Source organism: Parafilimonas sp. (genome assembly GCF_051953455.1).
Lineage (GTDB): Bacteria > Bacteroidota > Bacteroidia > Chitinophagales > Chitinophagaceae > Parafilimonas.
Genome location: NZ_JBQCIT010000048.1, coordinates 57,672 through 115,342 on the forward strand (window position 1 = coordinate 57,672; position 57,671 = coordinate 115,342).

The 57,671-nt window shown below is 40.2% G+C and carries 47 protein-coding genes and 1 tRNA gene (2 of these 48 cut by a window edge); 26 read left to right on the forward strand and 22 right to left on the reverse strand.

Annotated features, from left to right (window positions below; genetic code table 11):
* Positions 1 to 438: the 5' portion of a PhzF family phenazine biosynthesis protein gene (locus ACTHN6_RS17160; RefSeq protein ID WP_440437007.1), read on the reverse strand. It extends 351 nt beyond the left edge of the window; 438 of the gene's 789 nt are visible here — the first part of the coding sequence; the start codon lies at positions 436 to 438; its stop codon lies off the left edge, out of view.
* Positions 439 to 1,018: 580 nt separating this feature from the next.
* On the opposite strand from ACTHN6_RS17160, the gene ACTHN6_RS17165 reads away from it, so the two are divergent.
* Complete coding sequence (locus ACTHN6_RS17165) at positions 1,019 to 1,444, forward strand: hypothetical protein (RefSeq protein ID WP_440437008.1); 426 nt, start codon at positions 1,019 to 1,021, stop codon at positions 1,442 to 1,444.
* A gap of 85 nt (positions 1,445 to 1,529) precedes the next feature.
* Here the strand turns inward: ACTHN6_RS17165 and ACTHN6_RS17170 are convergent, their stop codons facing one another.
* The 3 genes from ACTHN6_RS17170 to ACTHN6_RS17180 all read right to left on the reverse strand — a co-directional run bounded on the left by ACTHN6_RS17170 (position 1,530) and on the right by ACTHN6_RS17180 (position 3,593).
* Positions 1,530 to 2,357 carry an SMP-30/gluconolactonase/LRE family protein gene (locus ACTHN6_RS17170; protein WP_440437009.1) on the reverse strand — a complete coding sequence of 276 codons (828 nt, stop codon included), beginning with the start codon at positions 2,355 to 2,357 and terminating at the stop codon, positions 1,530 to 1,532.
* A gap of 64 nt (positions 2,358 to 2,421) precedes the next feature.
* Positions 2,422 to 2,964: an NADPH-dependent FMN reductase gene (locus ACTHN6_RS17175; RefSeq protein ID WP_440437010.1), complete on the reverse strand. Its 543-nt coding sequence runs from the start codon at positions 2,962 to 2,964 to the stop codon at positions 2,422 to 2,424.
* A gap of 41 nt (positions 2,965 to 3,005) precedes the next feature.
* Positions 3,006 to 3,593 (reverse strand): peptidylprolyl isomerase, encoded by a 588-nt coding sequence (locus ACTHN6_RS17180; protein WP_440437011.1) that lies wholly within the window; start codon positions 3,591 to 3,593, stop codon positions 3,006 to 3,008.
* Positions 3,594 to 3,682: 89 nt separating this feature from the next.
* On the opposite strand from ACTHN6_RS17180, the gene ACTHN6_RS17185 reads away from it, so the two are divergent.
* From ACTHN6_RS17185 to ACTHN6_RS17195, 3 genes are all read left to right on the forward strand, one after another.
* Complete coding sequence (locus ACTHN6_RS17185; protein WP_440437012.1) at positions 3,683 to 4,693, forward strand: alpha/beta hydrolase family protein; 1,011 nt, start codon at positions 3,683 to 3,685, stop codon at positions 4,691 to 4,693.
* Positions 4,694 to 4,761: 68 nt separating this feature from the next.
* Positions 4,762 to 6,318 carry a Gfo/Idh/MocA family protein gene (locus tag ACTHN6_RS17190; RefSeq protein ID WP_440437013.1) on the forward strand — a complete coding sequence of 519 codons (1,557 nt, stop codon included), beginning with the start codon at positions 4,762 to 4,764 and terminating at the stop codon, positions 6,316 to 6,318.
* 80 nt (positions 6,319 to 6,398) lie between these two features.
* Positions 6,399 to 7,262 (forward strand): sugar phosphate isomerase/epimerase family protein, encoded by an 864-nt coding sequence (locus tag ACTHN6_RS17195; RefSeq protein WP_440437014.1) that lies wholly within the window; start codon positions 6,399 to 6,401, stop codon positions 7,260 to 7,262.
* A gap of 47 nt (positions 7,263 to 7,309) precedes the next feature.
* Here ACTHN6_RS17195 and ACTHN6_RS17200 read toward each other — a convergent pair whose 3' ends face one another.
* Positions 7,310 to 8,554: a PQQ-dependent sugar dehydrogenase gene (locus tag ACTHN6_RS17200; protein ID WP_440437015.1), complete on the reverse strand. Its 1,245-nt coding sequence runs from the start codon at positions 8,552 to 8,554 to the stop codon at positions 7,310 to 7,312.
* A 305-nt stretch (positions 8,555 to 8,859) separates the two neighbouring features.
* On the opposite strand from ACTHN6_RS17200, the gene ACTHN6_RS17205 reads away from it, so the two are divergent.
* The gene (locus ACTHN6_RS17205; protein ID WP_440437016.1) at positions 8,860 to 9,309 is read left to right on the forward strand and encodes an SRPBCC family protein; all 450 of its coding nucleotides are present in this window, start codon (positions 8,860 to 8,862) and stop codon (positions 9,307 to 9,309) included.
* 34 nt (positions 9,310 to 9,343) lie between these two features.
* Entirely contained in the window at positions 9,344 to 9,889 is a 546-nt protein-coding gene (locus ACTHN6_RS17210) for a dihydrofolate reductase family protein (RefSeq protein ID WP_440437017.1), read from the forward strand.
* A gap of 251 nt (positions 9,890 to 10,140) precedes the next feature.
* Here the strand turns inward: ACTHN6_RS17210 and ACTHN6_RS17215 are convergent.
* Positions 10,141 to 10,216, reverse strand: a tRNA-His gene (locus ACTHN6_RS17215).
* A 172-nt stretch (positions 10,217 to 10,388) separates the two neighbouring features.
* Here ACTHN6_RS17215 and ACTHN6_RS17220 point away from each other — a divergent pair.
* The 3 genes from ACTHN6_RS17220 (at position 10,389) to ACTHN6_RS17230 (ending at position 13,877) form a co-directional block, all read left to right on the forward strand.
* Entirely contained in the window at positions 10,389 to 12,494 is a 2,106-nt protein-coding gene (locus ACTHN6_RS17220; protein WP_440437018.1) for a carboxy terminal-processing peptidase, read from the forward strand.
* Between the two features lie 83 nt (positions 12,495 to 12,577).
* Positions 12,578 to 13,123 (forward strand): UpxY family transcription antiterminator, encoded by a 546-nt coding sequence (locus ACTHN6_RS17225; protein WP_440437019.1) that lies wholly within the window; start codon positions 12,578 to 12,580, stop codon positions 13,121 to 13,123.
* A 13-nt stretch (positions 13,124 to 13,136) separates the two neighbouring features.
* The gene (locus ACTHN6_RS17230) at positions 13,137 to 13,877 is read left to right on the forward strand and encodes a tyrosine-protein phosphatase (RefSeq protein WP_440437020.1); all 741 of its coding nucleotides are present in this window, start codon (positions 13,137 to 13,139) and stop codon (positions 13,875 to 13,877) included.
* Positions 13,878 to 13,897: 20 nt separating this feature from the next.
* On the opposite strand, the gene serA is transcribed toward ACTHN6_RS17230, so the two are convergent.
* The 12 genes from serA to rimP form a co-directional block, all read right to left on the reverse strand.
* Positions 13,898 to 15,130: a phosphoglycerate dehydrogenase gene (gene serA / locus ACTHN6_RS17235; protein WP_440437021.1), complete on the reverse strand. Its 1,233-nt coding sequence runs from the start codon at positions 15,128 to 15,130 to the stop codon at positions 13,898 to 13,900.
* 105 nt (positions 15,131 to 15,235) lie between these two features.
* Complete coding sequence (locus tag ACTHN6_RS17240; RefSeq protein ID WP_090659069.1) at positions 15,236 to 15,487, reverse strand: type B 50S ribosomal protein L31; 252 nt, start codon at positions 15,485 to 15,487, stop codon at positions 15,236 to 15,238.
* 98 nt (positions 15,488 to 15,585) lie between these two features.
* Positions 15,586 to 16,887 carry a cation:proton antiporter gene (locus ACTHN6_RS17245; protein ID WP_440437022.1) on the reverse strand — a complete coding sequence of 434 codons (1,302 nt, stop codon included), beginning with the start codon at positions 16,885 to 16,887 and terminating at the stop codon, positions 15,586 to 15,588.
* A 38-nt stretch (positions 16,888 to 16,925) separates the two neighbouring features.
* Entirely contained in the window at positions 16,926 to 18,248 is a 1,323-nt protein-coding gene (locus tag ACTHN6_RS17250; RefSeq protein ID WP_440437023.1) for a cation:proton antiporter, read from the reverse strand.
* 128 nt (positions 18,249 to 18,376) lie between these two features.
* Complete coding sequence (locus tag ACTHN6_RS17255) at positions 18,377 to 20,224, reverse strand: amidophosphoribosyltransferase (protein ID WP_440437024.1); 1,848 nt, start codon at positions 20,222 to 20,224, stop codon at positions 18,377 to 18,379.
* A gap of 65 nt (positions 20,225 to 20,289) precedes the next feature.
* Positions 20,290 to 20,850: an NADPH-dependent FMN reductase gene (locus ACTHN6_RS17260; RefSeq protein ID WP_440437025.1), complete on the reverse strand. Its 561-nt coding sequence runs from the start codon at positions 20,848 to 20,850 to the stop codon at positions 20,290 to 20,292.
* 14 nt (positions 20,851 to 20,864) lie between these two features.
* Positions 20,865 to 21,392: a YceI family protein gene (locus tag ACTHN6_RS17265; RefSeq protein ID WP_440437026.1), complete on the reverse strand. Its 528-nt coding sequence runs from the start codon at positions 21,390 to 21,392 to the stop codon at positions 20,865 to 20,867.
* Between the two features lie 69 nt (positions 21,393 to 21,461).
* The gene (locus ACTHN6_RS17270; protein ID WP_440437027.1) at positions 21,462 to 21,920 is read right to left on the reverse strand and encodes a MarR family winged helix-turn-helix transcriptional regulator; all 459 of its coding nucleotides are present in this window, start codon (positions 21,918 to 21,920) and stop codon (positions 21,462 to 21,464) included.
* 68 nt (positions 21,921 to 21,988) lie between these two features.
* Positions 21,989 to 23,365 (reverse strand): peptidylprolyl isomerase, encoded by a 1,377-nt coding sequence (locus ACTHN6_RS17275; RefSeq protein WP_440437028.1) that lies wholly within the window; start codon positions 23,363 to 23,365, stop codon positions 21,989 to 21,991.
* An 84-nt stretch (positions 23,366 to 23,449) separates the two neighbouring features.
* Positions 23,450 to 26,356, reverse strand: coding sequence for a translation initiation factor IF-2 (infB, locus tag ACTHN6_RS17280; protein WP_440437029.1), 2,907 nt, complete (start codon positions 26,354 to 26,356; stop codon positions 23,450 to 23,452).
* 105 nt (positions 26,357 to 26,461) lie between these two features.
* Positions 26,462 to 27,709 carry a transcription termination factor NusA gene (nusA, locus tag ACTHN6_RS17285; RefSeq protein ID WP_440437030.1) on the reverse strand — a complete coding sequence of 416 codons (1,248 nt, stop codon included), beginning with the start codon at positions 27,707 to 27,709 and terminating at the stop codon, positions 26,462 to 26,464.
* A gap of 41 nt (positions 27,710 to 27,750) precedes the next feature.
* Positions 27,751 to 28,221 carry a ribosome maturation factor RimP gene (gene rimP / locus ACTHN6_RS17290; protein WP_440437031.1) on the reverse strand — a complete coding sequence of 157 codons (471 nt, stop codon included), beginning with the start codon at positions 28,219 to 28,221 and terminating at the stop codon, positions 27,751 to 27,753.
* A 165-nt stretch (positions 28,222 to 28,386) separates the two neighbouring features.
* Here rimP and ACTHN6_RS17295 point away from each other — a divergent pair, with 165 nt between their 5' ends.
* The 4 genes from ACTHN6_RS17295 to ppsA all read left to right on the forward strand — a co-directional run bounded on the left by ACTHN6_RS17295 (position 28,387) and on the right by ppsA (position 33,594).
* Positions 28,387 to 28,650 carry a DUF4834 family protein gene (locus ACTHN6_RS17295; RefSeq protein ID WP_440437032.1) on the forward strand — a complete coding sequence of 88 codons (264 nt, stop codon included), beginning with the start codon at positions 28,387 to 28,389 and terminating at the stop codon, positions 28,648 to 28,650.
* Positions 28,651 to 28,794: 144 nt separating this feature from the next.
* Positions 28,795 to 29,031 carry a hypothetical protein gene (locus ACTHN6_RS17300; protein WP_440437033.1) on the forward strand — a complete coding sequence of 79 codons (237 nt, stop codon included), beginning with the start codon at positions 28,795 to 28,797 and terminating at the stop codon, positions 29,029 to 29,031.
* Between the two features lie 145 nt (positions 29,032 to 29,176).
* Positions 29,177 to 30,667: a Do family serine endopeptidase gene (locus ACTHN6_RS17305; protein WP_440437034.1), complete on the forward strand. Its 1,491-nt coding sequence runs from the start codon at positions 29,177 to 29,179 to the stop codon at positions 30,665 to 30,667.
* Positions 30,668 to 30,978: 311 nt separating this feature from the next.
* On the forward strand, positions 30,979 to 33,594 hold the full coding sequence (ppsA, locus tag ACTHN6_RS17310; protein WP_440437035.1) for a phosphoenolpyruvate synthase: 2,616 nt from the start codon (positions 30,979 to 30,981) through the stop codon (positions 33,592 to 33,594).
* Between the two features lie 67 nt (positions 33,595 to 33,661).
* Here ppsA and ACTHN6_RS17315 read toward each other — a convergent pair whose 3' ends face one another.
* Together ACTHN6_RS17315 and ACTHN6_RS17320 are read right to left on the reverse strand one after the other, a co-directional pair.
* Positions 33,662 to 34,486 carry an SGNH/GDSL hydrolase family protein gene (locus ACTHN6_RS17315; protein ID WP_440437036.1) on the reverse strand — a complete coding sequence of 275 codons (825 nt, stop codon included), beginning with the start codon at positions 34,484 to 34,486 and terminating at the stop codon, positions 33,662 to 33,664.
* Between the two features lie 37 nt (positions 34,487 to 34,523).
* Positions 34,524 to 34,841 carry a heavy metal-binding domain-containing protein gene (locus ACTHN6_RS17320; protein WP_440437037.1) on the reverse strand — a complete coding sequence of 106 codons (318 nt, stop codon included), beginning with the start codon at positions 34,839 to 34,841 and terminating at the stop codon, positions 34,524 to 34,526.
* A 223-nt stretch (positions 34,842 to 35,064) separates the two neighbouring features.
* On the opposite strand from ACTHN6_RS17320, the gene ACTHN6_RS17325 reads away from it, so the two are divergent.
* The 12 genes from ACTHN6_RS17325 (at position 35,065) to ACTHN6_RS17380 (ending at position 55,191) form a co-directional block, all read left to right on the forward strand.
* Entirely contained in the window at positions 35,065 to 35,742 is a 678-nt protein-coding gene (locus ACTHN6_RS17325) for a response regulator transcription factor (RefSeq protein ID WP_440437038.1), read from the forward strand.
* 6 nt (positions 35,743 to 35,748) lie between these two features.
* Positions 35,749 to 37,014, forward strand: coding sequence for a type IX secretion system histidine kinase PorY (locus tag ACTHN6_RS17330; RefSeq protein ID WP_440437039.1), 1,266 nt, complete (start codon positions 35,749 to 35,751; stop codon positions 37,012 to 37,014).
* 114 nt (positions 37,015 to 37,128) lie between these two features.
* Positions 37,129 to 38,223 (forward strand): sensor histidine kinase, encoded by a 1,095-nt coding sequence (locus ACTHN6_RS17335; protein WP_440437040.1) that lies wholly within the window; start codon positions 37,129 to 37,131, stop codon positions 38,221 to 38,223.
* The gene (locus tag ACTHN6_RS17340; protein WP_440437041.1) at positions 38,220 to 38,957 is read left to right on the forward strand and encodes a LytR/AlgR family response regulator transcription factor; all 738 of its coding nucleotides are present in this window, start codon (positions 38,220 to 38,222) and stop codon (positions 38,955 to 38,957) included. The genes ACTHN6_RS17335 and ACTHN6_RS17340 overlap by 4 nt, the downstream gene beginning before the upstream one ends.
* A 194-nt stretch (positions 38,958 to 39,151) precedes the next feature.
* Positions 39,152 to 39,625, forward strand: a complete 474-nt coding sequence (locus tag ACTHN6_RS17345; protein WP_440437042.1) for a cupin domain-containing protein — start codon at positions 39,152 to 39,154, stop codon at positions 39,623 to 39,625.
* 18 nt (positions 39,626 to 39,643) lie between these two features.
* Entirely contained in the window at positions 39,644 to 40,252 is a 609-nt protein-coding gene (locus ACTHN6_RS17350; protein WP_440437043.1) for a YceI family protein, read from the forward strand.
* Positions 40,253 to 41,186: 934 nt separating this feature from the next.
* Positions 41,187 to 51,125, forward strand: a complete 9,939-nt coding sequence (locus tag ACTHN6_RS17355) for a T9SS type A sorting domain-containing protein (RefSeq protein ID WP_440437044.1) — start codon at positions 41,187 to 41,189, stop codon at positions 51,123 to 51,125.
* 135 nt (positions 51,126 to 51,260) lie between these two features.
* Positions 51,261 to 51,521 (forward strand): hypothetical protein, encoded by a 261-nt coding sequence (locus tag ACTHN6_RS17360; RefSeq protein ID WP_440437045.1) that lies wholly within the window; start codon positions 51,261 to 51,263, stop codon positions 51,519 to 51,521.
* 35 nt (positions 51,522 to 51,556) lie between these two features.
* Positions 51,557 to 52,387, forward strand: a complete 831-nt coding sequence (locus tag ACTHN6_RS17365) for a DUF6089 family protein (protein WP_440437046.1) — start codon at positions 51,557 to 51,559, stop codon at positions 52,385 to 52,387.
* Positions 52,388 to 52,499: 112 nt separating this feature from the next.
* Positions 52,500 to 53,414: a COX15/CtaA family protein gene (locus tag ACTHN6_RS17370; protein WP_440437047.1), complete on the forward strand. Its 915-nt coding sequence runs from the start codon at positions 52,500 to 52,502 to the stop codon at positions 53,412 to 53,414.
* An 88-nt stretch (positions 53,415 to 53,502) separates the two neighbouring features.
* Entirely contained in the window at positions 53,503 to 54,576 is a 1,074-nt protein-coding gene (locus ACTHN6_RS17375) for an oxidoreductase (RefSeq protein WP_440437048.1), read from the forward strand.
* Between the two features lie 147 nt (positions 54,577 to 54,723).
* A complete protein-coding gene (locus ACTHN6_RS17380; protein WP_440437049.1) occupies positions 54,724 to 55,191 on the forward strand; it encodes a hypothetical protein in 468 nt (155 codons plus the stop codon).
* A gap of 2 nt (positions 55,192 to 55,193) precedes the next feature.
* Here the strand turns inward: ACTHN6_RS17380 and ACTHN6_RS17385 are convergent, their stop codons facing one another.
* Both ACTHN6_RS17385 and ACTHN6_RS17390 read right to left on the reverse strand, forming a co-directional pair.
* On the reverse strand, positions 55,194 to 56,288 hold the full coding sequence (locus ACTHN6_RS17385) for an AI-2E family transporter (RefSeq protein WP_440437050.1): 1,095 nt from the start codon (positions 56,286 to 56,288) through the stop codon (positions 55,194 to 55,196).
* Positions 56,289 to 56,396: 108 nt separating this feature from the next.
* Positions 56,397 to 57,128 (reverse strand): porin family protein, encoded by a 732-nt coding sequence (locus ACTHN6_RS17390; RefSeq protein ID WP_440437051.1) that lies wholly within the window; start codon positions 57,126 to 57,128, stop codon positions 56,397 to 56,399.
* A 234-nt stretch (positions 57,129 to 57,362) separates the two neighbouring features.
* Here ACTHN6_RS17390 and ACTHN6_RS17395 point away from each other — a divergent pair, with 234 nt between their 5' ends.
* On the forward strand, positions 57,363 to 57,671 hold the start of the coding sequence (locus ACTHN6_RS17395; RefSeq protein ID WP_440437052.1) for a hypothetical protein. 390 nt of this gene lie beyond the right edge of the window; only the first 309 of its 699 coding nucleotides appear in the window; the start codon lies at positions 57,363 to 57,365; its stop codon lies off the right edge, out of view.

Here is a 57,671-nt window from a genome sequence, read left to right on the forward strand (position 1 = left end):
TGAAGTTTTAAAAACCGGTGCATTTTCAATTTTAAGGCCTTCAAACAGGCCTTCCGGAATTTCAGTAATTAATTCGGGAGGATTAGCAGGGAAATCAAGCGTATAGACATTTTCAGCTTTGTGCGCTACTTTCAATAATCCACTTAAACTTTTAAAATGTATTTCCGGTTTGGAATAACCAAGTTCAGTATAAAATATATGAGCGCTTGCCAGTGTAGCGTGGCCGCACAGTTTTACTTCTGTTGAGGGCGTAAACCAGCGAATACGAAAATGATCATCTTCCTGGACAATGAATGCCGTTTCTGAAAGATTATTTTCAGCAGCAAGATTTTGCATTACGGTTTCAGGCAACCATTCCTGCAACGGGCAAACGGCGGCAGGGTTGCCGCCAAACAGCTTGCGGGTAAAAGCATCAGCAATATATATAGGTAGTTTCATCCGTTATTTTATAGGCCTGGCGGAACGCCCAATAAACACGCTCAAAAGTGTCAAAATTTTGCATGGGCGTTTCATGAATGTTAAGTTAAACATAAAGCAAAAAAGGAAAGCAGCTTTGCAAACAGTAAAAATGTTTTACCCGCAAAATCATTACAGGTTTTCCTGCTCTTTGGCAAAATTGCATTCTAAATAAGAGAAAACAAAATAGGGTTTAAGGAAACAGGCCGGTAAAAATTTTTTTTTAATTGATTAAACCTTGCAAAAAGTGCGAGGTCTATTACAAAACACGCAGTAATTAACTCACAATATTTAAGATTTGCAGCAGGGTTAAATCAGGGTGGCCAGCGGGATGCGGTCACCCTCCTTTTTTGCTGGATACCAGTAACAGCTTTTCACTCCTGAGAGTTTTTCGAATTCATAATCCAAAGTGACTTACTGTAAAACGAACAGTTTTCTGCTAAAAAATCATCTATCACCCTTACTATTTTTTGATAATCAAGCCGTTTTTTAACCTGCAAAAAACCTTTTGAAATTGCCTCTTAAGTTTACTACCTTGTACTGTTAATCTAAAACTTGCTATATGAATTACGAGTATTCCCAAACCGATTTTTCCCGCGGTATCCTGAGCGGTTTGTTTGCGGGACTTACTGCATGTGTTGCCAATACTTTATTTGTACTTGCTTACAGAAGCATTACACAATTCTACGAATTTAATGGCCTGGATGTGACCGTGATTGTTTTTGGTTCCATCTGCCAGTTAATAGTCTGCGGCTGGATGTTTTACCTTTTTGTACACAACCTTAAGAAAGGAATTGCCTTTTACAGAATGGCCGTAGTACTGGTTACGGTAATTATTTTCTTTTTAGGAATTATGGCCCGGCAATCAATAATGGGCAGTGCTCCGGGGGATTTTAAATTTATGGTGGTGGGTACACAGGTAATAATTGGATGTCTTGCAGCCTTTTTTATACCCTATCTTTTTAGCCATGATAAGTTGATAAGCTGAGGACTTCTGAGTTATTAAAGGTTAACAGCCACGAATACCGATTGGTTAGCGATAATTCAACAGTGTATTCGTGGCTGTTTGTTTTTTAATCGAGCCGGTAAGCCACTATGCTGTTTTTCCAGAAAGTGGGTACGTAAACAATCTTGTTATCTGCATCGTAGGTGAGGTCTGCAGTATTCTTTTTTTCTTCCCTGGTGTCGAGCAATAGCTGTTTATTGCCGGGGCTGATATGCCAGATAGCGCCGGCCCAGCAGGAAACAATAAAATTGTCGCCACCAGTATTTTCAATGCCATCAGTACCGCCTTCCATTCCCTCAGCAAGCAGGATTAATGTTTTATCAGTATTTACTTTATAGGCACTGCCATTATCTAAAATGTAAAGCGTTTTGTTATGCATTAATACACCATTGGGGCCTTTAAGGTTTTCGAGATAAACGCTTGCCTTCTCATTTTCAACCCTGAATATTTTTTTATTTTTTGAATCCGATACCCAAATCACGCCATCGTCTCCAACAGAAATATCGTTCAGGCCGCCGGCACCGTCAACTTTTATGATGGTTTCAATAGCACTTTTCTTCGTATCAATTACAACTATATTTGATAAATCGGCAACATATAATTTGCCCTTGTATAATCCCAGTCCTTTGGGTGCATTCAAGCCGGTTACCCAGTCTGTTGCAATTATTTTTCCATTAAGCCCAACCTTTCCAACTGACCCTTTGCCATCCGCGCCCCAGGGATCAGTGCCATCAATATTTGATACGTATAAAACTTTATTCTCCCTGTCAAGCAAAACGCTCTCCGGCACTTTTAAGGCAGAATCGGTTTCCCAAAGTTTTGTGAGCTTGTGCTGTGCAAATGTTGTATTCAGCCAACAAAAGCAAAAGAAGATTACGGTGTACAAGATTTTCATGATAGCTGTTTTATTGAACGATAAAAATATAATAGCTCAGCCATGTGGCAAAGCATTTTAGCACTTAATTGTTATCATTAACAAGCTTTATAAAGGCGCCAATAAAAACTTGCAGGGCTTTATTCGTTAGCTCATCTTTTATATTTCCATCGTTATCAACTTTTCCCTTTATGCCGTTTATGAGTAAAGTGGTATCGTCAATGAAAATTGTTTCAAGTGTGCGCATAATCAATTTAAGTTCTTCATGCCCTTTTACGCCGGAGGCGGAAGCTGTAATTAGACCTGCTGGTTTTTTTGACAAAACCGTTGTTGAAACACACCATTCAATCGCATTCTTTAATCCTGAAGGAATGCTGAAAACATATTCAGGCGTGCAGATAATAATGCCATCGGCCCGCTTAACAGCATTGCGAAAATCAATAATTATCTGAGGTGTGTTTTCAATCGATAATTCCGGATTGAAATGCGGTAATGCAGCTAAGCCTTCAAAAATATTTACATTAAACTCATCAATGGTAAGTGCCGCAATTTTTTGTACTAGTTTTAAATTAGAAGAATTTTTACCGGCGCTGCCAATAATAGCAAAAATGTTTTTCTTTATATGCATTTTATGAATGAAAAGATGCAATGATTAAAACACACTGCATCTTATAATCTTTTTATTTTAAAAATATAGATCAACGGATCAAACTCACCATCACTTTCCGGTGCATCGTAAATGCTATGCACTACATTCATGCCTTTTACTACTTTACCAAAAGCAGCATAGCCCTGCCCGTCTGCATTATTGGCACCGCCATAATCCAGGCCCGGTTGATCGCCAACGCAAATAAAAAATTCTGTATTGGCTGTTCCGGGTTCAAGCCTTGCCATAGATATAACGCCATTCTTATGCAGGATTTTTGTTTGTGCTGTGGTTTCATGTTTAATGCCAGGCAGGCCTGCTGAAAGTTTATAATTTGTTTTCCATAAACCGCCCTGTATTAATTCAGATTTTGGCGCATTGCTTGGTTGCTCATCATCTCTCAACACACGGTAGAATGCTGAATTTGTATAATAACCGGAATCAACATAACGCAAAAAAGCCTTTACTGTTTCAGGCGCCTGTTCAGGATAAAGCTCAACTTCTATATCTCCAAATTTTGTTGAGATATCAACATGCGGGTTTTTATTTTCAGCACCTTTGCAGGCGGTTATAAAAACAATAACAATAATCAAAAGGTTCCGGCGATTCATTATGCTTACCTGTTAATTCGTTTATTAATAAAACGAAGTTCTCAAAATAAAATGCATCAAACCAAACAAAAAAATTGTCAAGTTAAATAATGGGCATTGCTTCAAAACTATATCCTCTTGCAGACCGTGTGTATGATTATTTTACTATAAAAAGAAAATGCTCTGTTACACTACCGCAGGATGTTTTTGATGAGAAAGAGTTTTCTGTTGATGAATTTTATAACACCGTTCAGCCCTTCTTCAATCAACCTGAACTTTTTTATACAACGCTTAATGCACCTGCGGCTGATAAGGTTATTGAATTACATGCAGCAAATAATGAAGCAGTTTTTTCCTATCCTTCTCCTGCAACAACCAACTGGGCGGAAAATAATACTGCATTCTTTAAACTGTTCTCTAATTGCAAAAGCAATGAAACATTATTATTATTTGCACCGGGATGGGCAAGAAAAAACCTTGATTTTGAATCAAAAATTTGCCGGCAGTTTTTAAGTAATGGCATTGACAGTTGCCTTTTAATAAAACCTTTTCACCAGCAAAGAACGCCTGCCAATCTTTACTCAGGTGAATTGTTTATAAGCCCGCATATTTTCTTAACCATTATGAACTTCCGGCAGTTTGTTGCCGAGATAAGATTTCTCATTCAGCATTTCAGAAAGCAATATCGCAATATTGGTATAATTGGTATGAGCAGTGGCGGGTTCCAGGCCGGGCTTGCAACTGATGTGGAGCCTGTTGATTTTTATTTCCCCATTATAACGGCAGCAAAGCTTGGAACGCTTACCTGGCAAAGCATTTTTACAAAATATATTAAGCAGTCATTTATTGAAAAAGGTATTGATGAACACCGGTTAAATAAAGCATGGGCCATAACAGATCAATATTATCTTGGCCATAACTGCAAGGCAAAATATATAAAGCAATTTATCAGCTTATATGATGAAGCCGTGGCTACCAAATGCCAGTACTTATTAAATGATATTTATGGCAACCCCGATAAAGTTGAACTAAGATGCGCACACAACAGCATTATATTTCATACGGATAAAATAATAAAAGAGATTGTGCAAACGGTGAAGGAGAGAAGCTGCAGCAACTGAAATTATTCCTGTAATTTCTCCAGCTTATCTTTTAATTTTATTACCTCTTCTAATGTCAATCAAGCTATATGAAAAAAATCATTCACGACAATTCAACAAACAATGCTGCAAAAAAAAGAACCCTGAGCCGCCGCGATTTTGTTTCCATCACAGCCACAGCCGCCACTGCTTTTACTATTGTGCCAAGGCATGTATTAGGTAAAGGTTATATTGCACCAAGCGATAAAATAACACTGGCTTACATCGGCATCGGCACGCAGGGCATAAGAGAATTATTGCCTTTGCTTGAAGTGCCGCAAATCCAGGTAACGGCTGTCTGCGATCCCAACCGTTATGCTGTTGGTTACCGCGACTGGGGCACAACTTACCTGAGAGATGCCATCAGGAAAACATTAAAGAATAATAACTGGAAACCGGGTGGCGATAATATTATTCCGGGGGGAAGAGAAAACGGAAAGTCAATTGTTGATAGTTATTATGCCAATGTTCACAATGAATGGAAATACAATGCCTGCACCGCTTATGAAGATGCGCGTGAACTGCTTGATAAAGAAAAAGACCTCGATGCCGTTAAAATAATGACGCCTGATCATTTGCATGGTGTACTGGCTATGGCCGCTATAAAACGCGGCAAGCATGTGCTGATGCATAAGCCTATTTCAAACAGGCTGATTGAAGGAAAGAAAGTAATTGAAATGGCGCATAACAGCAATGTGATTACGCATTTTATACCCTGGGATTCCAATGGTTCAATGGATACGGTGATGGCCTGGATAAATGCAGGTGCTATCGGTAAACTCACTGAAGTACATAACTGGACCAACCGCCCTGTATGGCCTCAATATCCCGATCTCCCAAAAGATAAGCAACCCATACCGGATGGCTTTAACTGGGACCTCTGGCTTGGCCCTGAAGCCATGCGTGATTACAGCCATGATTATACACACATGGTATTTCGTGGCTGGTACGATTTCGGCGGCGGCTCCATGGCCGATATGGGACATTACAGTTTATGGACGGTGTTTAATGCATTGAAGTTAACATCGCCCACAACCGTTATCCCCTGCCGCAGCCATGTATGTGCATTCAATGGAGCTGTGCCGTATCGCATCAATAACGATTTTTCTTTCCCCATGGCCAGCATGGTCCGCTTTAAATATCCCGCCAACGGCAACAGGCCGCCTGTTGATCTTTGCTGGTATGATGGTGGCATGCGGCCCCCTATTCCGAAAGAGTTATTCAGTCAGAATAAAGAACTACCGCAGGAAGGGATGATGTTTGTTGGTACAGAAGGAAAAATACTAGCTGGTTTTAATGTAGATGACCCGCAAATTATTTCAGGTAAAAAAATGGACGCACCCAAAACTAATGCCGATGCGCGTGACCAGGTAACGCAAACGTCAGAAGCTTTGCCATTATTTGTTGAAGCCTGTAAATCCGGCAAGCAATATCCCGGGAGCTTCAGGGAAGCAGAACCGCTTACAGAAGCAGTGAACTTATATGCTGTGGCATTAAGATCAAATAAATTATTGCAGTACGATGCAGCCAATGTTAAGATCACCAATTCATCTGATGCCAATAAATATTTAAGCAGAACGTATAGAAACGGTTGGGAAAATATCTGAGCCTGGATTTCGAAGGAGTTGGAAGATTATAAAAATGTTTCCCTTTATTATTCAATTAAACAGACTATTAAAAGATTTTTATGCATACAATTCATCGCCGGTCATTTATCAAAAAAGCATCGTTGGGATTAAGCGCTGCATTTGCTTTATTTCAACTGCCAAAAGAATTATGGGCTGCCGCTGTGGCCAATGACATACCCGTAGGTTTTCAATCATGGACGGTAAAAGACAAACTTGGCAAAGACTTTACCGGCACTTTGAAAATTATGGCTGATATGGGTTATAAACTTATTGAACTGTGTTCGCCAAAAGGCTATGCACAAATTGGTTTTGGGTTTCTTGGTTCAATGCCAACAGCCGATATAAAAAAGACAATTGAAGATGCAGGCTTAACTTGTCCAAGCTGTCATTTCGGGGCAGGAGAGTTTGCCGATGATAAAATTGATGGCGCCATTCAGTTTGCGCACGACATGGGCTTAACGCAAATGATATGCTCTACTTTCTGGCTGCCGAAAACGGCAACTTTAAATGATTATCTCGCCGCAGCCGATAAGCTCAATAAAGCCGCAGAAAAAATTAAAGCTGCAGGCATGCAGGCGGGTTTTCATAACCATGAATTTGAATTTGCAACATTAGATGGCCAGTTAATTTATGATGCATTAATGAAGCAGTTTAATCCTGATCTGGTGAAGATGCAGTTTCAAACAGAAGTGATCAATCTTGGATATAAAGCAGCCGATTATTTTAAGAAATATCCCGGCAGGTTTATATCATCACATCTATCAGACTGGACGACTGATAAAAAAGAAGTACCGGTTGGCAAAGGTGTTATTAACTGGAAAGAATTTTTTGCTGCTGCCAAAACAGGCGGCGTAAAAAATTATTTTGTTGAAATGGGCTTTGAGAATTTTAAAGACAGCGTTCCTTATATACATTCTATCTAACACAAAATTTTAGGGAAGGACTTAGAACCTTCCCTAAAATTTTAATATTACTTCTTACTGATTTTATACAAATCGCCGCCATCTGTTAGTGCATATAAAGCATCATTCATGTAAGCAATATCGCGAAAGCGTTCATTCTTATCAGCAAGCAATCTTTCTTCACCAACTACTTTATTATTTTTTATAATAATCCTGGTAATATGCTGGCCACTTAAACAGGCAATAAATAAATTGTTCTTCCATTCCGGAATAGCATTGCCTTTATAAAAGCTGATGCCACTTGGCGATACTACAGGGTCCCAGTAATAAACCGGTTGCTCCAATCCTGCTTTTTGCTGAATGCCATCGCCCACTTTTTCGCCACTGTATTCAATGCCATACGTAATAACAGGCCAGCCATAATCTTTACCTGCACGTATCACATTTATTTCATCACCGCCGCGAGGGCCAAACTCTACTTCCCACAATTCACCTGTTGCGGGATTAATGTCCAAACCTTGCGGATTACGATGGCCATAACTATAAATTTCAGGCGCTGCGCCTGCTTTATTAATAAATGGATTGCCCGGTGCAGGCTTGCCATCTTTTGTTATTTTAAATACTTTGCCCAAATGCGATTCGAGTTTTTGCGCCTGCGCCCTTCCTTCAAGAATAGACCTTTCACCGGCGCTTACAAAAAGATTTCCGTCTTTATCAAATATTAGGCGCGAACCAAAATGCAGGTTGCTGTTTAATGCAGGCGTAGCACGAAATATTACAGTTGGATCATCTACTTTACCGGCAGCTTCATTCAGCTTGCCTTTTGCAACTGCCGTTAAATTTGCGGAACCTCTTTTTTCAGAGTAAGACCAATACATCATTTTATTATTCTTGAAATCCGGATCAAAAGCCACATCAAGCAAGCCGCCCTGGCCTGCAAACAGCACTTCGGGCAAACCTTCAATCTTCTTTACCAGCTTACCGTTCGCATCATGAATTTCCATATAACCTTTTTTCAACGTAACCATCAACCTTCCATCAGGCATGGCCACAACAGCGAAAGGTGCACCCATTTTTTCAGCAATCTTTTCTACTTTATAAGGCGTTGTTGTTTTGGCACCGCTTATTCTTGTCTGTCCTGCAAAAGCAGGTTTGTAATTACTGTTGGGAGATTTGGTTTCAACAGGTGGAAGGCTTGTTGTATCGCTGCTGGCTGATGCATTATTTGCAACAGATGTTTCATCATTTGCGCAGCCTGTTGAGTAAACAAAAAGCATTACCGCTGATAAAAGAATGGTATTTTTTAAATGCATAAAAGTGTTTTAAATGGTATGAAAGGCTTTTGCAGTTGTGAAGATGCAATTATAATACAAAATAATAATCCTGATGAAATTAGAAAACTTAAAAGTTTTTTGAATTATTACTTGACGGGGCTGCCTGTATTCAATAAAGCGTGGCTTTGCCATCCATGCCGGTTTTAATCGCAGGTACCTTGTACTATAATTTTTATGAGCGCATCAATGTCGGGTTTGCCTTCTATATTGTCGCATTCACACTTTATTCGATTGATGTTTTAACCTGAATTTTGAGTCATCATTCAAACATAAAATTAAACCGTATGAAAAGCATGAATTTTAAAATTGATATTAACGCACCGAAGGAAAAGGTATGGAACGCCCTTTGGGAAGATGCCAACTATCGTGCATGGACAGCTCCTTTTTCTGAAGATTCACATGCTATAACCGACTGGAAGCAGGGCAGCAAAGCTTTATTTGTTGATAGTAAAGGTAGCGGCATGGTAAGCCGTATAGAGGAAAACAGGCCGAATGAATATATGTCCATAAGGCATTTGGGTGAAATTAAAGACGGCGTGGAAGATACCACCAGCAAAGCTGCACAGCAATGGGCAAATGCAATGGAGAATTATACACTTACGGAAATACCCGCAGGCACCAATCTTAAGGTAGAGATGACCGGCAATATACCACCTGAATTTGAAAATTATTTTGCAGAAGCCTGGCCAAAGGCTTTGAATAAGTTGAAGGAGATTGCTGAAAGGATTAATTAAAATGTTTTCTTAATAACCACGTTAAATAAAAATTTTGAGAAAGCTAATAATGTGGAATATTATCACCCTCGACGGTTACTTTGAAGGTGATCGAAATTGGGAGTTATCTTTTCATGATACTATCTGGGGAAAGGAGCTTGAAGCATTAAGCATTGAACAATTACATTCAGCAGATTATCTTGTTTTTGGCCGTGTAACCTATGAAGGCATGGCAGCTTACTGGACAAATGTAAAAGGAGAAATCGCTGATTTAATGAACAGCATTCCCAAGCTTGTTTTCTCCAAAACATTGAACTCTGCTGAATGGAACAATACTACTTTGATAAAGGAAAATGCTGCTGCCGAAATTATTAAACTTAAGGCGCAAGGCAGTGGTTACATGTATGTGTTTGGCAGTGCAGATCTATCAGAAACTTTTGTAAACGACGATCTCTTTGAGGAATACCGTATTGGAATTGCACCTGTAATTTTAGGCAGCGGAAGGCTTCTTTTCAAGCAGGGAATTGCTTCCGGAAATTTAACGCTGGTTTCGGTGCAGCGGCTTACAACAGGTGGTGTGGTTTTGAAATATATGAAGTAAATCTGCGAACCATTTGTTTGAATTAATAGTGTTTAATTTTATTCGTCCCGTGTATCAACCTGGTATGCCCGTAATCGCAGTTAAATTTATAACTAAAATTTATTGGTTAAACTATTTCCGCCTTTAGCCTGGTCGAACCGAAATACCTGAGATTATATATTCGCTGCACTGCCATACAATGTAAGCAGCAATTCCTTTTTATTTTGCCGGCTGCTGTCAATAAAAAATCCCGCTTTTTTGCGGGACTTTCCGGGAGAATGATGGGATTCGAACCCACGGCCTTCAGAGCCACAATCTGACGCTCTAACCAACTGAGCTACAATCTCCGTGTTTTACAGGGGTGCAAAAATAACTGAATTAAGCGTTGCAAGCAAACACTTATGAATACATTTTTAACGTTTATTTGTTCAGGTCTTGTTAATTCAAATAATAAAAAAAATGGCATCTTTTTTTTAATTTATTTTTGAGTGTGCGTATGCAATTAAAAATTTCTAAAATTATGTTGAAAAGAACCGTATTCCCGGCGGCATTAATCGTTTTGCTGGGCATTACTTTGTGGGCATTCAAGAGAAACGATAAATCCCCGGAAACGAAGGAACAAATGCTGCTAACCGCTATAGGCACTATACTGGAGCAAAAGCATTATTCGCCCAAACCCATTGATGATAATTTTTCAAAGCAGGTTTTTACCAAATACCTGCAGGCACTTAATCCTGATAAAAATATTTTTCTGCAGTCAGATATTGATTACCTGAAAAAATACGAGCTTATTCTTGATGATGAAATTAAAGGTGCTCCTGCCTCTTCGCAGTTTTACACCGATGCAGCTTCCATTTACTTAAAAAGGGTAGGTGAAATAATGGCTTTATATAAAGAGATGCTCGCCAAACCTTTTGATTTTACTATTAAGGAAGAAATAAGTTTAGATGATGATAAAGCCAGGTATGCGGTTGACGAAACTTCAAGAAAAGAATTCTGGCGCAAACGCTTAAAGTATCTCACACTCGAACAATATACCGATCTTCTTCAGCAGCGCAGCCGTAACCTGGATGATACCGCATGGAAAAAAACAGATGCGCAACTTGAACAAATGGCACGTTCAAAAGTGCAAACTGTTTTAGACCGCAGCTTTAACCGCCAGAAATTAATCTTTAATGGCCAGGAGCAATTCAATACGTATGTGAATGTTGTTACAGATCTTATGGACCCGCATACCGAATATTTTCCACCTGTGGAAAGCCGTTCGTTTGAAGAAGATTTAAGCGGGCGTTTCTATGGCATAGGCGCACAATTAAAAGATGATGACGGTGCTATAAAAATTGCCAGCTTAATTACCGGAAGCCCGGCGTGGAAAAGTGGCAAAGTGCAGGTAAATGATGAGATAATAAAAGTGGCCCAGGGAAACAAGGAACCGGTTGACGTGAGGGGTTATGCCGTTACCGATGCCGTTAAAATCATTCGTGGTTCAAAGGGTTCTGAGGTTAGGCTCACTTTCAAAAAAACAGACGGCACCACAGAAGTTGTTTCACTTATACGCGACGAAATTGTGCAGGATGAACAGTTTGCCAGGAGTGCTGTTATCAATCAGCCTAACGGAAAAATAGGATACATATTCCTGCCGGAATTTTATGCGGATTTCGACAGGCCGAATGGCAACCGCTGCTCGCAGGATGTGGCCAACGAGATCATAAAACTGGAAAAAGAAAATGTGCAGGGCATTATTCTCGACCTGCGCAACAATGGCGGCGGCTCACTCCCTGAAGTTGTAAATATGGTTGGCTTGTTTATAAAAAGTGGCCCCGTGGTGCAGGTAAAAGACCGCAACGGGAAACCGGCTATTTTGCCGGACAACGATACTTCCGTTTTATACACAGGCCCGCTGGCAGTAATGGTAAACGAATTCAGCGCATCGGCATCTGAAATTTTTGCCGCTGCCATCCAGGACTATAAACGCGGCATAATTGTAGGATCCGATACTTATGGCAAAGGAACGGTACAACGTACACTGCCGCTGGGCAAACCGCTTGATTTGTTTAGCGGGCAAACTGAATATGGAACGCTTAAGCTTACGTTCGAAAAATTCTATCGTATAAATGGCGGTTCTACACAGTTAAAAGGCGTGTCGCCCGATATTGCAATGCCTGATCCTTACGATTATTTAAAAATTCGCGAAAGAGACCAGCCAACAGCGCTTGCCTGGGACCAGTTGCCAAAAGCTGATTATACAGAATTTAACACCGGCATAAACTGGGATGCAGTTGAAACGGAAGCAAAAAGCCGCATACAGGCAAACCCGGCATTTAATGCATTGGCAAAAAATGCATTATGGCTGAAAGAAAATGCAGACAGGGATTACAGCCTCAATCTTACTGAATATCAGAAACAGCAAAGCCTTCTTAGAAATACCGTTAAACAGGATGACAGCCTGTTCCGGTTATCAACAGCCATGAATATTCAGCCGGTTTCCGCAGACAGTGCAAAATATTACAGCAATGCCGACAGTGCAAAAGGCGGAAGGTACCTGCAATGGCTGAAGAATGTTCAGAAAGATATTTACATAAATGAAACGGTAAACGTAATTAACGATATTAATAAAGCGCACTGATTTTATTAGTTTAGTAAGGGCATTCTTTTATTTTAAAGATGCCCTTATTATTTTTGGGAAATCTCACACTATGAAATTTTACCATGGAAAACAAGAACGGTAAAAAATGGTTTGCCATCTACACTAAGCCCCGCTGGGAAAAAAAAGTAAACAGTAAATTGCTGGAAAAAGGCGTTGAAAGCTGGTGCCCCGTACAAAAAAAAGAGAGCCAGTGGAGCGACCGGAAAAAAATTATAGAAGACCCGCTGTTTAAATCCTATGTATTTGTGCACATAACCGATGACGAAAGAATAAAAGTACTATCGACCGATGGGGCAGTGCAGTTTGTTCATTATTTAAAAAAGCCTGCGGTTATACGTGATGAAGAGATAGAACTGATAAAATTGTACCTGCTCGAAAAAGATGCGCACATAACGGTAGAAAACCTGCGACAGTTTAATACAAATAATAAAGTGGTTATTCGTAAAGGCGTTTTTATGGATGCAGAAGGCACCGTTTTAAAAGGCGGAAATAAAAAGGTGTATGTGCGCCTCGAAAGCCTTGAACAGGTTTTGGTTGTTGAATTCCCCATAGAACATCTTCATCTTAAAAACGTACATTATGATAATGATAATATGACGCACTCATAACTTAAATTCGCCCATGTTTTCATTGTTTGGTACTAAAAGAACAACACCCGATCTTTCCTTCATTGGTGCAGATATGCATTCGCATTTATTGCCAGGCCTTGATGATGGCCTGCAGACAATTGAGCAAACGGTAAATTATATACGGCAGTTGCAGCAAATGGGTTATAAAAAACTAATTTGTACACCACATATTCTGGCCGAAGTTTATCCCAACTCGCCCGCAACCATTTTACCAAAACTTGAATTGGTTCGCACTGCGCTGCAGGAAAATAATATTGATATACAGGTAGAGGCCGCAGCCGAATATATGGTTGATCTTGACTTTGAGAACCATGTTCTGGAAGGTAAGCCATTACTTACGTTCGGAAAGAATCTTATTCTTATCGAGATGTCGTATGTAGCAGCTTCAAATAATATTGAGAGTGTTATTTTCCAGCTTAAGCTTAAAGGTTTGCAGCCCGTACTTGCTCACCCGGAACGTTATAACTATTATGCGGGTAATATTGAAACCTTCCAGCGTTTTATAGACCTTGGCTGTTATTTGCAGATAAACATTTTATCACTGCTGGGTTATTATGGTGAAGGCGCCAAAAAAACGGCCCAAAACCTTTTAAAGAATAATATGGTTACCTTGGTGGGAACAGATATGCACCACGAAAACCATCTGAATGGCCTGAAAGACCTTGCATCCAGGAAAAGCTTTTATAAACTTTTTGAAGGTATTAATATCAGGAATAAAGAACTGCTGTTATAGCTTTGTATTAATTGAAACAATTAATACAATACCCTTACTTTAATGGTTTCCTTTACATCTTTCAATAATTCCATTGCCTGTTTGGACAGGCGTTTATCTACATCAAGCACAACATAACCAATCTCATCATTTGTTTTTAAATATTGACCGACGATGTTAATGTTATGGTTGGAAAGCTGCGTATTGATGGCACTTAAAACACCGGGCACATTGTTATGAATATGCAGGATGCGGTGAGCTCCCTCAACCGGCGGCAGGCCGATAGCAGGCACGGTATGAGAACCGTTGGTAACGCCATTTTCAAGATAATTGAAAAGTTTGATGCTTACATCCTCGCCAATATTCTGTTGTGCTTCTTCAGTTGAGCCACCAATATGTGGTGTAAGAATTACATTTGGGAGGTTTTGCAATGGGGTAGATAATTTATCGCCGTTCTTTTTGGGCTCCACCGGAAACACATCTATAGCTGCACCGCTTAATAAACCTTCCTGTAAGGCTTTTGCCAATGCCGGTATTTCAACAACGGTTCCCCTTGCATAATTTATGAGTATTGCTCCTTTTTTAAAATGCTTGAGTGTATTTTTATTGATAATGTTTTTCGTTTGTTCCACCTCGGGCACATGCAGTGAAACTATATCGGCCTGGCCCAGCAGGTCTTTCAGGCTTTTAGCGGCATGGGCATTCCCAAGTGGAAGCTTCGTTTCAACATCATAAAAGATCACTTTCATTCCAAGCGCTTCTGCCAGCACGCTTACCTGTGAACCGATATTGCCGTAGCCGATAATGCCAAGGGTTTTACCACGCAGTTCATAACTGCCTTTTGCATCTTTCATCCATATGCCTTCGTGTGCTGCCTTGTTTTTATCGGGTATGCGGCGAATAAGCATAATGCTTAAGCCAATTACCAGTTCGGCCACGCTGCGGGTATTGCTGTATGGCGCATTAAAAACCGCAACGCCGTGTTTAGTGGCGGCTTCTAAATCAACCTGGTTTACGCCAATGCAAAAGCAACCAATTGCCTGCAGCTTTTTAGCGGCATTTAAAACCTTTTCTGTTATATGCGTTTTGGAACGGATACCCAAAAGGTGCACATTGGCAATTTGCTTTATCAGCTCGTCTTCAGATAAAGCACCGCCCAGCTTTTTTACATTCACATAATCGTTCCTTTTAAAAAGATCAACAGCTTTGTCACTGATGTTTTCCAGAAAAAGAATATTAATTTTTTCTTTGGGATAAGAAGTAGTCTTGCTCATAATTGTTTGCTCTCCTGCAAAAATAAATCCTGTAAAATATTTTTTAGCGGGAAGGGGTTAATCTAAACAAAAATCCCCCCGTTTTGCCGGAGGGATTTGAACTTTTTATTTTTTCTTTTCGTAACGTTTGCGGAACTTGTCGATACGCCCGGCTGTATCAACCAATACATTTTTACCTGTATAGAAAGGATGCGACGTATTCGAAATTTCAAGTTTTATAAGCGGGTATTCGTTTCCATCTTCCCACTTAACAGTTTCTTTGGAAGAAGCTGTTGAACGGCTTAAAAAACTGTAACCGTTACTCATGTCTTTAAACACTACCTGCTTGTATGCTTTTGGATGAATATCTTTTTTCATAACTATAATTTTCTACGGATTTTGCCGTATTTTAAATTTAAAGGAGCGCAAAGATAAGCCTGTCAGGATTTATTACCAAATGATATTTGTATCCGTATTCAACCGGCAACTTTGCGCTCTGTTGCAGCAGCAACGGCAATCTGCGGTTCTGTAAGCTTTTTTTCTGCAATTTCCTTGTTAAGATAATATTTCATGGCAGGGCCGGCGATTAAAATGCTCACTATCGTCATTACGATCAAAGCCACAAAAACCTGTTCATCAATAATTTTGGCCTGTAATGCAAGAGCGCCCAATACAATTTCCTGCGAGCCACGCGCATTCATGCCAAAAGCAATAATATTCGATTCATTTTTAGAAAGGCCGCTCAATCGCCCGCCAATTCCGGAGCCAATAATTTTAGCCAGGCTGGCAATAAGCACCGTTATTAAAATTATTTCAATATTAAAATTGGCAATAAAGTTTACCCTTAAACCTATGGAAGCAAAAAATAACGGCGCAATAATATTAATGACGAACTGGTGCAATATCTGCTGGAGTTTTTCAGGAAAGAATTTGGAATCGCCAACCGCAACACCCATTATAAAAGCCCCGAATATGCCACGCACGCCGAGAAATTCAGTGAGAACAGCACTTAACAAACAAAGACAAACGGCTAAGGTTATCATTACACCTATTGAAAAAAACTTGCTGGCAATCATCAGGATTTTGTCAACCACCCATCTTCCTATTGTAAGCAACACCCCGGTGTATAACAATACCATGCTTACCGATGTGAAGGAGCCTTCCTGCTTCCCGGTGTTCATTAGCTGAATAATGATCGAGAATAATATCCATCCCAGGAAATCGTTGATCATGGCAGCCGTGAGTATAAGATTACCGATTTTGGAACGCAACATATCCATGTCCAGCAAAATTTTTGCAATCACGGATAAGGCTGTAATGGACAATGCGGTACCAAAGAACATGGCGGCAATACTCCTGTTGCTTTCTGCAGAAGAAAAAAGGCTGTCATAAAAAAAATAAACGGTGGCAAAACCAAGCATAAACGGGAAAATCAATCCCAGTATGCTGATGGAAGCAGCGGGCTTGCCCTGCTTGCGTATCTGCTTCAGGTCAACTTCAAAACCGGCGATAAACATCAGTAATATGATGCCTATATTGGCAAGGCCGTCGAAAGCCGCATAAGACCGCGGCTGCGATATAAAAACATGCTGAAAAGTATCCGGAAAAAAAGCTCCAAATAAGGAGGGCCCTAATAATATACCTGCGAAGATTTCCCCAATTACCGCCGGCTGCTTTAATTTTTTGCATATTTCTCCCAGAATTCGGGCTGCAGCCAGGATAACGCTTACAATAATTAAAAAATTCAATACTTCCTCAGAACTAAGTTTAGAAACCATAGTTGCGGAGTTTGATGGTGATAAAACGCTTAAAATATCTAAATGCCGGCAATAGTCTTTTCCGGCTGTTTCATAATTTCAATGCCCGGCGGTTGCATACCTGCTATTTTGTTGGCCGCCAGTTTGTCTTCCCTGCCGAGATAATACTTCATTAATGGACCGGCCATCAGGATAGTAACTACCGTCATAACTACCAGCCCAACAAAAATTGGTTCATCAATTATTTTAGCCTGCAGCGCCAAAGCGCCAAGTACAATTTCCTGCGAACCACGGGCATTCATTCCAAATGCCACTGCATAAGATTCGTTTTTCGTCATACCGCTCATGCGGCTGCCAATGCCTGCGCCAATAATCTTTGCAAAACATGCGATGAACAGGATGATGGCAACCACTTCAAAATTAAAATTGGTAACAAAATTTACGCGCAATCCTATTGATGCAAAAAATAACGGGGCAATAATATTTACCACAAACTGGTGGAGAATGTTTTGTAATCTCTCAGGGAAATATTTGGAATCGCCAATGGCAACGCCCATTAAAAAGGCGCCAAATATGCCGCGGACTCCGAGATATTCGGTTAATACGGCGCTTAAAAGACAAAGGCTCACAGATAAAGTCATTACGCCGCCGGTTGACAAAAATTTATCTGCAATCATTAATATCTTGTCAACGATCCATCTGCCAATGGTTAAAATAAAAACAGTAAAGCCAAGCACCATTGCCACCGAGGCGAATGAACCTTCTCCTGTTTTACCCATCATCTGGATAATAATGGAAAATAATATCCACCCGAGAAAGTCGTCTATCATGGCAGCGGTAAGTACGAGGTTGCCTATTTTGGAACGAAGGATATTAAGGTCGAGCAATATTTTAGCAATTACAGACAAAGCGGTTATAGACAATGCAGTGCCAAAAAACATGGCAGGAATAACAAGATTGGTGTGGGCCGCATCCGAAAAAATCCTTTCATAAAAAAACCATACCGCCAGAAATCCAAGCGCAAAGGGGAAAATCAAACCCATCAGGCTGATGGAAGCGGCCTTTTTGCCCTGCAAACGTATCTGCTTCAGGTCAACCTCAAAACCTGCAATAAACATGAGCAGGATGATGCCTATCTGGGCCAGGCCGTCGAAAGCTTTGTAAGGGATTCCGTTACTGCTGGTAAACAAATCATTGAAAACATCAGGCGCTACAGTGCCAAGCAAAGAAGGCCCTAACAGGATACCAGCAAGTATTTCGCCTATTACTGCAGGCTGTTTAAACTTACGGAATACTTCTCCTAAAACGCGGGCTGTAATTAGAATAATACTTACAATAATGAGAAAGCTAAGCACTTCTTCAGAGCTAAGTTTTGAAACCATAGAGACATTTTTGGTGGTAAGTTGCCGGTTTTCGATTTCAAAATAAAGGATTAAATTCCAATAATCCTATAAATGTAATAGGAATTTAAAGGAAAAAAGATTGTGCAGTTATTGTATGGATAAAAATCCTAATAACCTCTCACATTTTTTTTAGCTATATAATTCAAAAAAGCTTTGTTTACCACCCTGTTACCGCCAGGTGTTGGATAATTGCCGGTAAAATACCAGTCGCCGGTATTGGTGGGGCAGCTTTCGTGTAAATCTTCAATAGTTTGGTAAATAACCTGCACAGGTACAGTTATTTCTTTTGGTGTAATGAGGCGGGCAATTTTATCTGATATTTCCTGCGTTGTAAAGGGTTTATAAATATGGCGCACCATATTTTCTTCGGTGAGTTTATTGCAGCGCTCCAGTTCCAATATTTTTTGATGAACGTCTTCAATAACACATTCATCACCGTTCTCTTTCAACAACTCAATTGCCGCACGGAAAGCAATAAAATCGCCGAGCTTGCTCATATCAATGCCATAACAATCAGGATAGCGTATTTGCGGGGCCGAAGAAACAACGATTATTTTTTTGGGCTGAAGCCTGGCCAGCATGCGCACAATGCTTTCCTTAAGTGTTGTACCGCGAACAATAGAATCATCTATAACAACCAGCGTATCTTCATTTTTTCGAACGGTGCCGTAGGTTATATCATAAACGTGCTGCACCATTTCGTCCCTGCTGCTGTCTTCCGTAATAAAAGTGCGCAGTTTTACATCTTTAATTGCAATTTTCTCCTGCCGGATTTTGCGGTTAATGATGGATTGCAGTTTTTCTTCCGTAACATCATTTCCCCAGCTTAAAATTCTTTCTACTTTGGTTTGATTGAGATAATCTTCCATGCCCTTGCATAAACCAAAATAAGCTACTTCCGCAGTATTGGGGATATAAGAAAAGATGGTATTTTTTAAATCGTAATTAACGGCATCTAAAACGCCCTTGCTTAAATGATAACCAAGCGCAATACGCTCACGATAGATCTTTTCATCGCTGCCGCGGCTGAAATAAATCCGTTCAAAACTGCAGGCTTTTCTTTCCTTGGGTTCAAGCACCTGTTCTATGGCATAATTTCCATCCGCATCAATTATTAATGCCTTGCCCGGCATTAATTCATGCACTTCATTTTCGCCCACATTAAACGAGGTGCGAATGGCTGCCCGCTCACTTGCTGCAACAACCACTTCATCATCTATATAATAATAGGCAGGGCGAATGCCATGCGCATCCCTTAAAACAAATGAAGCGCCGTTACCTGTTAAGCCACCTACTGTAAAGCCGCCATCAAACAAAACGGCAGCCTTTTTTAATGCATTGGCAATGCAGGCTTTACCTGGATTTTTATCTTCTTCCAGCGACAGGAAATGATGTATCACTTCCATCATGGCAGCCAGGTCGCTTTGTTTTTGAAAAGGGCCGGGGTTTATATTGATAAGATCAAATAATTCATCTTTATTCACGAGGTTAAAATTACCTGCCAATGCAAGGTTTTTACCGGGTGTAAAATCTCTCTTTATAAAAGGATGGCAAAATTCAACATCATTTTTCCCCTGGGTGCCATAACGCAAATGGCCCAGCAATAGCTCTCCGATGAGCGGCACATGGCCCTTCATTAATTCCGGATGCTTTTTAATATCAGGCTGATATTTTTCCAGTTCATTTATTTCTACACCAAGCTTAAAAAACAAATCAGCAATAGGTTGCTGTGCATTGCTGCGAACGCGATTAAGGAAAGGTGAGCCGTTAGTAGTATTTAATTTAACTGCGGCAATGCCTGCGCCATCCTGCCCGCGGTTATGCTGCTTTTCCATTAAAAGGTAGAGCTTGTTAAGCCCGTACATTACCGTTCCATACTGCTGGAGATAATAAGAAAAATCTTTTCTCAAACGAATGAGGGCGAGGCCGCATTCATGTTTTATTGCATCACTCATTGGGGAATTGAAGGCGCAAATTTACAATTATTCATTAAATGCTTATGTTAATATAAACAGCCCTGTTAATAAGTTTTTGCTTCTGTAACCACACTTTCGGCCAGCCACAAAAACTCTTTTGTAAACACATCAATATTCTTTTGAAAAGAGGCGTCGAGCAGGTTGCCCTGTTCATCAAATTTTTTATCAACAAAGGGTGTAATCAGCATGTGCGGAGACCCAATACCAAACAAAGCATAGATAAGCAATTGCACCTGCAGCCCGCCCCGTATGCCGCCTAATGCGCCCGGCGATGCGGTAACAATGCCAAACGGTTTTCTGGATTGTTTCGGGAAATGATCAAAGAGGTTTTTAATGGCCGGGGTATAACTTCCGTTATATTCAGGTGTAGCAATTATAAAGGCATCCGCGCTAAACATGCGCTGTGCAAGCGGCTTAAATTCAACCGGTGTGGTTTCTACACTTCTGAAAACCTCCTGCTGCAATACATTCAGTTCCCAATCCCTCACATCAATTATATTCACATTGTGCGCTGTTATTGCCGACAAATGTTTTTGAAGATGCAAAACCAACCGGTGTGTTACACTGTTTATGCGCGGGCTACCCGATACTATTTCTATGTGCATGTTATTCTTTCTTCTTAAGCCTGCTTAACCATTTCAACATTTATTAAGAGGCGTACATCATCACTAACCACTGCACCGCCTGCCTCTGTAAGTGCATGCCATTTTAAACCAAATTCTTTACGGCTTATTTTACCTGTAAGTTCAAAACCCTCCCTGGTTTGTCCCCACGGATCAAGCACACTGCCACCATGTTCAACTTTTAATGCGATATTTTTTGTTACATCACGAATAGTTAAATCGCCATGCAATATATATTCATTATCGTCTTTCTTTTCAATTGATGTTGATTTAAAGGTGAGCTTCGGATATTTTTCCGCATTAAAGAAGTCATCGCTTTTTAAATGCCCGTCTCTCTGTTCACTCTTGGTGGAAATACTGTCAACATCTGCTTCAAAAGATATGGAAGCATCGCTGAAATCACTTTTTTCGGCCTCCATAGTTGCATCAAATTTTGAAAAATTACCGCTCACGGTACTGATAACAAGGTGCTTAACTTTAAAGCCTATTTCGCTGTGTGCAGCGTCAATTTTGTAAGTTGCCATAACTGTTTGTTTCTTGTGATTATCTATTTATTATTAAATATGTATGTACATGTATTAGGATAAAAGCTTTTATTTTTCAGTTTCCCTTATTTCTTCGAGGATGCCGTTTAATTCTCTTGCCTTTTCTTCATCCATTATCATTATTTTATCCATCAGCTTATTTATCCGTTCCGTACTATGCTCAAGGATATTAATCCCGGCTGGCGTTAGTACTATTACCGTTTCACGCCTGTCCGATTCAGATGAGGTGCGCTTAACCAGTTTTTTGGTTTCAAGCCTGTCTATTATTCTTGGCACATTTGAGCTTTTCTCAATCATCCTGCATGCAATTTCCTTTACACAGATATGTTCGGGATGTTTTCCTTTTAATATTCGCAGCACATTATATTGCTCATGCGTTAATCCATATTCCTTCAGTTCTTTACTCATGCTGGTTTTAAGCCACCATGAAGTATAAAGAATGTTTAAAGTAGCTTTATGCACTTCACTCTTGAATTTATTACTTTTAATTGCTTTTTCCAGTTTCACAATGCAAATATATGTATATACATCTAATTTACCAAATAAAAACCTCAGTTTTACTGAGGTTTTTATTTTTAGTTAGAAGCTGTTGTTTCGGAAGCAAACCAAAAATCAAGACTTTTACATGTATGATATTCAGGATCAATATCAATATAAAAATCTGATATATGTTGCTTAAACCAGCCGTCCAATGCTTTTTGTTTCTTTTCGCCCAGCGCCTGCTGCGCCACACGGTCATAGTCATCTTTTAAATTCATACGGTGCGGCTGGGTTTGATGCGCCAGGTACACTAACCGCACACCCTGTTTGCCGCGGTCATCTGTATAAACCAGCGGCTGGGATATATCGCCGGCCTTCATACCTTTAAGGTTAGCTACTATGCCTTTATCCAACTGGTCTATGGTTAACCTCGTAGAACCATCATAAGGAGAAGATATGCGGCCTGCATTGTAACGGGTAGCATCATCTTCACTATACTTATTCACGGCTTCATTAAAATTCAGCGTACCGGCCACAATTCTTGAACGAACGCTGTCAAGCTTTTGTTTGGCGCCATTTATTTCTGTTTCCGTTACAGCCGGAATAATGAGGATATGCCTTACCACGGCATCATCGCCGGCGCGGCTAACCATTTGAATAATATGCAAACCAAATTTGCTTTTTATAACGGGGGATACCTGCCCTTCCTTTAATTTAAATGCCGCAGACAGGAAAGTTGGGTCAATGCCTTTGTCCGTACGGTTTATGCTAAACTGGCCGCCATTTTCTTTTGCGGTCGGGTCCTGGGAATAAACCTTAGCCAGGTCGGTAAATTTCTTCTGGCCGCTTTCTACCTGTTTTTTAAGATCGTTCAACTGGTTGGTTATATAATCTTCAATGTCTTTATTGGCTTTGGGATAAATAACAATCTGGGCCACTTCAAGCTCACTTTCAAAAAAAGGAAGGCTGTCTTTAGGGATCTTATCATAAAAAGCCTGCACTTCTGAAGGCGTTATTTTTACATTCTCCAAAATTTTTGCACGCATTTTATCAGCCAACTGGCGTTCAATGAAGGGTTGACGCAGGTCTTCTTTTAACTGGTAAACCGTTTTGCCGGCAATTTGCTCCAGCACATCTTTAGAGCCATATTGACTTATAAAATAACGTATCTGGTTGTCGAGTAATGCATCAATTTCATCATCCCCAATAGTTATAGAATCTTTATTGGCTTGTAACACCAGTACTTTTTGCACCAACTGGCCTTCAAGGAAAGCGCATTCAGGGTTTGGTGGCAGTTGAACATTTTGCGCCTGTCTTTTATAATCTGATATAGCATTCTCAATATCAGATTTAAGAATAATTTTATCTCCCACTTTTGCTATGATCTGGTCTGCAACAATCCGCTTTGTTTGTGCAGAAGCCGCTGCCGCAACCAGTGTGAAAAGAAAGAGGTACAAAAAGATTTTTTTCATACTATATGTTAATCAACCCAAAAGTAAATGATTAAAAAAGCAGGCATGGCGCCTGCTTTTCTTTTAACAAAGAATTTGTGTGAACTATAATGTGCGTTTTACTTCTTCTTTTTCGTATGCTACAATGGTATCAGAAGGATTGATATCTGAGAAATTTTTGATAGTTAAACCGCATTCATAACCGGTAGCTACTTCCTTCACATCATCCTTAAAGCGTTTTAGGCTGCCCAGTTCTGCAAATGCGCCTTCCTGTCTCGGGTAGATAAGAATGCCATCCCTGAAAAGACGGATCTTACTGTCGCGTTTAATTTTTCCTTCCTGTACATAACAACCGGCAACAGTGGCTTTATCAAACTTATATACTTCACGAATTTCAACTGTGGCCACTTCTTTCTCTTCCACCTTAGGTTCGAGCATGCCTTCCATGGCGCTCTTTACCTCTTCAATAGCATTATAGATGATGGAGTAGGTTTTTATTTCCACGCCTTCATTCTGTGCAAGCCTGCTCGCCTGGCTTGAAGGGCGCACATTAAAGCCGATGATGATGGCATCTGATGCAGTTGCCAGCAATACATCGCTTTCAGAAATCTGGCCAACAGCCTTATGCACCACATTTACCACGATTTCTTCGGTTGAAAGTTTTTGCAACGAATCGCTTAACGCTTCCACAGAGCCGTCCACGTCGCCTTTAATAATGATCTGCAGTTCTTTGAAATTACCCAATGCGAGGCGGCGGCCTATTTCATCAAGCGTAATATGTTTGCGGGTCCTCAATCCCTGTTCGCGAATAATCTGCGAACGCCTTGTGGCAACATCTTTCGCTTCTGATTCGTCCATATATATTTTGAACTTTTCACCGGCCTGCGGCGCTCCGTTCAACCCTAATATCTGAACAGGCGCTGATGGCGGCACTTCAGTTACACGCTGGTTACGTTCGTTGGTCAACGCTTTCAATCTTCCAAAATACTGGCCGGAAACTATAAGGTCACTTTGCCTGAGGGTTCCGTTTTGTACGAGCACGGTGGCAACATATCCACGGCCTTTATCCAGTGAAGCTTCAATAATAGTTCCGGATGCTTCCCTGTTTGGGTTAGCCGTGAGATTGAGCAGGTCGGCTTCGAGCAATATCTTTTCCAGCAGAAGATCAACATTCAATCCTTTTTTGGCAGATATTTCCTGGCTCTGATATTTACCGCCCCATTCTTCAACCAGAATATTCATTTGCGATAACTGCTCATATATTTTGGCAGGGTTTGCACCGTCTTTATCAATTTTATTAATGGCAAATATCATGGGCAGGTTGGCAGCCTGGGCATGGCTAATGGCTTCTTTTGTTTGCGGCATCACGGCATCATCGGCGGCAATTACAATCACCGCAACGTCCGCAGCTTTGGCCCCGCGGGCACGCATGGCTGTAAATGCTTCGTGACCGGGTGTATCAAGAAAAGTTATCTTTTTATCGCCATTAATTGTTACCTGGTAGGCACCGATATGCTGGGTAATGCCACCAGCTTCACCGGCAACCACATTAGCACTCCGGATATAATCAAGCAAAGAAGTTTTACCATGATCTACGTGACCCATTATAGTAACAATGGGCGCCCGTGGCAATAAATCTTCTTCATCATCTTCAATTTCTTCATCTTCTTCCTCAGCATCGTCAAGGCCGATAAATTCAACTTCATAATTAAATTCGCCGGCAACCAGTTCAATAACTTCCGCATCGAGGCGCTGGTTAATGGAAACCATTATACCCAGGCTCATACATTTGCTGATGATATCGGCAAAGCTTACGTCCATAAGGTTTGCAAGGTCACTCACAGTTACGAATTCTGTAACCTGCAGCTTGTTTGTTTCGCCTTCTGCCGTATTTTCAATGGCCTCATTTCTTTTTTCCCTGCGGTGCTTGGCCTTTGATTTGCCTTTGCCCGCAGAACCGGAAAGAATAGCCTGTGTTTCCTGAATTTTCCTTTTTATCTCATTTGGGTCAATCTCCCTATCGTGTTGTATAACAGGTCTGCGGTTATCCCTGCCGCCACCCCCACGTTGCGGATGATGGCCGCGATTACCGCCACCGCCACCGTCCCTGCGGAAACGGTTATCGCCCCCACCGCCCTGTGATGGCCGTGATGGTTGTTGCTGGCCTTCCGTTCTTCTTTCAGGCGGGTTACTACCTACGCCTTTTTTATCGATGGGAATACGTTTACGTTTGCGTTTTTCTTCACGCTGAGGTGCGGCCGGACCAGGTTTGGGCCTGGTGTCGTTTTCTACCGGCAAACTTATTTTGCCTAAAACCTTAGGGCCCTCAATTCTCTCTGCCCTTATGTTCTGTATAACCACAGGTTCATCGGGTGCAGGAGCAGGTTCTTCTTCCTGCGGGGCAGCTTCAGACGCCTCTTCCACCGGTGCTATTTCGGGCACTTCTTCAACGGGCTGTGCTACCTCTTCAGCAGGTGGCTGTGGTTGTGGTTGCTCAGTTTTTTTGGGCTTGCCTACTGCTGATAAATCTATTTTATCAATAATCTTCGGCCCTTCAATTTCAGGAGCTTCGATCTTTATAACTTCAGGTTCACTGGCAACAACTTCTGCAACCGGCTCTTCAACTTTTTCTTCATTTATTACAGGCTCAACAGGTTTTGGAAGCTCAGGACTTACTTCGGGCTCCGCAACTGCTTCCGCAGGTTTGGGGGATACTTCCGGTGCAGCCTGCTTAGATTCTTCTTTTCTGAATGTAATTTCCTCTTCTTCTTTTCTTTTTCTTTCAGCCTGTACACTTTTAGGTATTTCAATCTGGTCGGCCTTCGACTTTGCATTTTTATCGCCCTGGAAGTTGTGCTGTAAAGCCTCATACATTTCAAGGGTAAGCTTTGCCGTAGGCTTTAATTCGTCCCGATCAAAACCCTTACCTACCAAAAATTCAATAAGTGTATCCTGACCAATATTGAATTCTTTGGCAGCGCCTAATAATCTTGGTAACTTAATTTCAGCCATTCAATTTTTTTTGTTTTGTGCAGGCTTCAGTTTTTGAAGTTTCTATAATTGGCGTGCATAGTTTTTTAAGCGCGCTAATTTCAATCAATTTTTATACCTGCAATATTATTCTTTTTCGAATTCTGCTTTTAATACTCTTTTTACGTCCTCTATTGTTTCTTTTTCCAGGTCTGTTCTGCGTTCCAGCTCGTCAACGCCTAAATCCATCACACTGCGGGCTGTATCGCATCCAACGCGTTTTAATTCGTCGATAACCCATGTATCAATTTCGTCGCTAAATTCGTCCAGATCGATATCAAATTCTTCCTGCTCGCCTTCATTTTCACGGAATACATCAATGTCGTAATCGGTAAGCTCGCAGGCAAGTTTAATATTCACACCCCTTCTGCCAATTGCCAGGGAAATCTGGTCGGCTTTCAAATAAACATCAGCATGTTTATTTTCATTGTCGAGATCCATATAGCTTATTTTGGAAGGTGTAAGTGAACGCTGAATAAGCAATTGGATATTGCTCGTCCAGTTAATTACATCAATGTTTTCATTTTTCAGCTCACGAACTATGCCATGAATGCGGCTGCCTTTCATACCAACGCAGGCACCTACAGGATCGATCCTGTCATCAAAACTTTCCACAGCCACTTTAGCACGTTCGCCCGGCTCCCTTACTATTTTTCTTATAGTGATGAGGCCATCAAAAATTTCAGGCACTTCAATCTCGAGCAACTTAGCCAGAAATTCGGGACTGGTACGGCTTAATATGATGACCGGCGTATTATTTTTCATATCCACACGGGCAACAACGGCACGGATATTTTCACCTTTTTTGAAATAATCCTGCGGTATTTGTTCACTTTTGGGCAGAATTAATTCGTTGCCTTCTTCATCCATCAGTAAAACTTCTTTTTTCCAAACCTGGTAAACTTCCGCGGTAATTATTTCGCCAATCCTGTCGCCATATTTTTTTACAAGCACATTCTTTTTTAAATCGCTGATGCGGCTTGCCAAAGTTTGTTTTGCCGCAAGAATGGCGCGACGGCCAAAATCGAGCATATCCACTTCCTGGTACAATTCTTCGCCCACTTCAAAATCGGGTTCAATTTTTATCGCATCGCTGTAAGCAACTTCGGCCAGCGGGTCCTGCACCTCGCCATCTTCCACGATCATGCGGCGACGAAAAATTTCCAGGTCACCTTTTTCGGCATTTACTATCACATCAAAGTTTTCATCACTGCCATATTTTTTTCTAAGCAGTGTTTTAAACACATCTTCCACTACTTTCATCATAGTAGGCCTGTCGATATTTTCAGCTTCCTTAAATTCCTGAAAGGCTTCAATTAGATTTATACTTGCCATACGATTTACGATTTATGAAGTACGATTTACAAACCGCACGATTAAAATTCAATTTGAACTGTTGTTGTTTTTATGTTTGAAAATGGAATAACCAATTGTTTTGTTTCGGCTTTTTTTCCTTTGCCTGTTGTTTGCTCTACAATAATATCGTCGCCTGAAACCTGCAGCAGACGGCCATTTACAGCAGTGCCATCGTTAAAATTTACCTCCACGTTTCTGCCTACGTTTTTTAAATACTGTCTCTGCATTTTTAAAGGCTTATCAATGCCGGGAGATGAAACCTCAAGTGAAAAATCGCCGGGTGGGAAAAAATTTTTGCTCTCGATTATTTTATATAACTGCCTGTTAAACTGAACGCATTTTTCAATGGAAATACCGTTATCACCGTCAATAAAAACCTTTATATTGCTGGTTGGTTTAATTTTTATTTCAACCAAAAAATAACCAGGCTCGCTTTCAAGAAAAGTGCTTACTATTTGCTCAATGCTATTTAAAACAGAATCCGAATTCATATATGGTAAAAAGAGAAGGGAACGACTGCGTTCCCTTCCAAAAATGATTTCCGTTTGCAAATGTATAACGTTATTTATTATCATCCAAATATTGCACTGGTTAACCAGTTGTGAAATTATGAGGAGCGTTTAAGGCCAATAATTGAAAAATTGTAATTTTACCACATGATACTCGAATGGCTTTTTACATTTTTGGTTTTCTATCTTTTATACAAATTCATCTTCAATTTTGTACTGCCTGTTTCAAGGACTACTTCGCAGGTGCGCAACAAGGTGAATGAGATGAACCGCCAGCAACAAGCTTATCAGCAACAGGCTGCCGGCAATGCCCATTCAAATAATAGTAATTCTGCTAATACTTCAAAAAGCGCTGCTGCAAAATCCAAGCCGCCCGCTGAAGATTATATAGATTTTGAAGAAATAAAATAATTTCCGATTCAAAAAACCCAGGGATATTTCTGTACAATTCATTCATTGAATTAATTACTGCCACAGAATACAAGCTAAATATCTATATAATTGTTCCTGATTCCATAACGGCAAAATAGTTGATAGAGATCATTAAAAGATTTTATGAAAAATATTTTAATGATACTTACTTGTATGATGGCGCTAAGTTGTTCTACAGGATCCAATAATGTTTCCGAAACAGACTCAATGAATGGGATAGATGAAAGTAATGGCATAATGGATACTACCGTTGGCCCCAATCCTAATGGTTATGCGCCGCCCAATGCAGATATTGACACCAGCCAATACCGCAAAGATTCCATTAAAGCAAGAGACTCTGCGGCGGCTTTACAGCAATAATTTTTGTACGATATAATCTCTTCAATAGACCGCTGCTTTATTTAACATTAAGGCAAAAGCGTTTAACAGGCCGTTTACAGTTTTCTTCAGAATTGCTTTAGAACTGCGTTTGAAATTTGGTTTTTACTAATTAAATTTTAAAGACATGACATTAAAGAAGATTCTAACGGCAATGCTTTTAACGGCCATCGTTGCCACGGGAAGCGTTTGGGCTTATACTAAATTCCAGGATAAAAGTCCTTTAACCTATACACAAAGAGCAAATTCGCTTTTTAAAAATGCAAGGTATGTTGACGGTAATTCCCCGGCACCAATGGTTGATTTTGAAAAAGCAGCCACTAAAGCAAGCCCTGCTGTAGTGCACATTAAAACCGTATTGAAAGCCACGCAAACTGCGGATATGTCGCAGATACCTGATCCGTTCAGGCAATTTTTCGGGCCTGGTTTTGGCGATGGCGATCAAAATGCAATGCCCGATCAGAAAGCTTCGGGTTCAGGTGTTATTATTACTGCAGACGGTTATATTGTAACGAATAATCACGTGGTGGATGGCGCCAAAGAAGTAACCGTTACGCTTAATGATAAAAACGATTACAAAGCCAAAGTTGTTGGCACTGACCCCAGCACCGATCTTGCTGTAGTTAAGATTGACGCCAAAGACCTGCCTTATATCACTTTTGCCAATTCAGATGATGTGCATCTTGGCCAGTGGGTTTTGGCAATTGGTTACCCGCTTAATCTTGAAACAACCGTTACTTCAGGTATTGTAAGCGCCAAGGCAAGAAACATTGGCATTAACAGCCGCAACAGCAGCTCTGCCATTGAATCTTTTATTCAAACGGATGCAGCCGTTAACCCCGGCAACAGCGGTGGTGCACTTGTGAATACAGACGGCGACCTTATCGGCATTAACAGCGCTATTGCTTCGCCCACTGGTTCTTATGCCGGTTATGCTTATGCCATTCCATCAAACCTGGTGCAAAGGGTGGCTAATGATATTGTAAAATATGGCAGTGCAAAAAGGGCTTATCTCGGTATTATGTTTCCCAATGATCAATTGAGTGCAGAAGACCGCGCTAAAAATAATATTAAAGACGGTAATGGTGTTTTTGTAATGGATGTGGCCAAAGGCAGCGCTGCGGAAGAAGCCGGCATACAAAAAGGCGACTTTGTAACCAGGCTCAATGGTTCAACACTGAATAGCGGTACAGAATTAATGGGTAAAATCGGTTCACTTCATCCAGGCGATAAAATAGATATTACCTATACGCATAATGGTTCTGAAAAAACAGCCACAATAACTTTAAAAGGTTCATCAGGCACGTATGCCAGCATGAAGGAACAGGTGATTGACCAGTTAGGTGCATCATTTGAAAACCTTGATAAAGACAAAGCTTCAAAACTAAATATCAGCTCAGGTGTTGTAGTAAAACAATTGGGCCAGGGTGTATTAACGGATCAAACAAGAATTAAAGAAGGATTTGTTATTACCAAAGTAAACGGTAACAAAGTAAGCACTGTGGATGAATTAAAAGACGCCTTGAAAAATGCAGGCAACAGCGCAATTATAAGCGGTATTTATCCAAACAATCCACAAGAAGAATATAAATACGCATTGAATGATTTGAATGGCTAAACATAGTTAGTGTTCTGGTCTTTAAGCAAACCCGTCTTTTATAAGGCGGGTTTTTTGTTTGATATATTCTATCCTATTTTGTTAGATAACGCAATTGTTACTGCCATTGTTGTGCTTAAAAAATATAGTTGCAAAACACTTTTTGCGTTGTTCATAACAGATAATTTAGAAGCTGTTTCAGCTATTTGGTTAAGGCTCATTAAATATGAATAACGTTCAGACGCTCAGTAAATACTTCATTCATTTTTCACCGCTTGAAAAGCGTCAGACCGGTAGCTCTTAAACAAACTACAACCAATAAAAACATCAGCATGAATTCATTTGTATTCGAACTGGAAAACGTTAACAAAGCAACATCCAATATTGCCGGCGGCAAGGCTGCCAATCTCGGCGAACTTTTTAAAATTGAAACAATCAGCGTTCCCGGTGGCTTCTGCATCTCAACCGAAGCCTTTAAAAAGATTATTGAAAACACAACGGAAGTAAATACCCTGTTAAACCAGCTATCGTTGCTGAACATAGAAGACCGTGATAAAATTAATAAGCTCAGCAAAGAGATCCGTAAGATCATAGAAGCAGCAACCATTCCTCAAAATATCTGCAATGAAATCATCCTTCATCTTTCCAGGCTTGGAGACCAAAACGCTTATGCAGTAAGGTCCAGCGCCACTGCAGAAGATTTGCCAACAGCCTCTTTTGCAGGCCAACAGGACACCTACCTGAATGTTATGGGAAAGGATTCCATCCTCAAACATATCAGTAAATGCTGGGCTTCGCTGTTTACGGAGCGGGCCATAACTTACCGCATTCAAAACGGTTTTGACCACCGTAAAGTTTACCTGGCCGTAATTGTTCAGAAGATGATTTTTCCGCAGGCTGCCGGTATTTTGTTTACAGCCGACCCCATTACTTCCAACAGGAAAATATTATCCGTTGATGCAGGCTATGGATTAGGAGAAGCTGTGGTTTCCGGAATTGTAAATGCAGACAATTACAAAGTGCATAATGGTAAGATTACAGATAAAAAAATGGCTGACAAGCGGCTGGCTGTTTATGCTGTGAAAGATGGCGGCACAAAAGAACAAAAGATTGCAGTTGAACACCGGCATAAACAGGTATTAACGGATGAACAAATTTTACAACTTGAATATATCGGAAGAAAAGTTGAAGCACATTTTGGTTGCCCGCAGGATATTGAATGGTGTTTGGCAGATAATCATTTTTATATTGTACAGAGCCGGCCTATCACCACTTTATATCCCATACCGGAAGCAAATGATGCAGAAAATCATGTTTATGTTTCTGTAGGCCATCAGCAAATGATGACGGATGCTATGAAACCGCTGGGCATATCGTTTTGGTTGTTAACAGGCAACAGGGCCATGTTTAAAACCGGCGGCGGAAGGCTGTTTGTGGATATTACGAAGAGCCTGGCTTCAACGGCCGGCCGGCAAAACTTATTAGATGTTTTAGGACATTCTGATCCGCTTATAAAAGATGCGCTTATTACCATTATAGAACGAGATTTTATAAAATTGGATGCCAATGACAAAAACGAAGCAGGCCCTGTTAAAAGTCATAAGGGCATGTCGGCTGCGGATATTCTTGCAGAGGCAGGAAGCAACCCGGCAATTGTTGAAGATTTGATTAAGGACAGTGAGGCATCGTTATCAGCGTTAAAGCATAACATTCAAACAAAATCAGGATTGGAAGTATTTGATTGTATCCTGGAAAATATGCAGCAGCGGAAACAGCGTGCATCAGACCTGAAAAATCTGAATGTGATCATGGCTGGCATTCATGCTTCCGCATGGCTTAACGAGAAAATGAATGGCTGGTTAGGTGAAAAGAATGTAGCCGATACGCTTTCTCAATCTGTATCAAACAATGTTACTTCTGAAATGGGCATGCGTTTACTTGATGTTGCAGATGTAATTCGTCCTTACCCGGAAATAATAGAATACCTCCGGCAGGTAAAGAATAATAATTTTTTAGATAAACTGGTTCAATTTAAAGGCGGGCAACAAGCGCATGATGCTATTGCCGCTTTTCTTGACAAATATGGAATGCGCTGCGCCGGCGAGATAGATATAACAAGAACCCGCTGGGCAGAAAATCCGGTTACGATTGTTCCGGTCATTCTTAACAACATTAAAAATTTTGAACCTGGTGAAAGCAGGCGAAAGTTTGAGCAGGGACAGCGGGAGGCTTTAAAAAAAGAAGAAGGTTTGTTAGCCCGCTTAAAACAATTACCGGATGGTGAAGAAAAGATGAGCGAAACAAAAATGATGGTAGACCTGGTGCGGAATTTTATCGGCTATCGTGAGTATCCGAAATACGATATTGTTAGCCGTTACTTTGTTTATAAACAGGCTTTATTAAAGGAAGCGGAACGGCTCGTGCAAACCAATGTTATAAATGAAAAAGAAGACATCTATTATCTCAGCTTTGAGGAATTGCATGAAGTGGTGCGTACACACAAAGCTGATCAACAAATTATCCGGAGGCGTAAGGAAGAATATAAACATTTTAAAAAGCTAACGCCGCCCCGTGTTATTACATCAGACGGAGAAATTATTACCGGGAAATATAAGAGGGAGAATCTTCCGCCCGGCGCCATTGCAGGGCTGGCAGTTTCATCAGGCGTTATTGAAGGAAGGGCACGTGTAATCGTAAACATGAAAGATGCCGTGATGGAAGAAGGCGATATATTGGTTACTTCATTTACCGACCCCGGCTGGACGCCGTTATTTGTATCCATAAAAGGCCTTGTAACCGAAGTAGGCGGGTTGATGACACATGGTGCCGTCATTGCGCGGGAATATGGCTTACCTGCGGTGGTGGGCGTGGAAAATGCCACCGGCCTCATAAAAGACGGGCAGAGAATACGGATGAACGGAACGGATGGTTATGTGGAGTTATTGTAATGACCTGTAGAGAAGTTGATTTGTTGAGTTGCTGATTGGTTGATAAGTTAAAAGCATTATAAGTTACTTAATATTTCTTCATAATCTTCACAAGCATATCAGCAATAACTGAAAATCCTTTATCTGAAGGATGCAATCCATCATAGGTCATATTAATGGCATCAACCGGATAAGGGTATTCATCCGTGGCCGGATTAAAGGGGATATCAATAAAACCAGGCCAGGTATAATTTTTATAAACGCCTGTTTTCGGATCTTTTAGGCGCTTATAATTTACCAGGTTTTTATAATTCATACCACTTTTATAATAAAGGTCAACGAGATCAAAATGTTCATATTTCGCGATGGCAATAATTGCATCTGCAAACTGTGAAAGCATTTGATTATTCTTTGCTTTATAAGAACCCCATGCATTATTTTTCATGTCGTTGATGTAAACGAAATCCAGGCGCTGCATTGGTGTAATGAGAATGATCTTCGCCTCTTTATTCAGGCTGCGCAGCTTATTGATGATGATGCGGAACGAACCATACACAGTATTGTTGCCGGTATTGTTTTTATAATCATCCATACTGCCCAATGTGCGCCCTGCCCACCAGTCGTTTGTTCCAAGGAATACCGAATAAACATCCGTTTTAGTAAGACCCAGTGAATCTATCTTATCGGCAATGCCGCCGGAAGTCCAGCCGTTATGCCCCTGGTTAATGTAATGAATGTAAGGCAGCTTTTCTGTAACCAATGTCATATAACCTTTGGTTATGCGATTGGCCGTTTCGTCGGGATGTTCATTTAAATAAGTAATAGAATCGCCGATGGCTGTCCATGTAATTTCTTTCTTTGTGAAAGAGATGGCGATGGCTGCAATAACAATGATAAAAAATAACCGCTTCATGAATTGAATTTGTGCAATGTTGTAATTACAATTTAAGTTATATCCTTACTGCTGTGCCGGTAGCCACCACCATTAGCATGCTTCCGCCTGAACCCACCGTTTCAAAATCAAGATCGATGCCCACAACTGCGTTGGCGCCCATTTGCTGTGCCCGCATTTCCAGTTCCCGGAGCGCATTGGTTCTTGCTTCTTCAATAACCCTTTCATACGTTCCGCTTCTGCCGCCCACAATATCTCTTATGCCTGCGAAAATATCTTTGAAAATGTTAGCACCGATAATGGTTTCTGCGGTTACAATGCCTAAATATTCCTGTACAGGCTTGCCTTCAATGTTGTTTGTTGTAGTGAGTAACATATGTATGATTTTTTTAAATAAAAATAAACGATTTTAAAATAAGTACTTTATATAAACGCATAAGCCATTAACTCTTTTAGAATTTAATCAACAATAAATCATTTTTATATTAATGCTGATTAAAAACATAATTGCATAATAATTCTATGAAAGAAGGCTAACGTGCCCTTTCACTTTTTAAATAAACTTTATTACCGCAGTTTTGTAAAGTGAAAATACCTGCATGAAAATCCTGATAATAGAAGATGAAAAGGCTTTACAGCAATCCATTCAGCAATACCTGGAATACCAGGGTTATATATGTGAAACCGCAGATAATTTTTTAAATGCAAAAGAAAAAATTCAGCAGTTTAATTACGATTGCATTGTTGTGGATATTGGCCTGCCTTACGGCAGCGGCCTCGATATCATAAAAGAATTGAAAAATATGGAATCGAAAGCGGGCATCATTATTATCTCGGCGAAGAATTCACTGGAAGACAAATTAACAGGGCTCGAATCAGGTTCAGATGATTACATCACCAAGCCATTTCATTTATCAGAATTAAATGCGCGTATTAATGCAGTATTGCGGCGCAGGTCGTTTGACGGCAATAAAACCATTGTTTTTAATGAAATTAAATTGGATCCCGACGCGCAAAGAATTACGGTGAATGATAAAACCGTAGAACTTACAGAAAAGGAATATCATTTGCTGGAATATTTTATTGTGAACCAGCGGCGGGTGCTCACCAAGCATGCCATAGCATCGCATGTATGGGGCGATGAATATGAATATTTAAACAACTATGATTTTATATACACGCATATTAAAAACCTGCGCAAGAAACTCGTTGATGCAGGCAGCGGGGATTATATAAAAACAGTGTATGGATCTGGATACAGGTTTACGGATAATTAAAACAGCATGAGGCTTCTTACAAAAACAACGTTATATTTTCTAAGCGCAATGACCATGCTGCTCCTGCTGGCAGGCTTTTACCTGTTTAACCAGTTCAGCAAGGAATTAAACAATAGGAGCGATAAAGAATTATTACAGGAAGAAGCTGCCTGGATTCAATATTTGCAAACCGAAATTGCCGCCGGTGTTACTTTTATTTTAAGAACGCCGGATATATCCATCTACCCGGTTGACATACCGCCAAATAATTATGCCACCATCACCGATGTAAAGAGCAACCTTGCCGCAGTGCCTTACCGGCAGTTGTCGCAGGTTGTTTCAATATATGGCATTTCTTACCAGGTTATCATTAAAAAATCGCAGGAACAAAAAGCGGCTTTAATAGCCAATACAACAAAAATTATATTGCTGGTTTTTGCCGGGCTTTTTATTGCAACCATATTGTTCAACTGGATCATCAGTAAAAAATTATGGAAGCCTTTTTACCGTTCACTCCATACAATAAGGGGCACAGATTTGCAGCGCATCCAGGAAACACATTTTGAGAAAACCTACACCAAAGAATTCAATGAACTGAATGCGGCATTGAATGCCATGGCGGAAAAGATTTATAATGATTTCATCAACATGAAAGAGTTTACGGAAAATGCAGCACACGAAATGCAGACGCCGTTGAGCGTTGCGCAAAGCAAACTCGAATTATTGCTGCAAAATGAAAATTTATCGCAGGAGGATATCCGGTTGATTCTTGAGGCCACCACATCTTTAACAAGATTATCGAAATTAAACCAGGGGCTGTTGCTGCTGGCCAGGATTGAAAACTATCAATATAAAACAACCACTGCATTAAGCTTAAATGCGGTAACCAAAAAATACCTCGGCCTGCTTGCGGAATTAATAAATGACAAACAGTTAACCGTAACCACAAATTTTGAAGACGAATTTGTAATGCCGCTGCATCCGCTGCTTGCTGACTCGCTTGTATCTAACCTGCTGGGCAATGCTGTAAAATATAATTATACGGGCGGCCGTATTGAAATAACCATAACAGCAAACAGTTATTGCATCAGTAATACAAGTTTGTATGAAGCCATACCACAGGAAAAGCTGTTCAGGCGTTTTATGACGCAAGGCAATACAGATGCGAGTTCTAACGGCCTCGGGCTTGCCATTGTGAAGAAGATTGCAGATACACATAACCTGCTTATTCATTATCGCACAGCAAATGGTGTTGTATATTTTGATCTAAAAAAGAAGCCGGTTACTTCCTGATTTCAGCAAACAGAAAAATCAATGCCTGCTGCACTCATCCTTTCATTCGTCGATAAATGCCGTTGTTCATCTATCAATCTTAAAACAGCAAAGCTTTAAAGTAGATTTGTGAATATGGCTGCAAACAGGCAATCAGTATTGGCATATCCCGCATTCAGGCATGTAGTGTTTTGGGTTTTTGCCTTCCTGCTGCTAACGCTGATATATGGCACCGCTTACAACAGTTATAGCCTTGGCATAACTATTATTGTTATGCTGCTGCCGGTGCATGTAACCTACTTTTATATTCTATCCGGCTGGATACTCCCCCGTTTTTTTTCCCGCGGAAAATATGTGCAGGCAATAATAGCTGTGCTGGTGGTTATGATATGCGTGGCCTGTTTATACAGACTATTTGAAATTTTTATATCCAATCCTTATATCCTGCATTGGTACACAAAAAGGAATGTAAAGCTTAACTGGCCGCAAATGGATGAAAGCCGGTGGCAGCAGTTTCTGGAACCTTTGGATTTTGCCAATGCCCTTGAAAGAAGCAATGTCGTCGTCTGGATAGGCGTTACACTTAAATTTATTTCATTATGGTATGAAAGGAGACAGGCGGCCACACAGGCGGAACTGAATTTTTTAAAAAACCAGTTACACCCGCATTTCCTGTTCAACTCGCTTAATAATCTCTATGCCTTTGCATTGGATAATTCCCCGCGGACGCCGGAAATCATTCTTGGCCTTTCCAATATTCTCCGTTATATGTTGTATGAATGTAATGCTGAAAAAGTATCGCTTAAAAAAGACCTTGATATATTGCATGATTATATTAAGCTGGAGCAATTGCGTTATGAAGAACGGCTGGAATTAAACTTCAATATAAAAGGTGATGTAAACGGTCAGCAAATTGCGCCGCTGCTGATGTTGCCATTGGTAGAAAATGCGTTTAAACATGGCGCCGGCGAAACCATTGGCGTACCATGGATAAATATTGATGTTTTGGTAAACGACAGAGAACTTATTTTTAAGGTAAGCAACAGCAAACCGGATTGTAATACGGCAGATAGCCGCAGGCATTTTAGTAAAATAGGTTTATCAAACGTGCAGAAAAGGCTCGTATTGCTATATCCTGCAAGACATAGATTTAATATATATAATGAAGAAGAATTGTTTATTACAGAATTAAAGCTTGAATTATACGAGGCCTCAAAACCAGTTGCATGACGATAAGAACGCTTATTGTGGATGATGAGCCGCATGCCATCGACATCATTAAAAGGTATTCGGCCAATATTCCTGAAATTGAAATTGTAGATACCTGTCACAATGCAATAAAAGCTTTTCAAATTATACAGCATAACAAAATAGATTTACTGTTTCTTGATGTAAAGATGCCAGGACTTTCCGGCACAGACCTGGCACGCAGCCTTAAAAACCCGCCCATGATTGTTTTTACTACGGCTTACCAGGATTATGCCGTGGAGGGCTTTGACCTGAATGCCGTGGACTACCTGTTAAAGCCTATCGCTTTCGACCGTTTTTTGCGTGCCGTGGATAAAGTAATGTCGCTGGTAAAAAAAGAACCCGAACAGGTGCAGCCGGCAAAAAAAATAGCTGAAGCCAATAAAAACAATCAGTATTTATACCTGCGTATTGAAAGGCAACTGGTAAAAGTGGATACGGCTGAAATATGGTGGATTGAAAGTGTGAAAGACTATATAAAAGTTGTAACCAAAACAAAAACCTTCACCACCAAGCAAAAGATTAGTGTTGCAGAAAACCTATTGCCTATCGGCGAGTTCATGCGCATTCACCGTTCTTATGTTGTGCCGTTGAATAAGATTGAAAGTTACCACGTCAACTATGTTATTATTGCCGGCAATAAAATCCCGATAGGGCGTAATTACAAATCAGTAAGCTTTCAAAAATTTAATCCGGGCGCAGCCAATATCATATAGTTGAAGGCGATAGACTTTATTTATTCTATTTCTTTCATAACAATTACCTGCGTCATCATCACGCTGTTTTTATTTTCATTCAGCTTCATAAAATACCATTTGTCGATAAAAAGCAACTTCCGTCTGTTTCTTTTGAACATCCTTTCAAATCATTTCAATATTGCGCCACAAAAAAATTAAAACGCAATTAAACAATGGAACAAATTGAATTGACCGATGTAAACGTCAACAGCTTTCGCAGTTACCAGGGCGGCTATTTCAAAACACTTATCTCTCCTGAGCAAAGCAACGGCGAACTTGCCCTGCTGGATTTTGTATTGCCAAAGGGCGCAGAACCGCCTTCGCACCTGCATACGCAGGAAGATGAAACATTTTATGTGCTGGAAGGCCTGTTAAAAATTACGGTTGGAAATATAACCACCTGGCTTGATGCAGGAGAGGCCCTGTTTGCACCGCGGAATACCCCGCATCATTTTAAAATAATTTCAGATACGGCAAGGTTCATTAACCTCATTACACCCGGCAGGCTGTGGCATTATTTTATTGAATTCAGTAAGCCATGTAACGGTGAACCTTTCCTGAATACCAATCTGCAGGCCCCTTCGCAGGAACAGATGCAAGACATGCTGAAGGTGCTTACCAATACCTATGAAATAAAATTTCTCTAACACTAAATTAATCAATACATGAAAACAAGAAAATACATAATTATTGCTGCAATGGCATTAGCCGCAGCCTGTTCAAAAGATGATAAAGACCTGAACAGATTTACCGTTGATGAAAACGCTTCTGTGGTGAAATGGAAAGGTGCTGCGCCCGATCATTTTCATACAGGAACATTCGATGTATCCGGCACGGTAAAAACAGATGGAAAAGGCAATATAACCGGCGGTGATTTTATCATTCCCATTACCAGCATTACCAATGATGATTTGCCGGATACAACAAAGCCGCAACTATTAAATCATTTAAAAAGCGAAGATTTTTTTAACGTGGCACTTTATCCCAATGCCAGCTTTAAAATACTGGAGGTCGTGGATTATAAAGAAGAAGAGGGCGATGCCATTGAAGGCGCCAACAAATTGATCACCGGCGATTTTACCATGATTGGTGAAACCAGCCGCATTCATTTTCCTGCAAAAATTGTTATTGATAACACCAAGATTACTACGAAGGCTGTGTTTACCATTAACCGTCTTGATTGGGGTATGGATAGCTACAGCGATCCGGAAGGCGATCTGTATATTTTACCGGATGTGGATATTACGCTTGACATTACGGTGACCCATAAATAAACGGGGGTATAACTTTTTGCTTACCTGCTAACACCAAGAGGCTGCACCAAAAATCGGGCAGCCTCATTTTATTTTAAATAGGCTGCAAGTAAGTACCTGCCTAAAATATGCAAGCAGTTATGGGGTAAGGCTGATTCTAAATAATGGCTATGCACTTGAGAAACCGATTCTTTGTTTTTATATCATACAAGCGTCAGTACCGGTAATAATGATTTCAACGTAACGATATAAGCTCCATAAACTATGCAGTAAATATGCTCCTGGTATGGAGGAGGGTACGAGGAGGTATGGAGAAAGTATCCGTTTTCCATCAACTTGTCAGGGTTAGGTATAGTTTGAAAACTACTTAAAAGTTTGAGGATGCATGTACCAGGCATTCAATCAGCCTAATAAATAAGCATTGCGAAAAGCGGTCGGTTGTGAATCATCCAGGAACTCAAAATAAACCTTAATCCCAAGGTCGTCCTGTATTGCTATAACGGTATATTCCAACCATCATTACCTGAATTTGAGCTTTCACAGCTTTGGCCTCTGCGATCATAAAAAGAATTAAAATCGATACCAAATATTCTTGCACGATTCATAAAAATCTTTATGTTTGTATTTGATCCGTAATACCAATACCTGCTAAAACTGTAAGATCCGTTTCCTGTTTATTTCGAATGATAGCTTGGATAAACGCCTTGGCGGCATGACTGGCAGAACTAACTGAATAATAATTATACTATAGAGTGAATTGCGCACAGCCTGTTTTGAAAGGTTAAATAATAGGATTGTGCTTTTATGTAAAACTGATTGGCTTATAAGATTATAAACCCAATAACTGCATTACACAATAAGCTGCTTTCATCTCTGTACAATGTGAACGAAAAATATAAAAAATGCCGTAACAACACTTTAACCGATTGCTTAATAACATTCCAACTCCCTGTATATGAAAATCTTTACCCTGTTAAAACATTTGAGGAAACCAGTATTGTTTCCCTTGTTGGTATTGTGTTGTTTAATGATGAAGAGTGAAGTGGGGTGGGGGCAGGTATTTACTGAAAATTTTGAAAGTTATACTTCTAGTTCGTTATTAAGCACTACAGCTTCTGCAACAGGATGGAGGACCACCGATAATGCAAATATTTCAAGCAGGCGAAATCATTGGTTTATAACCTATAATCAAAGTTGTAATAATAATGGGAATGCGTCTTTGTCAATAGGAGTACTTACTGATGCATCTTCTTTATCATTTAATTCCTGCACTTATAATAGAAACAAAGAGCGAGATGTAACAGCATATAATTCGTTTTCTACTTCTAATTATACTAATCTGCAATTAAGTTTTACCTGGAAATGTGTTGGAGAATCGGATCTTTTTGACGTTTATGACTATGGCCAAGTAGGTTATTCAACTGATGGAACGAATTGGACGTATTTACCTACCCCATATTATAATAGAAGTTCGACTGCAACAGCTAATGTTTCTTTACCTGCATCTTTAAATAATTTGCCAATTGTTTATATAGGATTTAGGTGGGAAAATGATGACAATTCCACGGACGGCATTGGCTTTGTAGTTGATAATATTTCAGTGACCGGCACACAATCTATAAGTATTTCAACCGGTATAATATCAGGTTCACCTTTTTGTGCAGGAAGTTCTGTGACAGTTCCCTTTACATCAACTGGTACATTTAATTCGGGAAATATTTATACTGCGCAATTATCAAACGCATCAGGTTCTTTTTCTTCTCCGGTAAACATAGGAACATTATCAAGCACAGCTCATTCAGGAAATATTTTCACAACCATTCCTATAGGAACTGCTTCGGGAACAGGCTATAGGATAAGAGTGATAAGTAATAACCCTTCATTTACCGGAAGTAATAACGGTTCAAACCTTGCTATAAATGCTTTGCCTGCTGCACCAACAGGAAATACAACCCAATCATTTTGTGCCAGTACGAATCCAACAATAGCTGACCTTTCTGCAACGGGAACAGGTATTAAATGGTATTCAACCTCAAGTGGTGGTACGGCATTGGCTTCAACAACAACATTAGTAAATGGAACGCATTATTACGCTTCGCAAACAGTAAGTGGTTGTGAAAGTTCTTCAAGGCTTAATGTGACAGCCTTTCTTACAAACCCTGCTGCACCAACAGGAAGTACAACTCAATCATTTTGTGCCAGTACGAATCCAACAATAGCTGATCTTTCTGCAACGGGAACAGGTATTAAATGGTACTCAACCTCAAGTGGTGGTACAGCATTGGCTTCAACAACAGCATTAATTAACGGAACTCATTACTATGCTTCACAAACGGTAAGTGGTTGCGAGAGCTCTTCAAGATTTGATGTAGCAGTTTCTCTTACAAGCCCTGCTGCACCAACAGGAAGCACAACTCAATCATTTTGTGCCAGTACGAATCCAACAATAGCTGATCTTTCTGCAGCGGGAACTGGTATTAAATGGTACTCAACCTCAAGTGGTGGTACGGCATTGTCAAGTTCTATTATCTTGATAAATGGAAATCATTATTATGCATCTCAAACCATATCGGGTTGCGAAAGTGCCTCAAGATTAGATGTGACTGTTACAGTAACTGATCCTGCTGCCCCGACAGGACCTTCTCTTCAAAAGTTTTGTTTGGATGATAATGCTACAGTAGCAGCTCTTTATGCGGATGGTTCGGGAATTAAATGGTATACATCTGCCAGCGGTGGAACCTCATTGTCTTCTGGAACTAATTTAATAAATGGAAATCATTATTATGCATCTCAAACCATTTCTGGTTGTGAAGGCAGTGACAGATTAGATGTAACAGTTTCTATTAATTCTCCCGTATTAATTACCACACAGCCTGTATCTGAAAATACCTGTGCAACTCTGCCCGTATTATTTAGCGTTGCCGCAATGGGGGATAGCCTTTATTATCAATGGTATAAAGATGGTTCACCACTTTCTGATGATGCAAATATCTCCGGTTCACAGACTGACCAGTTGACCTTTGAACAGGCAGAAGACCTTAATAACGGAACTTATTATGTTATAGTTAGCGGAACCGCTGCTTGCGGATCTGTACAATCTAATACTGTTGCATTAGCAGTTAATGAGGAAATAACGGTTAATACCCAACCTTTAAATCAAGTGGTTTGTTCAGGAGGCACTGCTGTATTTTCAGTAAATGCTTCAGGAACAGGAATTACATATCAATGGAGAAAAGGAACTGTTCCATTATCAAATGGTGGAAATATTTCCGGGGCAGATTCTCCAATTCTGACCATTACAAACGTAACATCTGCTGATGCGGCAACAAATTATAATGTTCTGATTAAAAGCCCGGGAGGCGCCTGTCCGCAAACAAAATCGCAAAATGTAAAATTGATAGTTAACCCCATTCCCCAGGTTAATGCGGTTGCCGATCAGATTATTTGTAATAATACTGCTACCGTTATCAATCTATCAGGCCCAGTAACAGGCACAGATTATAACTGGGAAAACAGCAATACAGCAATTGGCATTTCCTCTTCCGGCAATGGAAATATTTCCTTTACATCTGCTAATTCTACCAATACGCCTATAACAAGTACAATTACTGTAACCCCATCCTATACAAATCAGGGAACAACTTGCACAGGTGAGCCAATTACATTTACCATAACAGTGAATCCTACAGCAACAGTTAATGCTGTGGATAATCAAATAATATGCAGCGAAGCATCTACAACTGCAATAAATTTTAGTACTACCACTACAGGCGTAATTCAATATAATTGGACTAATAGTAATTCAAGCATTGGCCTTGCTGCAAGTGGCAGTGGAAATATTCCTTCTTTTACAGCTATTAATTCAGGAAATTCACCTGTTACATCAACTATAGATGTTACACCGGTATTTGTAAATGGCAGTGTTTCCTGTGAAGGGACACCAATTTCATTTACCATAACTGTAAACCCTTCTGTATCGGTTAACAATGTTGCTGATCAGGTTGTTTGTAATAACTCTTCTACATCGGCCATTAATTTTACTTCAAGTGCCAGCGGGGGCACAGTTCAGTACAACTGGACAAATAGTAATCCAAGCATTGGCCTTGCTGCAAGTGGCAACGGAAATATCCCTTCTTTTACGGCTAAAAATACAGGTACTGCACCAGTAACAGCAACTATAACTGTTACCCCTGTCTTTATAAATGGTAGTGTTTCTTGCCCAGAAACATCTTTAAATTTTACAATAACGGTAAATCCAACTGCCACAGTAAATGCGGTAGATAATCAAATTGTTTGTCATGGCTCAAATACAGATGCAGTAAACTTTAGCAGTCCGGTGAGTGGTGGAACGGTTACATATAGCTGGACAAACGACAATACATCCATTGGACTGGCTGCAGGCGGCAACGGAAATATCCTATCGTTTACAGCTACAAATACCGGTACTGCGCCGGCAACAGCAACTATAACAGTTACGCCGATATTTACAAATGGCAGTGTAAGTTGTAATGGCACATCACGGCAGTTTACAATTAAAGTGAACCCTCTTGCTAATATTACTCCTTTGAGCCAATATGTTTGTAGCGAGTTTCCAATAACGCCAATAAATATATCAGGATTACCATCCGGAACTATAACGAGCTGGACGAGAACGAGCCCTGCTGGTATATCTTCTACTACTATTCCGACCAGTGGAAGTGGTCCAATTTCAGGAACATTTACAAACACAAATACCACTGAAACTGATGTTACTTTTACAATTAACGCCACCACGGGAACCTGCACAAATACTACTACTGTAATTGTAACCGTTTATGCGCCTCTTGTAGCACCTGTAGTTGCTGAAACTCAGACTGTTTGTACGGGTTCTTCCCCAACGCCTTTAATTGCTACAGAAGCAAGCGGTGGAGACGGAGACTATACCTATCATTGGCAGAGCAGTGCGAATGGTACCAGTAACTGGGCCAATATATCTGGTGCTAACAAATTGACCTATCAACCTCCCAATAATTCAGCATATTATCGTTTACAGGTAACTACTGAATGTGGAGAGGTCGTATATAGTAATGTTGTTCAAATATCTTATACATTTGATTTAGGAGTAACATTTGAAACCACAGGAATGCCTTCGAATGCATTATGCGCCTCAGATGAATTTGAAATTACATCTAAATCTATCTCTCTTACAGGATTAATTAGCGATACATACGTTCGTTATACATGGTCTCAGGATAATCCTGTTCGTATAACATCACCGACTGTTAATCCATACGGAGAAACTATTATCGATTGGATCTGGATTTTTCCGTTCACTACCTATAAAGGTACTGGTCATTTTCAGGTGCAGAATACAACAACTTCAGTGGTTAATATAAGTCTATACATTACGCCGAAAATATATAAAAGTGATGGTTCATTAAAATGTAATCTTTCCGCTACACCTGTACCTGTTACCATTAACCCTACACCTGTTGTAAATAATATAACTGATATAATTGCATGTAAAGGAAGTACAATAACGATTCCTGCATTCACAAGCCCCAATACAGGAGGGACCATGTCGTATAGCTGGGCAAATAACAACACTGCAATTGGGTTGGGAAGTAGTGGAACAGGGAATATATCATTCACCGCCACTAATAGTGGTACCAGCCCAATTACTGCAACAATAACAGTTACACCCCAGTTTACTAATGATGGAACAACCTGTGCAGGTACACCAAAAACTTTTAAAATTACAGTTAATCCCGAGGCTACGGTTGATAATATAAGCAATCAAACCGTTTGTAACGGTTCTTCAACTTCAGCAGTTTCCTTTACCACCACGGGCGTTTCGGGTGGAAACATTTTGTACACTTGGACTAATGATAATACATCAATTGGATTGGCCGCAAATGGCACAGGAAATATTTCTTCCTTTACTGCTTCTAACGGCGGTTCTTCTCCTGTTACGGCAACTATAACTGTTACACCACATTTTACCAATACTAATGGTGGCAGTTCCTGCGCAGGTACCTCCAAAACATTTACTATAACCGTTAATCCTACTGCAACTGTAAATGCAATAGCCGATAAAGTATTTTGTAACGGTTCATCTACAGGGGCGGTTGCGTTTAGCAGCTCTGCTACTGGCGGTACTGTAACTTATAACTGGACAAATAATAATACGGCTATAGGTTTGGGTTCAAACGAAAACAATGTAACTGTACTCCCATCATTTACAGCAACTAATAATGGCACTGCGCCGATTATAGCCACAATAACAGTAACTCCTGTGTTTACAAATAGCAGTGTTTCCTGTACAGGTACATCAAAAACCTTTACAATTACAGTTAATCCAACTGCAATTGTAAATGCAATAACAGATAAAGTATTTTGTAACGGCTCATCTACCGGTGCAATTGCATTTAGCAGTTCTGTTACCGGCGGCACTGTAACGTATAATTGGATAAATAGTAATACGGCTATAGGCCTCGGTTCAAGTGGAAACAGTGTAACTGCTCTGCCATCGTTTACAGCAACTAATAATGGCACTGCACCGATTATAGCCACAATAACGGTAATTCCTGTATTTACAAATGGCAGTGTTTCTTGTACAGGTGCATCTAAAACCTTTACCATTACAATTAATCCTGCAGCAACTGTAAATACAATTGCCGATCAGGAATTTTGTAACGGAAATAATACAGCAGCTATACCATTTGGTACTTCTGCTACCGGCGGCACAATAACTTACAATTGGACGAACAATAATACAGCAACAGGCTTAGCTGCAAGCGGAAATAATGTTTCAAGTCTTCCGGCTTTTACGGCTACCAATACCACTACTGCTGATATATTTTCAACAATAACTATTACGCCAAACTTTACTACCGGCGGCGTAACCTGTACAGGAATATCTAAAACATTTAAAATTACAGTTCATCCGACACCCAATGCCGGAACGATTAGTGGTTCACCCACTATTTGTGTAGGCGCAAATATTCCATTCTCAAGCAGTGGTATGCCAGGCGGTAACTGGATTTCAAGCAATCCTGCAAGGGCAACTGTTTCAAGCTTAGGTGTGGTTAAAGGAATCAGTTCGGGTAATGTAACAATTACCTATACGATTTCCAATGCCTGCGGTACATCATCTACCAACTATGATGTTTCAGTCTTCGATCCGGCTAGTCTAACTGATCCGGGAACTATTTCCGGTCCGGTAAATGTATGTTCATCAACAACTGGTTTGATTTATTCCGTCTCAGCACAGCCAAATGCAACTTATTATATATGGACAGTACCTTCCGGCTGGACAATTACATCAGGTTCATCAACTAATTCAATTACGGTGACATCTGGAACAACTGGTGGAACAATCAGCGTTCAGGCAGGTAACCCATGTGGATTTAGCACAGTAAGCAGTATAAACACTTATTTAGGTACTTCAGGCCAATGGATGGGTATTGTATCACAAGATTGGAATGAACCTAACAATTGGGGCTGCGGTGGCGTACCAACATTATCTACTGACGTAACCATACCATCTGGCACTCCAAACGATCCTATAATTTATCCAGGTACTACAGCTCAGGTTAAATCATTAACTATAAATGGAGCTTCGCTTGCAATGAATGGTACCGGAAATCTTAATATTAATACAGGTGGCACATTTACAAATAATGCCGGCACGTTTGTACAATCTGGAACAGGAGTTGTAACCTTCATAGGTACAGGAAAAATAAATGGTACAGTTGCAACTACGTTTAATAATATTACTATGAATGGGCAGTTAACTTTATCTACTGCCCCCAGCATTACTGGAATATTCGAGGTTAATAGCGGAAATGTAATAACCAATAATCCTATATACACAAATACCTCAACGCTTAAATATAATGTTAGTGGGGCTTATACAACAAGCCGCGAATGGTTTAGTGGCGGTTCAACAACTACAAATGCAGGAGATGGCGTTCCGCAAAATGTTATTATTCAAAGTGGTAATATTACAATAAATACAACCGGCGCAACAAACAGATGTATCGCTGGAAATTTACAAATAAATTCTACAGCGTCTTTGAACCTCAATACAAGTAAGATATATATATTGGGCAACTGGACAAACAATGGATTATTTATTCACAATAATCGTGAAGTGACTTTTGATGGTTTTGCAAATCAGACTCTTACAGGGAATACTACTTTTTATGATATAACCTTAAAGCAAACAGGCGGTGCTGATTTAATTATTACCGCGCCAATTACCAGGATTGATCGTAACCTCACTGTTACTTCCGGAACTATGAAACCAGATGTAAACACTACTATAGAATTTATGGGAACTGGAAATTTGGACGGTGTTAATAATAAAGCATTTTACGATTTACAGATTGATAATACTTCACAAATGACAATCGTGGGTGGCGCTGTTACTATAGATCACAATTTTGTAAATAACGGCACCTACACTTATTCAGGATCTTCTAAACAAACAACTTTTAGCGGAAGTGGTGGTGTTATACAGTCTTTCTCAGGCATAGTGGGTAGTTCAACTATCTTTGGCACTTTAGTAGTTGGCGATAATCATCCTTTCAGTACCGGAATTACACTCAATGCAAGCAATGATTACACAATACAAGGCGGAAGCATATCATTAAGTCATAGTAGCACATTAAACAATACAGGGAATACAGTATCATTTTCTGGTTCTGCCGCAACTATCAGCACTACAGGCGACGGTATTGCCTACTTCCATGATGCAGTTACTAATGTATCTCTAAACCCTGGTAGTGGCATCTCAACTTTTAATAATTATTTGCAAATAAATCCAGGAGGTGCTATCGCTGTCAATTCACCTAATTATGGCGGTGCCGCCACGTTAATTTATAACACAGCCACTCCATCGCTTACAACAGGGCTTGAATGGAATGCAAACAGTGCAACACCAGGGTTAGGGCAACCCTTTAACGTAACTATTCAAAATACAAATAATATAGTAATGGACGGCGATAGAACCGTGCCCGGAACATTGAATATTGGTTCCGTGAATACTTTGTCGTTGAATGATAAAATGCTCACAGTGAATACGGCAATTACCGGTGCAGGCAGTTTAACGGGTTCACAGCTATCTGGCTTAACCTTAGGAGGCAGCGCACCTGCATTAAACTTTACACAAGGTGGATCGGCTAATTACCTTAAAACATTTACGCTTAATCCGGGAAGCAGTGCCACACTTGCAAACGCTTTAAATATTGCAGCCGGCGTTTCATACACAAATACAGGCGTATTAAAGGCAGACGGGCCGCTCAACGCAAATGGCCTGCTTACCTTAAAATCTGATGCCAATGGGGATGCAAGAATAGATATTTCAAGCGCTGTCATTACAGGCGAAGTAACCGTTGAAAGATATATACCTGCAAGAAGAGCATGGCGTTTCCTTTCGGTACCTTTTGCAAATACTAATCAAACTATTAACCAGGCATGGCAGGAAGGGCAGACAATCACATCTGTTACTTGTCCACCTTCTGACCCAACACCGGCGGGCTTAGGTACACAACTGGCATACATTAATGGTTATCCTGGATATGACTACCATAGTACATCCAATCCGTCTCTGCAGTACTGGAATAATACTGCATGGGCAGCTCCTCCTTCTACCATTGGTTCAAATAAATTAACAGATCATCACTCCTGGTATGTATTTGTAAGAGGCGACAGGCATATTTGTCTTGACGGAATTAATGGAGATAATATCACAACATTAAGATCAAAAGGTACACTTAATCAGATTGGGGGCATAAACCAGCGCTTACAATTATCACCTGCAGGTATGGCAGCCAATAATTTCTTTATGGTAGGCAACCCTTATGCATCGCCCATCAATTTAGAAACTATTGTTAATGCAAGCCGGGTTAATGGTTTCTACGCAGATAAAGTTTGGGTGATGGATCCAAAAGTTTCAGGCAATAATGGTGTTGGTGGTTATGTGACCTGGACAAAGAATGTGGGTTGGGTTCCAAATGATCCGGATCGTGTTACTGCCAGCTATGCCCAGGATGACCCGGCGGTAATACAAAGTGGCCAGGGTTTCATGGTGTATTCCAGCGGTACAAACGCCCAGGTTCAATTCCTCGAACAGGATAAAGTTACGCTGGAAGGAAATGTTTACGGTATAAGGGCCAGGCAGCCAAAATACCCGGTAATATTTACTAATCTGACCAAAACCGGTGGAGAAGAAATGATTGACGGTGTTGCAGCAGCATTTGATGCAGGCTTATCGGCTAGTGTAGATGAAAAAGATGTACAGAAATTGTGGAATCCTGGTGAGAATATTGCTTTAATACGTGATAACCAGGGACTTTCAGTAGAAAAACGTCCGCTTGCCGGTAAGCAAGATACTTTGTTTTACCGTTTATACTTAAGACAACAACCATATGCATTAAGCATATTCAGTGGAAGTTTCCCGCAACAGGATTTGCCGGCATATGCATGGCTTATAGATAAATACCTGCATAAGCAAATACTAGTGAATCTAAAAGATACGACGGTATATAATTTTACACCCAATACTGATACTAACAGTTACCGCAACAGGTTTATGCTTGTATTCAATGTAAAAGCGAAACCAAACGCTGATAGTTTTATTTATAAAGTAAAAGCACGCATTTACCCCAATCCGGTTAATGGTAAAACATTCAATCTTGAATTGCAAAACGGTCAAAAAGGTAAATACACAATAAACATTTTTACCTCAAGCGGAAGGCTGGTGGCGACGCGTACTCTGAATTACGAGTACCGGCAAGATACTTATACTATTCATGTGCCGGCAACAATTGTAGCAGGTAACTATATCGTACAAGTTATGGATAGTGCGGATAAAGCTGTAAGTGCTATTTCTTTAATAATAAGCAAATGACAATAATCGTATAGATTTTGAAACAGGATGAAGTTTAAAAGGAATAAACATACTTATTTGATTTGGTACAATTGAAGATCAATACAAGTTTTGGTTTGTGAGTTTATAGCATAAAACTGTGTAAATATTTATGAAATGAAAAAGATTATTATAAAAGTGGTGTTGTTAATAACGTTTACTACGTTTTTTAATTTATTAATAAATGCACAATTTCCTGATGACGATCCACCCGATGATCCGGATCCGGAAATCCCCCTTGACCCCGGTTCCTGGATCCTGGCGGCTGCCGGTGTTGGTTATGGCGTGAAGAAATGGCGGGATGCAAAAAGAAAAGGTAATAAAAACGATGCCACAGCCACTACGATTTTTTTAGAAGATGATATACATAAAAAATAATCTCTGACCCGTACTCCGTACCAAAAACCAATTGCTTGAAACGCCTATTATTTTCTGTTGCTGTTATAGTGGCTGCGCTTACCGTGCAGGCGCAAAGAACCTGGTATATTACCGGCGGCTTAGGACCCATGAATTATTTTGGTGACCTGCAGGACAGGCAGATCACATTTAAACAGGCAAGTTTTAGCGGGACTGCCGGGGTAACCTGCCAACTAACACCGCATTTTGCTGCCAGCCTTGCCTTCAGTTATGGCGCCGTTAAGGCCGATGATGCAAAGAATGGCTGGAAATGGGTGAACAGAAATCTTAGCTTTCACTCCTCTATCCTGGAAACTGCAGGTATTCTTCAATATGACCTCTTCAATGTTGAGCAATCTGATGAGCATAATATAGCAGAGATCAACCCGCAAAAAATTACGCCTTATATTTTCGCAGGCATTGGCATGGTGCATTATAATCCCTGGACTTATGACCAGTCGGGCAAAAAAGTTTACCTGCAGCCTTTGGGAACGGAAGCGCAAACTTCGCCCTATTCCTTATGGTCGGTTTCTTTTCCAATGGGTGTGGGCATTAAATATGCGCTCTCCAATAAAATTATGCTTAGCGGGGAATTTAATTTCAGGAAAACATTAACCGATTATATGGATGATGTGAGCATTCACCAATATCCCGACACGGCACAATTGCTCATAACCCACGGGCAGGAGGCGGCCTCACTTTCGTACAGGGCCGATGAAATTCCGAATAACGATTACAAGTTTTATGGTTACCGCGGCAACCCCAACAAAAAAGACGGGTTTTATACTTTTCTGCTTAAAATCTCTTTCCAGCTTCATAAAGAACCAAAGTTCTATTACCCGCATTAACGGGTTTACTTGCATCTTCTATATTTTATTTGCCCGGAGAGAATTTAATGCGATTTTTTATTTAACCTGTTTGCAAAGCTTTAAGCATTTATTTTTGCGGTGCTTTAAACTGATGAATGCTTATATAAAATATACAAAATTCGTTCTGCTTTTTGTTTTCCTCGTCATTATTGCGGGTAGCATAGTGCGTACCACGCAAAGCGGCATGGGCTGTCCCGACTGGCCGCATTGTTACGGTCGTCTTATACCACCTTCCAGCGTTAACGACCTTCCGCCGGATTACCGGAAATACCTTGACAAGCAGGATATAGACATGGAATATAATCCGGTGCATGCCTGGGTAGAATATATTAACAGGCTTATTACCGGCGCACTGGGTATTTTGCTGGTGGTTCATGTGGGCTGGAGTTTTAAAAAATTTTTCAGCTCGAGGCAATCTATATGCTGGCTGTCCTGCCTCTTCTTAGTGGGTACTCTTTTTGAAGCCTGGCTGGGTAAACTGGTAGTGGATACTAACCTGGCCGTTGTAAAAATTACGCTTCACATGCTGGGGGCATTATTTCTTGCCCTGATACCGGTGCTCATACTGCATAAACTGGATAACAATAAACCAATTCACGATAAAGGGCTGGCTATATTAACTACAACAGCATTAATAGTGCTTCTGCTGCAGATAATTATTGGCACCGATGTGCGGGAGCAGGTGGATGAAATATCCAAGGCGTTGAATTACGAACAACGCGATACCTGGCTGGCACAACTGAATACCATATTTGATGTGCACAGGATTGTTGCCGTGGTAACATCACTGCTGGTGATATTTATATTCTGGCGCTCTTTATCGCATGCAGCATTGCAAAAGAAAGCGTTGTTCCTGCTGCTCACTGTTTTGCTTACAGCGGCAGCCGGTTTTTTAATGGCGTCATTAAACATCCCTGCTTTTATACAGCCGGTTCATCTGTTACTTTCTTCTGTTTTATTTATAAGCCTGTTTGCTTACAGGCTTAATTTAAAAAAGCAGCAGTGATTATCGGTTAATATTTTTTTGAATTTATTTTTTGCAACTTCGTGCCTGAATTTCAAAGCACACTTATTCATCATTAAACAATTCATCATTGGAAAAGACTATTAATACAGGCATCATAGGTTTTGGTGTTGGCGGCAATACATTTCACGCACCCATTATTTCAACTACGGAAGGCTATAATATCAGCAGCATAAGGGCGAGGAAAGACAATGAAGTTGCCATTGCAAAGGAACGCTATCCCAATGCTGCAATAAAAGATAACACGGATGATATTATCAATGATCCAACTATTGAACTGGTTGTAATAACCACGCCTAATGCCTATCATCACCCGCTGGCCAAACAGGCATTACAGGCAGGCAAACACGTGGTGCTTGATAAGCCGATCACTATTACATCGGCCGATGCAGATGATCTTATCAAGATTGCCAAAGCGCAAAACCGCATATTATCCGTTTATCACAACCGCCGTTACGACAGCGATTTCAGAACGGTGAAAAAAATACTGGACGGCCAGTTGCTGGGCAGGCTCGTGGAATTTGAAAGCCATTACGACCGTTTCAGGAATTATTTAAAGCCGGGCGCGTGGCGTGAAAAAGATGAGCCCGGTGCCGGTATTTTATACGATCTCGGCGCGCATTTAATTGACCAGCCCTTATTGTTGTTTGGCATGCCTGAAGCCATTACGGCTGATGTGCGCGTGCAGCGCGAGGGCACAAAAGCCACAGATAATTTTGACGTGATATTACATTATCCCGGCCTGAAAGTAACCCTGAAAGCAGGCATGCTGGTGAGCCAGCCTTTGCCACGGTATATTATTTTGGGTGATAAAGGCAGCTTTGTAAAATATGGTTTGGATGTGCAGGAAGTGGCTTTAAAAGCAGGCTTAACAGCGCATACAAAGAGTGACTGGGGCATAGAGCCCGAAAGTGTTTGGGGCAGCTTGGTTACTGAAATAAATGGTGTAAATTTTTCAGGAAAGGTGCAAAGTGAAAAAGGCGATTACAGGGATTTTTACCGCAATGTGTATGATGCTATTGTGCACAATAAATCATTAGATGTAACGGCCGCACATGCAAGAAATATTATCCGCGTAATTGAGCTTGCCATACAAAGCAGCGACGAGAGAAGAACGGTTGATTGTAAAGGAGCGTTTGTGTAATCTTATATTTTTAAATGAATGCATGCTGCATGTATTTTTTGTTGAATAAAGTTATGCGGTACAAGGGAGTGACACAACCGTGATGCCACCTGTTCAATTGCTGGTTATCAAAAGAAAATTTATAAACAGCGTAAGCTGTTATTTATAATGCCACCTCGCAAAAAACAAGATAAAAAGTCATCAACAGCAAAGGTTGTTGCCATGCAACATAACGATGCCGTGATTGATGAAAAGCAAACGCCGTTACAACAGGCAGCCGCCGCAGAAAAAAACGATGACTTTGCCCTGGCTGAAAAGATTTATAAAAAGCAAATTCAGTTAAAAGCCTTTAATGCGGCCGTTTATAAAAAGCTGATGGTTATTTACCGCAAACAAAAAAGATATAAGGATGAGCTTGATATAATCAATAAAGGGCTTAAGCATTTTGATGAATACCGTAAAAAACAATCTTCGCAAAAGCGTGTAAATACAAGTATTAAAAAGCTAAGTCAACGCTTAAATAAAAGCCTTGGCTTAACCAACAGCCGCGGTAAAGAATTATATGAACCTGCACCCATTCCGGAATGGAAGAAACGAAAAGCAACTGTTGAAAAAAGATTAAAGAAAAAGAAGTAGTCCTATTTTTTTGCCGGTGCTTTCGGTTTTCTTTTTAACAGCATTCTTTTCTGCGGCAGTTTATCGCCAAACAAAACACCCCATTGCTTAAACTGTTCCGTGCGGTCGAATATTACTTTTGTTATAGCCAATATAGGCAGTGAAAGGAACATTCCCGAAATGCCGGCTAAAGCACCGCCAACAAAAACACCTGCAAGGCTTGCCAACGCATTCACCCTTACTTTACCGCCCACTATGCGTGGCATAAGAATGTTGTTGTCAAGAAACTGAACAATGGCGATGGTTACGAGCACTGTTATTACATCGCTTAAATCGGGTGAAGAGCTTAAGGTGAGCAATACGCCAAGTATATTGCCAAACAGGGCGCCTATATAAGGGATTAAATTAAGAACGGCGAATATGACACCAATCAATAAAGCATGCGGAATGCCCAATATTAACAAGCCGCCACCGAGTAAAATAGTGATGTAGGTGATTTGTATCAGCAATCCTACGATATAACTTTTAATAATAGATTCAGTTTCGATAAGTGCGTCTTTTATTTTTGGGTGCAGCTGCTGCGGGAACCATAAATAAATGAACTGCTTCAGTATATCTTTATACAGCAGCATCAGAAAAGTATAGATTGGGAGCAGGCCAAAAAATATTAATACGGAACCAATGGAACCGGCTGCACCGCCAAGGTACTGCCCTGCCGAATCCAATATCTTCTTGCTTTGTTCATTTGCAAACTTCGATTGCTGCGCTGCAGAAATATTTGTTTTTTGGCTAAACCATGCGCTTAGCGCATTAATATGGTTAAGAATGTTTTGCTTGATCGTAGCAAAATCGTCTATAACAGGCTTTGTTTGCATCATTATAAAAAACATAATGCCCGCTATTATTATAATCATCAACAGCAATGCAAGAAAAATGGCTAACACACGGGGAAATTTTTTACGCACCAAGAAGCGATAAACGGGTAATAATACTATGCTCATAAAAAAAGCCATGAGCAACGGCATTATTATTTGCTGGCCATACACTATCACCATGCCCAATACTACAAGCCCCAACAATTCAATAGATCTCCTTACAGTTAATGGAAATGATTGCATAGAAGTTGTTTAGTTAAATATACATGCAAATGCTTAACCAAATAATTATAAAAAAGCCTGGTGGTTAAACCAGGCTTTCTGCTAAAAATTGCTATAATTCATTTTTTATTACAACTTGAAGCCTACACCAACACTGAATGTTCTGAATTTATTTTTATCGTTGTTGTTGTTATCAGTTTGTGTGGAATTGATTTTGGTTAAGCCTAAGCCATAATTCGCAGTTATCATAAACCTGTCAATTTCAAAACCGGCCAGTGCGTTAATACCTGCATCAAATCTTTTCAGCCGGTCATACCTTGCGCCTTCCTGGTCGCCTGTTGTGGGGTCGTCATTATTAAACTTAATATCTTCAGAAGATGAAGATTTAACACCCGCAAATGAGCTTTCCATTTTTGATTTACCGCCTATACCCATTTGAATATAAGGACCTGCGCCAACGATGAATTTGGTTGATTCAGATACCGGCAGCTTTACCACGGCATTTACCGGCAATTGTAAATAAAGCGGGTTGAATTTGGTTTTAACATAGTTGTCCGATTTATTATTATCATCCAAATACCAGTTTGCTTTCGACCCTTGCCCGTTTAACAATAACCCGGTTTGCACAGATAATATTGGCGCTACCGGCAGGTCTGCAATTACACCCGCATGAAAGGTGCTTAATGCCCTGGAATCATTCACAGAACCATCATTACTCGTGGAAATATTTGACAGGTTATAACCGCCTCTTATATACACTCCGCCATTATTGGTTGGAGTTGTGGTCTGCGCTTTTAATCCAATAAAAGAAAATGCAGCAAGACTTGTTAATACTCCCAATTTCATTACTTTCTTGATCATAACATATTTTTTAGGAAAGGATGTTTTACTAATTGCATGCCAATTGAAACTTTTACAAGTAATTCATTTTATTTCTTAGCATATTGTTGTATCTATTTGGGTGATAATTTCCACGATGAAACTTATAAATGTAACAGGCTGTTAATTACATTTAAAAATTAGCATTACATGCAGCGTTATTACCGAATGCTTATAAAACAATTACTAATTTTATCATTCAAAAAACCATGCTGTATGAAAAACATTTTGCCTCTTATTTTAATTATGATTTTGCCGGTTGCGGTTATTGCACAAAGAAATATTGCCGGTGCCTGGCAATATAAAGCTGGAACCATTGAAACGGTTTTGATATTTGCGCCCTCTTATTTTAGCGTTACCACATTTGATATTCCCAATAAAAAGTTTATACATACATGGGGCGGCCGTTATAGTAAACAGGATAATAACGTGAGTGCTGTTATTGAATTTAATTCATTGGATAAAGCACAGGTTGGAAGGAAAATAAATTTTAATGCAGCTATAAATAATAATGTACTGGCCAGT

Excerpts from the sequence above, each read along its gene's own strand:
- ACTHN6_RS17165 (WP_440437008.1), top strand. The coding sequence starts at position 1,019 with ATGAATTACGAGTATTCCCAAACCGATTTTTCCCGCGGTATCCTGAGC.
- ACTHN6_RS17170 (WP_440437009.1), bottom strand. The coding sequence starts at position 2,357 with ATGAAAATCTTGTACACCGTAATCTTCTTTTGCTTTTGTTGGCTGAAT.
- ACTHN6_RS17175 (WP_440437010.1), bottom strand. The coding sequence starts at position 2,964 with ATGCATATAAAGAAAAACATTTTTGCTATTATTGGCAGCGCCGGTAAA.
- ACTHN6_RS17180 (WP_440437011.1), bottom strand. The coding sequence starts at position 3,593 with ATGAATCGCCGGAACCTTTTGATTATTGTTATTGTTTTTATAACCGCC.
- ACTHN6_RS17185 (WP_440437012.1), top strand. The coding sequence starts at position 3,683 with ATGGGCATTGCTTCAAAACTATATCCTCTTGCAGACCGTGTGTATGAT.
- ACTHN6_RS17190 (WP_440437013.1), top strand. The coding sequence starts at position 4,762 with ATGAAAAAAATCATTCACGACAATTCAACAAACAATGCTGCAAAAAAA.
- ACTHN6_RS17195 (WP_440437014.1), top strand. The coding sequence starts at position 6,399 with ATGCATACAATTCATCGCCGGTCATTTATCAAAAAAGCATCGTTGGGA.
- ACTHN6_RS17200 (WP_440437015.1), bottom strand. The coding sequence starts at position 8,554 with ATGCATTTAAAAAATACCATTCTTTTATCAGCGGTAATGCTTTTTGTT.
- ACTHN6_RS17205 (WP_440437016.1), top strand. The coding sequence starts at position 8,860 with ATGAAAAGCATGAATTTTAAAATTGATATTAACGCACCGAAGGAAAAG.
- ACTHN6_RS17220 (WP_440437018.1), top strand. The coding sequence starts at position 10,389 with ATGTTGAAAAGAACCGTATTCCCGGCGGCATTAATCGTTTTGCTGGGC.
- ACTHN6_RS17225 (WP_440437019.1), top strand. The coding sequence starts at position 12,578 with ATGGAAAACAAGAACGGTAAAAAATGGTTTGCCATCTACACTAAGCCC.
- ACTHN6_RS17230 (WP_440437020.1), top strand. The coding sequence starts at position 13,137 with ATGTTTTCATTGTTTGGTACTAAAAGAACAACACCCGATCTTTCCTTC.
- serA (WP_440437021.1), bottom strand. The coding sequence starts at position 15,130 with ATGAGCAAGACTACTTCTTATCCCAAAGAAAAAATTAATATTCTTTTT.
- ACTHN6_RS17240 (WP_090659069.1), bottom strand. The coding sequence starts at position 15,487 with ATGAAAAAAGATATTCATCCAAAAGCATACAAGCAGGTAGTGTTTAAA.
- ACTHN6_RS17245 (WP_440437022.1), bottom strand. The coding sequence starts at position 16,887 with ATGGTTTCTAAACTTAGTTCTGAGGAAGTATTGAATTTTTTAATTATT.
- ACTHN6_RS17250 (WP_440437023.1), bottom strand. The coding sequence starts at position 18,248 with ATGGTTTCAAAACTTAGCTCTGAAGAAGTGCTTAGCTTTCTCATTATT.
- ACTHN6_RS17255 (WP_440437024.1), bottom strand. The coding sequence starts at position 20,224 with ATGAGTGATGCAATAAAACATGAATGCGGCCTCGCCCTCATTCGTTTG.
- ACTHN6_RS17260 (WP_440437025.1), bottom strand. The coding sequence starts at position 20,850 with ATGCACATAGAAATAGTATCGGGTAGCCCGCGCATAAACAGTGTAACA.
- ACTHN6_RS17265 (WP_440437026.1), bottom strand. The coding sequence starts at position 21,392 with ATGGCAACTTACAAAATTGACGCTGCACACAGCGAAATAGGCTTTAAA.
- ACTHN6_RS17275 (WP_440437028.1), bottom strand. The coding sequence starts at position 23,365 with ATGAAAAAAATCTTTTTGTACCTCTTTCTTTTCACACTGGTTGCGGCA.
- infB (WP_440437029.1), bottom strand. The coding sequence starts at position 26,356 with ATGGCTGAAATTAAGTTACCAAGATTATTAGGCGCTGCCAAAGAATTC.
- nusA (WP_440437030.1), bottom strand. The coding sequence starts at position 27,709 with ATGGCAAGTATAAATCTAATTGAAGCCTTTCAGGAATTTAAGGAAGCT.
- rimP (WP_440437031.1), bottom strand. The coding sequence starts at position 28,221 with ATGAATTCGGATTCTGTTTTAAATAGCATTGAGCAAATAGTAAGCACT.
- ACTHN6_RS17295 (WP_440437032.1), top strand. The coding sequence starts at position 28,387 with ATGATACTCGAATGGCTTTTTACATTTTTGGTTTTCTATCTTTTATAC.
- ACTHN6_RS17300 (WP_440437033.1), top strand. The coding sequence starts at position 28,795 with ATGAAAAATATTTTAATGATACTTACTTGTATGATGGCGCTAAGTTGT.
- ACTHN6_RS17305 (WP_440437034.1), top strand. The coding sequence starts at position 29,177 with ATGACATTAAAGAAGATTCTAACGGCAATGCTTTTAACGGCCATCGTT.
- ppsA (WP_440437035.1), top strand. The coding sequence starts at position 30,979 with ATGAATTCATTTGTATTCGAACTGGAAAACGTTAACAAAGCAACATCC.
- ACTHN6_RS17315 (WP_440437036.1), bottom strand. The coding sequence starts at position 34,486 with ATGAAGCGGTTATTTTTTATCATTGTTATTGCAGCCATCGCCATCTCT.
- ACTHN6_RS17320 (WP_440437037.1), bottom strand. The coding sequence starts at position 34,841 with ATGTTACTCACTACAACAAACAACATTGAAGGCAAGCCTGTACAGGAA.
- ACTHN6_RS17325 (WP_440437038.1), top strand. The coding sequence starts at position 35,065 with ATGAAAATCCTGATAATAGAAGATGAAAAGGCTTTACAGCAATCCATT.
- ACTHN6_RS17330 (WP_440437039.1), top strand. The coding sequence starts at position 35,749 with ATGAGGCTTCTTACAAAAACAACGTTATATTTTCTAAGCGCAATGACC.
- ACTHN6_RS17335 (WP_440437040.1), top strand. The coding sequence starts at position 37,129 with ATGGCTGCAAACAGGCAATCAGTATTGGCATATCCCGCATTCAGGCAT.
- ACTHN6_RS17340 (WP_440437041.1), top strand. The coding sequence starts at position 38,220 with ATGACGATAAGAACGCTTATTGTGGATGATGAGCCGCATGCCATCGAC.
- ACTHN6_RS17345 (WP_440437042.1), top strand. The coding sequence starts at position 39,152 with ATGGAACAAATTGAATTGACCGATGTAAACGTCAACAGCTTTCGCAGT.
- ACTHN6_RS17350 (WP_440437043.1), top strand. The coding sequence starts at position 39,644 with ATGAAAACAAGAAAATACATAATTATTGCTGCAATGGCATTAGCCGCA.
- ACTHN6_RS17355 (WP_440437044.1), top strand. The coding sequence starts at position 41,187 with ATGAAAATCTTTACCCTGTTAAAACATTTGAGGAAACCAGTATTGTTT.
- ACTHN6_RS17360 (WP_440437045.1), top strand. The coding sequence starts at position 51,261 with ATGAAAAAGATTATTATAAAAGTGGTGTTGTTAATAACGTTTACTACG.
- ACTHN6_RS17370 (WP_440437047.1), top strand. The coding sequence starts at position 52,500 with ATGAATGCTTATATAAAATATACAAAATTCGTTCTGCTTTTTGTTTTC.
- ACTHN6_RS17380 (WP_440437049.1), top strand. The coding sequence starts at position 54,724 with ATGCCACCTCGCAAAAAACAAGATAAAAAGTCATCAACAGCAAAGGTT.
- ACTHN6_RS17385 (WP_440437050.1), bottom strand. The coding sequence starts at position 56,288 with ATGCAATCATTTCCATTAACTGTAAGGAGATCTATTGAATTGTTGGGG.
- ACTHN6_RS17390 (WP_440437051.1), bottom strand. The coding sequence starts at position 57,128 with ATGATCAAGAAAGTAATGAAATTGGGAGTATTAACAAGTCTTGCTGCA.